The sequence below is a fragment of the Mesorhizobium sp. GbtcB19 genome (assembly GCF_019091085.1).
GTDB lineage: Bacteria > Pseudomonadota > Alphaproteobacteria > Rhizobiales > Rhizobiaceae > Mesorhizobium.
The window spans coordinates 1-57671 of sequence record NZ_JAGXJY010000025.1 but is presented as its reverse complement, the minus strand read 5'-3'; the positions used below and the strand labels follow the sequence as shown (position 1 = coordinate 57671).

Sequence of the window (57671 nt, the reverse complement as noted above, 5' to 3'; positions counted from 1 at the left end):
CGAAAGTTTATCTTTCCTTTTTGCTGCTTTTCTTGGTTTCGCGGCATCGGCCCAGGCCGCAAACTGAGCATCAAGCAATCGGGGAAGCCCCAAGTGACCACAGCCTTCATCACAGGTGCGACGAGCGGCATAGGGCGCGCCATGGCGATCGCGCTGAGCGACGCCGGCTATGATGTCTATGCGGTCGGCCGCAGCCAGGCGGCGCTGAAAGAACTGCAGGCCGAACGCCCGGGCATCGTGCCGATCGCCGTCGACGTCACCGACCGCGAGGCGCTGGAATCGGTGCTGGCCGATCTCACCATCGATGTGCTGATCAACAATGCCGGTATCATGCCGCCGCTCGGCAATTTCGCCGACATGAAGATCGCCGACATCGACACCACGCTGGAGGTGAACCTCAGCGCCGCGATCCTACTCACCCGTCTCGTCGTGCCGCAGATGCGCGAGCGGCAGTCGGGGCACATCCTGTTCACCGGCTCGGTCGCGGGCCACGCGGCGTTCTCCAACATTGCCGTCTATGCGGCCACCAAGGCTGCGATCTCCGGCTTTGCCGGCGCGCTGCGCGCCGACCTCTCCCCGTCCGGCATACGCGTCACCGAGATCGTCGCCGGCCGTGTCGAGACGCAGCTCTATCAAAACATTCTCGACACCAAGGCCCGCGAAGCCATGTACGCCAGCAAGGTGGTGCAGCCGGACGACGTGGCCAGGATGGTCGTCGGCGTGCTCGCGCTCCCGGCATGGGCCGACGTTACCCGTTTCGACATCATGCCGACCTGGCCGACTTCGCCGAGCGGCACCAAGTAAGGAAAACAGGATGAAAGACCTTTCCGTTCTGATCGTTGGCGGCGGCGCCGGCCTCGGCGCCCTTCTCGCCCGCATGGCCGTGGAGGCCGGGGCGGCAAGGATCGGCATCATCGACATCAACCAGGAGGCCGCGGAGGCCGCGCTCGATCCGGCAAAGGCCGAGGGCCTGCCGGTCGCCGCCGCGACTTGCGACATCCAGGTTGGCCCGCAGTGCCATGCCGCCTTCGACGCCATCGTGGCCAGGCTCGGGCGCGTCGACACGCTGATCAATTGCGCTGCTATCTATCCGCGCCGTCCGCTGCTCGAAATCACCGACGCCGATTGGGACGCGTCCAACGGCATCAACATCAAGGGTACCTACCACATGATGGTGGCCGCGGTTCGCCACATGCAGACGCAAGAGCCGAAAGCCCAGGTGCGCGGCCGCATCGTCAACCTGACATCCGTCGACGCCTTCAAGGCGCATCCGCAGAACGCGCACTACGCGGCGACCAAGGCCGCCGTGGTCAGCCTGACGCGATCCTTTGCCCATTACGTCGCCAAGGACGGCATCCTGGTGAACTCCGTCGCGCCCGCCGGCATGGCCACGGAGAAGGCCAAGGCGCTCGGCTTCCTCGAGGAACTGGCCAAGGCAAGCCCGCTCGGCCGCGGCGCCGAGCCGACGGAAATCGCCGAATGGGTGCTGATGACCGGCGGGCCGAAAAACACCTACATGACTGGCGAAAACGTCATCGTTTCAGGCGGTTACATCTACGCCTGAATCTATTTCAGCAGCCGATGGCTGCTGAAATACGGCAGTGCATGATCGATGGAGTCTCGAACGAAAGGAGGCGCAATTCACCATGACCGGCAAGCTTCGCCTCCCTTCGCTCAACGCGCTGCGCGTCTTCCATGCGGTCGTGCAGCACAAGAGCTTTCGCCAGGCCGCCGACGAACTGCTGGTCACGCCGCAAGCGGTCGGCCAGCAGATCAAGCTCCTGGAAGACACGCTCCAGGTCACGCTGTTCGAACGCAAGGGCCGTTCGATCGAGCTGACCGAATCCGCCATCCTGCTCTCGCACTATATCAAGGCTGGCTTCGACGAATTCTCCGAGGGCGTCCGGCGCGTCACCAAGTCGAACTACCGCGACCGCATCAATCTCAATGCCAGCCCCTACTTCGCCACGCACTATCTGCTGCCCAGGCTTTCGCTGTTCCGCGAGATGCTGCCGGGCGCCGATCTGCGCCTGACCACCATGGTCGACCTGCCCGACTTCGGGCGCGACGACATCGATATGACTGTCCAGTGGGGCTACGGCAACTGGCCGGACTATGAGGTCACGCTGCTGGTGCCGGACCCGAAGATCATCTGCTGCACCCCGGCGATCGGCGAAAAGATCAAGTCGGCGCATGATCTAAAGAAGTTCACGCTGCTCGATACGGTCAAGTCGAAGCGCCTGTGGCCGGACATATTGCGCCACCTTGGCGTCGAGCTGACGGATGGCGACCGCAGCATCAGCTTCGATGACGCGGCGACCATGCGCCGGGCGACCCTGCAAGGCATCGGCGTCGGCCTGGTTTCCGTCATCGACGCCGAGGAGGATTTCCGCTCCGGCGCGCTGGTCGCGCCGATCGGCCGCGACGCCATCGCCGATATGCGGCCGGAGGAAGTCCCCGGTTTCTATCTCGTCGTCCCGCGCGGACATCTGCGCGTGAAGGCCGTGGCTGCCCTGCATCGATGGCTGGCCCAGGAGGATTGGCGCAGCGACCTCAAGATCTCCTTGCCGAAACCGACCCCGCTTTCCGACTGAGAAGCGGCTTCGAGACCGGGTCCCGAAAGACATCTTGCGGGGCTCCAACAACAAGAAACGGAACAACCTCAACAGTGGAGACAACCAACATGAAAATGATCAAATGGGGGGCCGCTGCCATGGCCCTGGGCCTCGTTCATCTGGCGGCGCCGGCGCAAGCCGCCGGCGGCAAGACGCTGGAGACCGTGAAGGCGCGCGGCGTGCTCAACTGCACCGGCCATGACGGCTCCTATCTCGGCTTTGCCGAGGTGGACGACAAGGGCAACTGGAAGGGCATGGACATCGACCTCTGCAAGGCGGTGGCGACCGCCGTCTTCGGCGATCCGGCGAAGCTGAAGATCGTGCCGATCAGCTGGGCGCAGCGCTGGCCCTCGCTGCAGTCGGGCGACGTCGACATCATCATCAAGGCCTCGGGCGGCACGCTCAGCCGCGACACCGAGCTCGGCCTGCAATTCTCCACTTCCTACTATCTCGGCACGACCAAGGTGATGGCGCACAAGGAGCTCAACCTGAAGTCGCTCAAGGATGCCAATGGCGGCACGATCTGCATTCCCGCCGGCACCTCGCAGGAACAGCAGGTCGCAGCCTATGCCCAGAAGCTCGGCATCAAGCTCGAGCCGGTGCTGATCGAGAAGACCGAAGAGCTCGAGCAGGCCTATTTCTCCGGCCGCTGCGATCTCTATGCGCAGTGGGGTCCGACACTGGCCATCGCCCGCATCGCCAAGAGCAAGGTCGAGGACCATGTGATCCTGCCCGACGTGCTCGCGGTCGAGCCCGAAGTGATGATCATGCGCCAGGGCGACGACAACTGGGTCGACATCGCCAACTGGACGCTGAGCACCCTGATCTTCGCCGAGCAGGAAGGCATCACCTCCAAGAATGTCGACGAGATCAAGGCCAAGCCGACCTCGCCGCAGGTGGCGAAATTCCTCGGCGTTACCCCTGGCATGGGTAAGGGTCTCGGGCTTTCCGACGACTGGGCCTACAACGTGATCAAGAAGGTCGGCAATTACGGCGAGATCTTCGAGCGCGATCTCGGCAAGGACTCGCCCTACAAGATGGATCGCGAGCTGACCAACCTCTGGAACAATGGCGGCGTCCTGTTCCCGCTTGTGATCGATTGATCCCCTGGTGATCGACTGATCCGTTCGCAACGCATCCGCTTTGAGCTCCGCCAGGCAGCCTGTCTGGCGGAGCCGGCGCCAATTCGGGAAAGATGCTGATGGTCAGCCTGCTGAGAAATCAGAAGGTCCGCAACGCGCTGTTGCAGGTCCTTTACGTCGGCTCACTTGCCGCGATGATCCTTGCCTGCGTGATGATCGCCAGGCGCAACCTCGCCGAGCAAGGTATCACCTCCGGCTTCGACTTCCTCTACAAGTCGACGGGCTGGGATGTGAACTTCTCGCTCCTGCCCGCCACCGCCAACGATCCTTACTGGTGGTTCTTCCTCATCGGCATCGTCAACACGCTGTTCCTCGGCGGCACCGGGCTGATCCTGGCAACGATCGTCGGCACGATCGTCGGCCTGGCGCGGACCTCGGCCAACGAACTGGCGCGGCTGCTCGGCCGCACCTATGTCGACATCTTCCGCAACATCCCGCTGATCCTCCAGGTCTTCTTCTGGTACGCTTTGATCACGCACCTGCCGACGCCGCGCGCCGCGCATGAGGCCTTCGGCATGCTGCTGACCAGCCGCGGCCTCTACGTGCCGATCCCCAATGTCGGGGGCATCGCCTTCGCGGCGGCGATACTTGCCGTGATCGCGGCAATCGCGCTTCCGCTCTGGCTGGGTCGGACCTCGCGCCTAAGCCAACCATTCGGCGAGCGGCTCGGCATTCAACTGGCCTCGGCGGCGACGGCGCTGGCCACCGCTGCCGTCATCCTGGCGCTCGGTCGTCTGCCGGACGTGCCGATGCTCGACTTCCCCGCCTTGCAAGGCCTCAACCTGCAGGGCGGCCTGCGCATTCCGCCGGAGTTCTCCGCGCTGGCTATCGCCATTGCCATCTATGGCGGCTCCTACATCGCCGAGATCGTGCGCGGCGGCTTCAAGGCGGTCGGCAAAGGCCAGATGGAAGCGGCCCAGTCGGTGGGCTTAAGCCCCTGGCGCGTCTTCACGCTGGTCAGGCTGCCGCTGGCGCTGCGCGCCATGCTGCCGATCCTCGCCAACCAGTATGTCTGGCTGATGAAGGCAACGACCATGGGCATTGCCGTCGGCTTCACCGACTTCTTCATGATCGTGGCGCTGACCATCAACCATTCCGGCCAGACGCTGGAAGCGATCGGCATCCTGATGGGAGGCTTCCTAGCCATCAATCTCAGCCTCGCCGCCGTGTTCAATCGCATCAACAAAGCCATTGCCCTCAAGGGCAATCAACTGAGGGGGTGAAAGATGGAGATGGTCGTTGTCGCTCCCCCTGCCCCGGGTCGGCTCGAAGACCTGAAGCGCCGCTTCTTCGCAACGCCGCTTCAGGCGCTGCTGTCGTTGATATCCCTGGCGATCATGGCTTTCATCGTCTGGAAGCTGCTCAACTGGGCGGTCTTTTCGGCCGTGTTCACGGTGAGCGGCGGCCCCGAGGCCTGCCAGGCAGCGGCCGGCGCCTGCTGGTCGGTGATCGCCGCGCGGTGGCGCATCATCCTCTTCGGCCTCTATCCCTTCGAGGAACAATGGCGCTCCGCGCTCGCCTGCGTGGCCGTGGTGGTCATGACCGTGCTGAGCTGCATGCCGGCCTTCTGGACCGGACGCCGCATCGCGCTCGTCTGGGGCACCGGCACGGGCCTCTATTACGTGCTGATGAAAGGCGGCGTGCTCGGCTTGCCCTATGTCGGCGAGGAAGCCTGGGGCGGACTGGCGCTCACCCTCTTCATCTTCGTCACCACCTGCCTGATCGGCTTCCCGCTGGCGATCTGCCTGGCGCTACTGCGCCGCTCGGACCTGCCCTGGATATCGCGCACCACCGGTCTCATCATCGATGGCGTCCGCTCGCTGCCGCTGATCTCGATCCTCTTCACCTTCGCCGTGGTGCTGCCTTTTGCGCTGCCGCAATGGCTTCAGGGCGACAAGCTCTACCGGGTGATCCTGGGCTCCGCCCTGTTCTTCTCCGCCTATCAGGCGGAGATCGTCAGGGGCGGCATGCAGGGCGTCCCGGCAGGACAGGAAGAGGCCGCCATGGCGCTCGGCATGAGCTACTGGCAGCGCATCGGCCGCATCGTTCTGCCGCAGGCGATGCGCAACGCGCTGCCGGCGACCATCAACCAGTTCGTCATCTCCTTCAAGGAGACCTCGCTGGTGGTGATTGTCGGCTTCTTCGAGATCCTCGCCTCCGGCAACGCCGCCTACGGCACCGGCGAATGGCGCTTTGCCTATGTCGAGGTCTACGCCTTCATCGCCTTCATCTATTTCGTCTTCGTCTTCAGCCTGTCCCGCTACGGCGCTTACCTCGAGCGGCGCATGGCGGTCGGCGAACGCTAGGGAGGCACGCGTGAATTCGACGCTCCCATCCGGCCCGGCCGTCCGCATCGAAGGCCTCGACAAATATTACGGCTCGTTCCACGCGCTGCGGACGATAAACCTCTCCGTCGAGCGCGGTGAGAGGATCGTCATTTGCGGACCGTCCGGCTCGGGCAAATCCACCTTGATCCGCTGCGTCAACCGGCTCGAACAGCATGATGGCGGCCGCATCACCGTGCTGGGCACCGAGCTCAACGACGATGTCGGCAACATCGACGGGATCAGGCGCGAGGTCGGCATGGTGTTCCAGCACTTCAACCTGTTTCCGCACATGACGGTGCTGGAGAATTGCATGATCGCGCCGATGATCGTGCGCAAGCGGCCACGCGCCGAAGCCGAGACGACGGCCCGGCGCTTTCTGGAGAAGGTGCGCATTCCCGAGCAAGCGATGAAATTTCCCGGTCAGCTCTCCGGCGGCCAGCAGCAGCGTGTCGCGATCGCGCGTGCGCTCTGCATGCAGCCGCAGATCATGCTGTTCGACGAGCCGACCTCGGCGCTCGATCCGGAAATGATCGCCGAGGTCCTGGACGTCATGGTGACGCTCGCCTCCGAGGGCATGACGATGATCTGCGTCACCCATGAGATGGGCTTCGCCCGCCGCGTTGCCGACCGGGTCATCTTCATGGATGGCGGCGAGATCGTCGAAGAGGCGCCGCCAGAGGCGTTCTTCACGTCCTCCCGGAACGAGCGCACCCGTCAGTTTCTGTCGCAGGTGCTGGGTCATTGAACGGCGTCCGCAGAGATGCAACGGTCCGCACATAGCACACCAATAGGTACTTCAATGACCGACCCCGCAGCCGCCCTGCGAGAGATACTCGGACCGAAAGGCTGGCTTTCGGGCGATGACACTCAACCTTTCCAACGCGATTGGCTCAACCGTTACGGCGTCCAGCCTCTGGGCGTCGCCCGCCCGGCCAACACCGCGGAGGTGGCCGCGGTCGTCAAGGCCTGCCGGCAGGCAGGAGTGGCAATTGTCCCGCAAGGCGGCAACACCGGCCTGTGCGGCGGCGCCGTCGCCGACCAGGCGAGCGCGGTGATCGTCGCGCTGTCGCGCATGACGGCAATCGGCAAACCAGACCTCGACAGCGGATCGATCCTTGTCGAAGCAGGCGTCGTGCTGGCCTCCCTGCACGAAGCGCTGGAGCCGCATGGGCTGATGTTCCCGATGCATCTCGGCGCTGAAGGCAGCGCCAGGATCGGCGGCCTGATCGGCACCAATGCCGGTGGCAGCCACGCATTTCGCTTCGGTATGATGCAGGACCTTGTGCTCGGCCTCGAAGTCGTGATGCCGGACGGCACGGTGTGGGACGGTCTTCGCGCGGTGCAGAAGGACAATGCCGGCTATCAGCTGCGCAAGCTGTTCTGCGGTTCGGAAGGCACGCTCGGCATCGTGACGCGCGCGGTGCTCAGGCTCTATCCCACGCCGAAGCAGCAGGCGAGCGCGCTGCTCGTCATGTCCGACTTCGCCGCCGCCGTTTCGTTTGGCGCCTTCTTGCGCGGCGAGGCCGGAGAGTTTCTCGCCGGGCTCGAATTCTTCTCCGATGTCGGCCTGACCCTGGCGCTCAAGCATCTGCCCGACCTCGCCTATCAACTGGAGACGCGGGGCGATGTCTATCTGCTCGTCGAGATGGCGTCGGGCTCGACACGCGTTCCCCTCGACGAGATTCTCGCTTCGGCGCTGGAATGGGGCATGGAGCAAGGTCTGGTCGTGGATGGCGCGCTGGCCAATTCCGGCGCGCAGCGGGCGCAGTTCTGGCGCCTGCGCGAGGAACAGCCGGAGGGCCAGCGGCTGGAAGGCGAGCAACTCAAGCACGACATCTCGGTGCCGCCGGGCGCGATCGCGCGCTTCATCGAAGCCGGCGCCAGGATCTGCCACGACATTCTGCCCGGCACGCGGATCAATCCGTTCGGCCATCTCGGCGACGGCAACATCCACTACAATCTGTCGCCGCCGGAAGGCCGCGCCGATTTCGACGGCAAGGCCGGAGCATTCGCCGAGGCGCTGGCCGCTTTAGCCACCGACATGGGCGGCAGCTTCGCGGCCGAGCATGGTCTGGGCCGTGCCAAGATCGCCATGGCCGATCGCAACAGGGGCCCGGTGGAGCGGGAACTCATGGCGCGGCTGAAGGATGCATTCGACCCGAAGGGCACCATGAACCCTGGCGTCCTGGTGCGCTCGCCGCTGTAAAGAAAAACTTTCGTATGCATCGCATTTCTTGATTTCGCGCCGGTTCGCCGCGGTGCAGGTATAGTTCCGAAGGGCAGGCTCGGTCCGCTTGCCGCCAGCTTGAGAGGATGTCGAAGCATGGTCCGCAATGGCGGTCACCTTCTTGTCGAGTGCCTGATCGCCTTGGGCGCGACCAAGAGCTTCGGCGTTCCCGGCGAAAGCTATCTGGCCGTTCTCGACGCGCTGCATGACACCCATGGCAGGCTGGACTATGTGCTCTGCCGCAACGAAGGCGGCGCGGCCTTCATGGCCTCCGCCTATGGCAAGCTGACGGGATCGCCCGGCATCTGCTTCGTCACCCGTGGCCCGGGCGTGACCAATGCCAGCATCGGCGTCCACACCGCGATGCAGGACAGCTCGCCGATGATCCTGTTCGTCGGCCAGGTCGGCACCGACATGAAAGGCCGCGAGGCTTTTCAGGAGATCGACTACCGCGCCGTCTACGGAACCGTCGCCAAATGGGCCGTCGAGATCGACGACGTCTCGCGGCTGCCCGAGATCGTGGCGCGCGCCTGGACCACCGCCCTGACCGGGCGTCCAGGTCCCGTCGTCGTTGCGCTGCCGGAGGACATGCTGACCACCTTGACCGAGGCCGCGCCACTCAACGGTCCTGCTTCGATTTTCGAAGCGGCTCCGTCGCAGGCGGCAATCGCGTCGACACTCGATATGCTGGCTGCCGCCGAGAGGCCGGTGCTGCTCATGGGCGGCGCCAACTGGACGGCGGGCGGACGTGCGGCACTCCAGGCTTTCGCCGAAACTTCCAACATTCCCGTCGTCGCCGCCTTCCGTTACCAGGACCAGTTCGACAACCATTCGCCTGTCTTCGTCGGCGAAGCCGGCGTCGGCATGATGGCGCATGTCAGGAAGCTGATCAGCGACGCGGACGTGATCCTGGCCGTCAATGTCCGCTTCGGCGAGATGACGACCGACGGCTACACGCTGCTTTCCGTGCCCGTGCCGCGTCAGAAGTTGATTCATATCCACGGCTCCGATCGCGAGATCGGCAAAATCTATGTGCCCACGATCGGCATCCATGCCGGCCCGAATGCCTTCGCCAAGGCGCTGACGCCGGTGAAGGGTGCCTGGGCCGACTGGCGCGCCACGGCGCGCAAGGCCTATGAAGGCACCTTCACCGCGCCCGTCCAGCCCGGCCCTGTCGACATGGTCGCGGTCAGCGCCTGGCTGCGCGCGACCTTGCCGGCCGATGTCATCCTCACCAACGGCGCCGGTAACTTCACCGTATGGCCGAACAAGTTCTTCAAGTTCGGGCCTGAGGCGCGACTGCTTGCGCCGCAATCCGGCGCCATGGGCTACGGCCTGCCGGCTGCGATCGCCGCCAAGGTCGCGTATCCTCAGCGCACGGTCGTCTGCTTCGCCGGCGACGGCGACTTCCAGATGAATTGCCAGGAACTCGGCACCGCCATGCAGGCGGGCGCGCAGCCGATCGTGCTGATCATCAACAACGGCATCTATGGCACGATCCGCGCGCATCAGGAGCGTAACTATCCGGCGCGCGTCTCCGGTACGTCGCTCGAAAACCCCGACTTCGTGGCGCTGGCCAAGGCCTACGGCTTCCACGCCGAGCGCGTCGAGGCGACGCAGGATTTCGCCGCGGCGTTCGAGCGGGCGCTGAACTCCACGACCGGCGCGGTCCTCGACATCGCCATCTCGCCCGAAGCGCTGACGCCCCGGCAGACCCTCTCCCAGATGCGCGACGCCGCGCTCGCTTCCCAGAAGGCCAAGGCATGACCTCCAGATCAGACGACATCCGCCTTGGCGCGGACATCGGCGGCACCTTCACCGACATCGCCCTCGACGTCAGGGGAACGATGTTCTCGACCAAGGTGCTGACCAATTATTCCGCACCCGAGCAGGCGATCCTCGACGGCATTGACGTGGTCATCCGCGACGCCGGAATTTCGGCCGCCGAGATCGGCATCATCATCCACGGCACGACGCTTGCCACCAACGCGCTGATCGAACGGCGCGGCGCCAGGACCGCGCTGGTCACGACGGAAGGGTTCCGCGATGTGATCGAGATGCGCACGGAGAACCGCTTCGAACAGTACGACTTGAACCTGCAACTGCCCAAGCCGCTGATCCCGCGCGAGGACCGTTTTACCGTCAAGGGCCGCATCGGCGCCGAGGGCCAGGAACTGCAGGCTCTCGACGAAGCCGCCCTCGAGGAGATCGCCGGTCGGATCGCGGCCGGCAATTTCGGCTCGGTGGCGATCGGCTTCATTCATGCCTATGCCAATCCGGACCACGAGCGCCGCGCGCGCGAAATCCTTTCCCGGAAACTCAGGATCCCGATTTCGATCAGCGCCGAGGTCTCGCCGCAGATGCGCGAGTTCGAGCGCTTCAACACGGTCTGCGCCAACGCCTATGTGCGGCCGCAGATGGCCGACTATCTCGCCCGTTTGCAGACGCGCTTGAAGGACATGGGCGCCGACTGCCCGGTTTTCATGATCCATTCCGGCGGCGGCCTGATCTCGGTTGAGACCGCGTCGGAATTTCCTGTACGGTTGGTCGAATCCGGCCCGGCCGGCGGCGCCATCTTCGCCGCCGACATTGCCCGGCGCTTCGGCCTGGAGAAGGTCGTCTCCTACGACATGGGCGGCACCACCGCCAAGATCTGCCTGATCGAGGATTTTGCGCCGCGCACGGCGCGGACGTTCGAGGTGGCGCGCACCTACCGCTTCTCGAAAGGCTCGGGCATGCCGATCTCGATCCCGGTGATCGAGATGATCGAGATCGGCGCCGGCGGCGGCTCCATCGCCTGGGTCGACGCCATGGGCCGCATCCAGACCGGGCCGGAAAGCGCCGGCTCGGAACCCGGCCCGGCCTGCTACGGCCGCGGCGGCAAGCGCCCGGCGATCACCGACGCCGACCTCGTGCTCGGCAAGCTCGACCCCGACAATTTCGCCGGTGGCGCGATCAAGCTCGACACATCCGCATCCGAGCAGGCCATCCTGCGCGATGTCGGCGAGCGCCTGTCGCTGAATGCCATGTCGACGGCCTTCGGCATTTGCGAGGTGGTCGACGAGAATATGGCCAACGCCGCCCGCGTCCATGCCGTTGAGAACGGCAAAAACATTTCAGACAATCTGATGATCGCCTTTGGCGGCGCAGCACCCCTGCACGCTGCAAGGCTTTGCGAAAAGCTCGGCATCGACCAGTGCATCGTGCCGCGCGGCGCCGGCGTCGGCTCGGCGATCGGCTTCCTCAAGGCGCCGTTCGGCTATGAGGCACTGGCCTCGAAGTTGACGCGCCTGTCGCGCTTCAAGCCGGCGGAAGTGAATGCCCTGCTCGCCGACCTCAAAGCCTCCGCCGAGGGTTTTGTCCGCAGCGGCGCCAGCGGCAGGATCGTGTGCGAGATCACGGCTTTCATGCGCTATGCCGGCCAGGGCTGGGAAATCCCCGTGCCGCTGGCGGACGAGCCGTTCGGCGACGATGCGGTGGCGAAGCTCAAGGAACTGTTCGAGACGAACTACCAGCGCTTCTTCGGCCGCGCCATCGAAGGCCTCGACGGGCTCGAGATCGAGATCGTCACCTGGTCGGTGAAGGCGACCGATGTTCGCCCTGCCGTCGCGCGACACGAGCTGATCGCCGGCAAGAAGACGAGCCAACCGGCCACCACCCGCGCCGTCTTCGACCCGGCGACTGGCGCGCCACAGACCTACGGCATTGTCGAGCGCGACATGCTTTGCGCCGGCGACCGTGTCGCCGGTCCAGCCGTCATTGTCGAGCGCGAGACGTCCACCGTCGTCACCACCAGCTTCGACGCCGTCATCCAGAGCGACGGCGCCATCCTCCTGATCCGCAAAGGCAGCCAGGCATGAGCGACCCAAGCACGAACAGCATCGGCGAAATCCGTATGCAGGTCATGTGGAACCGATTGATCTCGGTGGTGGAAGAGCAGGCGCTGACCTTGCTGCGCACCGCCTTCTCCACCTCGGTGCGCGAATCCGGCGACCTGTCGGCCGGCGTGTTCGATCCGCGCGGCCAGATGCTGGCGCAGGCGGTCACCGGCACGCCCGGCCATGTCAACACCATGGCCGAAGCCGTGCTGCATTTCATGAACGCAATCCCGCGCGAGGAGATGTTCGAGGGCGACACCTATGTCACCAACGATCCTTGGCTCGGCACCGGCCATTTGCACGACATCACCATGGTGTCGCCGTCCTTCCTGAATGGCGAGCTCGTCGCCTTCTTCGCCTGCACGGCGCATGTCGTCGATGTCGGCGGCCGCGGCTTCGGCGCCGACGGCAAGTCGGTCTATGAGGAAGGCATCCAGATCCCGATCATGAAGTTCGCGGAAAAGGGCAAGGTCAATCTCGACCTCGTCCGCATCCTGCGCGCCAATGTCCGCGAGCCGAACCAGGTGGTCGGCGACTTCTATTCGCTTGCCGCCTGCAACGAGGTCGGCCACCGCCGCCTCGTCGACATGATGAAGGAGATCGGCCTCTCCTCGCTCGACGGCCTCGGCGACTTCATCTTCTCGCGCACCCGCGACGCCATGCTGGAACGGATCGAGGCGCTGCCCAAGGGAAGCTGGTCGAACGAGCTGGTGACCGACGGTTACGACGAGCCGGTGAAGCTGGCGGCGACCGTTTCGGTGCGCGACGACCATGTCGAGGTCGACTTCACCGGCACCGACCCGATGAGCCGCTGGGGCATCAACTGCCCGATCATCTACAGCAAGGCCTATGCCTGCTATGCGCTGAAATGCATGGTGGCGCCGGACATCCCCAACAATGCCGCCTCGCTCGCCTTCTTCACCGTGACGTCACCCATCAACATCCTCAACGCCGTGCGGCCGGCGCCGGTGGCGCTCCGGCACATTTTCGGCCACATGGTTCCCGATCTGGTGCTGGGGGCGTTCTCCAAGGCGTTGCCGGGAAAAATCCTCGCCGAGGGCGCAGGAGCGCTGTGGAACATCCACATCTCGGCGCGTCCTGTCGCCGGCGCATCCGGCCGCCGCGCCGAAGTGCTGATGTTCAATTCCGGCGGCATGGGCGCCCGCCCCGAGCTCGACGGCCTGTCGGCGACGGCTTTCCCGTCCGGCGTGCACACAATGCCGATCGAGGCGACCGAGCATACCGGTCCGATCGTCATCTGGCGCAAGGAGCTGCGGCCCGATTCCGGCGGAGACGGCGAGTTCCGCGGCGGCCTCGGACAGGTCATCGAGATCGCCGCGACCGACGACCACGAGTTCGATTTTTCCGCCATGTTCGACCGCGTCAACCATCCGGCCCACGGGCGCAATGGCGGCAAGCCCGGCGTCGCCGGTGTGGTCAAGCTCGACGACGGCACGAAGATGCGTCCAAAAGGCTGGCAGCATGTGCCGGCCGGGCGCAGGCTGATCCTGGAATTGCCGGGCGGCGGCGGCTATGGCGATCCCGCCAAACGCAGCGCTGCCGCGCAGGCGAACGATCGATCCAAGGGTTACATCACGGAGAACGACTGATGAGCTATGTTGCCTCGCGCCTCTCGGTGGTGAAGCCCTCGGCCTCGATGGCGGCCTCGCAGGCAGCCAAGGCGTTGCGGGCCAAGGGCGTCGACGTGATCGACCTTGGGCTCGGCGAGCCCGATTTTCCGACGCCGCTCCACATCATCGATGCCGCGCATTTCGCCGCGAAGGCCGGCCAGACGCTCTACACGGCCGCTGCCGGCACGCTGGAAGTGCGCGAAGCCATCGCGGGAAAATTCCGCCGCGAGAACGGGCTGGACTACACCGCCGACGACATCGTGGTGGCCAACGGCGCCAAGCAGATCATCTTCAACGCGCTGATGGCGACGCTGGAGAGCGGCGACGAGGCGATCCTGCCGGCGCCCTACTTCGTTTCCTACCCGGAAATGGTGAAGCTGCTCGGCGGCACGCCGGTCGTCGTCGAATGCCCGGAGACCACCGGCTTCCGGCTGACGCCGGCGCTGCTCGAAAAGGCGATCACGCCACGGACGAAGTGGCTGTTCCTCAACATGCCGGGCAACCCGTCCGGCGCGGTTTACTCTGAGTCCGACCTGAAGGCGCTGGGCGCGGTGCTGGCGAAGCATCCGCAGGTGCTGATCCTGTCCGACGAGATCTATGAGCACATCTTGTTCGACGGGCGCGAATTCGTCTCCTTCGGCAAGGCCTGCCCCGGGCTCAAGGACCGCACGCTGATCGTCAACGGCGTGTCGAAATCTTATGCGATGACCGGCTGGCGCGTCGGCTATGCGGCCGGACCGGCGCCGCTGCTCAAGGCGATGTCGACGATCCAGAGCCAGTCCTGCACCTCGGTGTGCTCGATTGCCCAGGCCGCGACAGTCGCCGCGCTCAACGGCCCGCAGGACGAGGTCGGGCGTTTCCGCCAGGCTTTCGAGAGGCGCCGCGACCTGGTCGTCGACGGCATCCGCAAGATCAACGGCCTGACGCTGTCGCCGCCGGAGGGCGCCTTCTACGCCTATATCGGCTGCGCCAGCCTGATCGGCCGCAAGACGCCCGGGGGCGCGGTGCTGGACGATGACGCGGCCGTGTCGAACTACCTTCTCAATGAAGGCCGGGTGGCGTCGGTGCCCGGCGTCGCCTATGGACTGTCACCCTATTTCCGCATCTCGACCGCGACCAGCGAAGAGGTGCTGACCGAAGCGATCGCGCGGATCAATGCCGCCGTCGCGCAAGTGGAGTAAAGCATGCCGCATTACGAACGTATCCTGATCACGGGCGCCGCCGGCCGGCTCGGCTCGCAATTGCGCAAGGGGCTGGTGCCGCTGGCGAAGACAATCCGCCTGGCAGGCCGCGAACCCTTCAGCGATCTTGCGCCTCACGAGGAAGAAGCGGTCTTCGACCTCGCCGACATGGAAGCGACGATCGCGGCGACCAAGGACTGCGACGCGATCGTGCATTTCGGCGGCGCGCCGCTCGAATGCGAATGGCAAAAGATCCTCGATTCCAGCATCCGCGGCTCCTACCACATCTATGAAGGCGCCCGGAAACACGGCGTGAAGCGTGTCATCTACGCCTCCTCCGTGCATGCAATCGGCTATCACGAGATCGAGGCGCATATTGGCGTCGACGCGCCGGTGCGCCCCGACAGCCTCTATGGCGTGTCGAAGAATTTCGTCGAGAGCCTCAGCAGGCTCTATTGGGATAAGTTCGGCATCGAGACGGTGTGCCTGCGCATCTTCTCATCCTTCCCCGAACCGGCCGACCGGCGCATGCTGTGGTCGTACCTCTCCTTCGCCGACTGCGTGCGGCTGGTCGAAGCATCGCTGACCGCGCCGCGCGTCGGCCACACCATCTCCTTCGGCATCTCCGACAACAAGCTGAAGATGGTCGACAACAGCGGCGCGGACCATCTTGGATTTATCCCACAGGACAGCGCCGAGCCGTTCCGCGCCGCCGTCGAGGCGAAGACCGCTGTTCCCGATCCGAAGAAGCCCTCGGTGAAATATCTCGGCGGCTGGTTCTGCGAGCTTGGGCACCCGGACGACAAGCCGGCAGAGTAACGCGGCAAGTTCGACGTCCCCCTCGGTCAGCCGCCGGAAGGCAGGCTGGCTTCGAGGAAGCGATGCCAGGCGCCGCCGAGCACAAGCGCGGCTTCGGCCTTGCTTAGACCCGCAGAGAGCAGGCCGTTCGAAAGCCCTGGGAAATCGAGGTTCGATCCGAACCAAGACGTCTGCGCCGGAAAGCTCGCGGCTGCCTGTATCTCGCGGGTCCAGCGGCCCTCGCGCATCCAGCGCACGACGCTGTCGGGCTGGCCCTGGCAGAGATCCGAGCCGATACCGAGATGCTCCGCTCCCATGATTTCAGCCGCTTCCTTGGCCATCTTGCCAAATTGATTGAGCGTCGTGTCCGAGCCGTTCGGAAGATGCAGCGGGTAGAGCGAAAGGCCGAGCAGGCCCTCTCTTGCGCGCAGCGCCTGCAGGACGGCCCTCGACACATTGCGGTTGCTGTCGCGCAGCCAGCGCGGGTTGGCGTGGCTGATGACCACCGGCCGTTGCGACAGCGCGATCGTTTCCAGCGTGGTCCGCTCGCCGGCATGTGACAGGTCGATGATCATGCCGAGACGGTTCATCTCGGCGATCGCCTCGCGCCCCATCCGCGTGACGCCACTGTCCTCCTTCTCCATCCAGCCGCAGCCGAGCAGCGACTGGTTGTTGTAGGTGAGCTGCATGAAGCGGATGCCGAGATCGAACAGCATTTCGATCAGGCCGATATCGTCTTCCATCGGCATCGGGTTCTGCAGCCCGAGAAAGATCGCTGTCCGGTTCGAGGCGCGCGCCCGCTCGATGTCGCCACTGTCGCGCGCCAGAAGGATCAGATCCTCATTGTCGCGGAAGCGCGTGCGCCAATCGACGAGGCGGTGCACCGTCTCGCGAAAACCTTCGTGATAGCCGACCGTGGCGTGGACCGCGGTCAGCCCGCCCTGGCGCATCTCGAGAAAAATCTCGCGCGACCAGTTGCAGTATTGCAACCCGTCGATGAGCACTCGAGGCGCGTCGGCGGTCATTCGGCCGCGCCCGCATGGATGTAGGATGTCTTGACCTGGGTGTAGAACTCGACCGCCGAACGTCCCTGCTCGCGCGGGCCGTAGCTTGAGGCGCGCACGCCACCGAACGGCACGTGATAGTCGGTGCCGGCGGTCGCCAAGTTGACCATGACGCAGCCCGAACGCGAGGCGTGGCGGAATTTCGTCGCGCGCGCCAGCGAGCGCGTGGCGACGCCGGCCGTAAGCCCATAGGGCGTGTCGTTGGCCAGCACGATCGCCTCGTCGAGATCGTCGGCGGTCATGACGCATGTTATCGGCGCGAACATCTCCTCCTGGTTAATACGCATGCGCGAGCGGCCATTCAGAAACACGGTGGGCGCCATGTAATGCCCCTTATGTGCGAGATCGAGCGACACGCCGCCGGTCGCAAGCTCGGCGCCTTCGCTTTTGCCGAGCGTCACATAGTCGAGATTGGCAGCGAGCTGTTCGGCGCTGACGACCGGTCCCATCTGGACGCCGGCTTCCAGGGCATGGCCGACTTTCAGCGCCTTGGTTTTGGCCAGCAGCTTTTCGACGAAGGCATCATGCACCGGCCGGTGGACAATCAGTCGAGAAGACGCCGTGCATTTCTGTCCCGTGCCGCCGAAGGCGCCGTTCACCGCCAAATCGACCGCGCGGTCGAGGTCGGCGTCGTCCATGACGACGAACGGGTTCTTCGATCCCATTTCGAGCTGCAGCTTCACGAAGCGCGCGGCGGCCAGCGCCGCGATCCCGGAGCCGACGGCGCCGGATCCGGTGAAGCTCAAGCCCTGGATGTCGGCATTGGCGGCGAGCTCGCGACCGATCGTCGATCCCGATCCCATGACCAGGCTGAACAATCCTTTCGGGATCGCCTGCCGGCTGATGATCTCGGTCAGCGCCCAGGCGCTCGCCGGCGTGATGCTGGCCGGCTTCCAGATCACCGCATTGCCGAAAGCCAGCGCCGGCGCGATCTTCCAGGACGCTGTGGCGATGGGGAAATTCCACGGCGATATGACGGCGACGACGCCGAGCGGCTCGCGCTCGATCAGCACATCCACGCCGGCCCTGACGGACTCGGCCGAAGCGCCGAGATTGCGAAGCACCTCGGCGGCGAAATAGGTGAAGAACTGCCCGGCGCGAAAAACCTCACCAACGCCTTCGGGAAGGGTCTTGCCCTCCTCGCGCGAAAGCAGTTCGCCGAGTTCCTTCGAGCGCGCCATCAACTCGCGGCCGACGGCGTCGAGAACAGCCGCCCTCGCTTCCAGCCCGGCCGCCGCCCATTCCCGCTGCGCGCTTTGGGCCGCTGCTACGGCGTCATGGATGTCGGATGGCCGCGCCTGGGCGAAACGACCGACGATGTCGGTCACGTCCGATGGGTTGACGTCCTCGACCCAGTCGGCGCCGTCGCGCCATTCGCCTGCAACGAAGTTCTGACCGTTCAGCATGTTGCTCGACCTGCATCAATTCGGTTGACACGACCTAACCAATGCTGTGAACTTCAATCAAGCTAAATTTTTGGCACAAATGTTCAGGCAAGCTTAACAGTGACCAAAACCATCAGCCTGACCGGCATGCGCAGCTTCGTCGCGGTCTGCGAGACCGGCGGCGTCCGCGCCGCCGCCGATCAGATCGGCCGCACGCCATCCGCCGTGTCGATGACCTTGAAACAGCTGGAAGACGACATCGGCGCGCCGCTGTTCGAGAGCGAGCGCAAGGGCGCGCTTTCGCAGGTCGGCCGCATCGTGCTCGACGAGGCGCGCGCTATGATCGCCCACTACGATCGCGCCTGCCTGGCGATGACCAGCTACGCGGCGGACCTGCAGGGACGCTGCGACGTGGCCAGCGTGCCGTCGGTCGCCGTGACCTTGCTGCCGCGCGCCATCGCCCAGCTTCGCGCCGAGGGCAGCCGGTTCGACATCCATGTTCGCGACAGCGATTCCAACGCCATCGTCGAGGCGGTCGAAAACGGCATGGTCGAGATCGGTCTGTGCGTGCTCGCGACCAAGCGGCCGCAGCTCAGTTTCGAGCCGCTGTTCCAGGAGCCGCTGGATTTCGTCTGCCCGGTCGATCATCCCTTGGCGAAGTCGAAGCGCCCGTTGAAATGGGCGCAGTTGGAAGGCGAGAGCTTCATCCGCAATGGCGCGGCCGAAGCGCTCGGCATTGCCGAGATCGATGCGCTTGCCGCCGGCTCGAAACTCACCGCTACCAATGTGAGCTCCAATTTGGCGATGGTGGAGGCCGGGCTCGGAGTCACCATCCTGCCCCGGCTTTGCCGCTGGAAATGCAGCCACGCCGTGCGCTTCGTTCCGCTTGCCGATCCGCGCTCGAGCCGCACGGTCGGCTGGATCGCAAAGGAGGGCCGGAACCTGCAGCCGGCATCGTTGCGGTTCGTCGAATGCATGCGCCTGCAGACGCAGGCAGGCGAAGGAGAGTTCGGCTATGCGGCTGCCTGACGGGTGGATGACCGGATGACACGCCTGACGCAAAGCCGGATCGAGACGCTCGCCCGCACAGCCCTCATGCGCCGTGGCGCCAGCGAGGCGCAGGCCAAGGCGCTCGCCGCCGGCATCGCGGCGGCCGAACGCGATGGCTTGAAGTCGCACGGCCTGATGTATCTGCCGACCTATTGCGAGCATCTGACCTGCGGGAAGGTTGTGGGACAGGCCGAGCCGCGCCTGACGCGGCCGGCTCCGGCGGTTGTCGCCGTCGATGCCGGCAACGGCTTTGCCCACGCGGCCATCGCCACCGGCCTGCCCGCGCTCATCGAAGCGGCCCGATCGCAAGGCGTGGCAGCACTGGCCATCCGCAACTCCTACAATTGCGGCGCGCTTGGCTATCACACCGAACGTATCGCCCGGGACGGTCTGGTCGGCTTGGGATTCACCAACGCGCCGGCCTCGATCGCACCCTGGGGTGGCCGCAAGGCCGCCGTCGGCACCAATCCCTGGTCGCTGGCGGTCCCGGATGGACAGGGCGGCGCGCGTTTGGTCATCGATCAGAGCGCCAGCGTCGTCGCCAAGAGCGAGGTCATCAAGCGGGCCCGCGCCGGCGAGCCGATTCCTCCCGGCTGGGCATTCGACGCGAGCGGCGAGACGACCACGGACGCCGGCGAAGCCTTGAAAGGTACGATGGCGCCGGCGGGCGGCTACAAGGGCGTCGGCTCGGCGCTGCTGGTGGAAATCTTCGCCGCCTGCCTGACGGGCGCCAATCCCGGGCTTGTCGCCAGCCCCTTCTCCGGCACAGCCGGAGGCCCGCCTGGAACCGGCCAGTTCTTCCTGGCGGTCTCGCCCGAGGCAACTTCGGCGGGCGCGTTCGCCGGCAACCTGGAGACCGTCGCCGGCGCCTTCACCGGCGAAGCGAGGCTTCCGGGCACCAGGCGCTTCGGCGCGCGTGAGCGCAACACAAGCGGGGGCATCGAGGTGGCGGCGGAAACGCTTGCCACGCTCGAAAAGCTCGCAGGGACCGCCGCATGACGGCGATCGCGTTGCGCCCGCCAGAGGTGGTCATGCGCCTGCAGCGGCTTGGCGCGGCGCATCCGACCCGCCTCAGTTTCCTGCGCCAGCTAATCCGCCGCGCCACCAAGGAACAATGGCGCGTGCGCAAAGACCGGTTCGATCTGGACGACAGCGGGTTCGGGCGCGCGGTCTATGCGGTCGAGACACCGGCAAGGACCTACAGCCTTGTCGCGTTCTCGACGCCGCTCGACGATGAGAAGCGGTCCGACCGGGTGATCGCCCAGGCCTGGGACACCAGCTACGTGCTTTACGACGGATTGCCCGACGCAGCCGAGATCGCCCGGCTGGAAGCCAATGCGCCCCTGCAGGAGGCAGGCCGCTACACCAGCCGCGAGCTCGTGCTGGCGCGCGCCAACAAGAGCGTGCGGTTGTTCGAGGAAGTGGCTTCAGCGCTGGCGCAGGGACAACAGCCGGATGAAGAGCAACTGCTCGGCATCGGCTATCTGCTGCGCACCACGGCGGTCTACGGCAACGGCAAGTTCGGCATCGCCGATCGCGATGAGATCGCCTCGCGTCCGGAGCTCGCCGGATCCTTCCAGGCCGAGATGCTCACCGTCTGGCTGATCCGGTCCTTCACGCTCGACCTTGTCGATCATATCGCGCATCGCCGCAATCCAGCCGGCGCGGCAAGGCTGGCGCCGGGTTTGCGCCGGGCGCTCGGCGTGGGTAACGCGACGGGGCTGGGAATGGCTCCCTTCCTCGTCCGCCATCCGTTGCTGACGCACAGCTGGTTCCTGGCCCGCGAAACCGCACTGGCGCGGGTGCGCGCCGAAGAGCAGGCCGGCGCGGTGGAACGAAACGCCCTTTCGAACCCTCTCGCCGACCTGCGCCAACGCGTTGCCCGCTGGCACAGCGACGACAGCCGCCAGGCCGCCGCAACCCGGTCACTCGCCGACGATCTCGACGCGCTGGCGGAAAATCTCGATCAGCTTCTGGCGAAGCCGCGCCCATGGGACGCGCTCTATCGCTTCGCTGAAGACCGCTTCTCGCTGGAGGGACAGGAAGCCTGCGTTTCGCTGATCCTCGAGCCGCACGGCGCTCTGGTCGACGATCTCGGCGACACGATGAAGGCCGACGAGACGCCCGGCCATGGCATCGACGGCAGCGTCACCTGCGGTTCGCTCCGCCAGGCGCTTCTCGACTGCTATTCCTGGGCGGCAAACGTCGACTTCGCCCAGCGAGCCGCCAATGCGCGCTTCTGGTACGTCTCAGCGGAGAAGCTCGAGCCGCGGCTCGGCGAGCGCTTCGAGGAGGACGGCGCCGAGCTTGAACAGCCCCTGGCCACCGCGCGCGACGCGCTCAGCCTGGCAGCGGCGCTTGCAAACGAACCGGCGTCAAGCCGCGTCGCGGACTTCCTGCTGCGACGGCCGGAATGGCGCCACGCGGTGCGGCGCGCCCAGATCGTCGCCAGATTCCCCTATGCCGAAATCCACGACAACCTGATCGGCGCTGAATTGCGCCCCGTCGACATATTGCGCGCCAAGCTCGCTTTCTTTGGCGCGCGCAGTTTCGACCCACGTTCCGACCGCTGGCTGCGCATCGCGCTGTTCAGCGGCGAGCCCCTGATCGAGGATGTCGCCACGGCGGCGCCGGCGGGAGAAGTCGCGTGATCGACCTGTCGCTCAACGAGGTGGAAACGCTGAGCACCAAGGCCGCGCGGGGCGCTGGATTTTCATGGGGACTGGCAGAGGATATCGGCCGCGCGGCAAGGCGGATCGCGGGCGAAGAGAACGACTGGGGCGAAGCTATGTTGAGCCTTGCCGAAAACGCGCAATCCTTCGCGGCGCCCGATCCTGCCCGCGCTGCTCGCTGGCGGAGCGGCGAGGCCGACTGGCCGGCCGAAAAGCCGCTCTGCCCCATCCGCGCCGCGGCCCTGCTGCTCGACGATCCACCTCCGGCGAACGCGATGCCGCTGACGATCCTGGATGTCGGCTTGCCGATCTGGCTCGACGCCATGCTGCGCCGCTCGAACATGCAAGTGGCGCGGCCTGCAAAGCTGCTGATGCCTCGGGCCGACATCGTCATCGAAAACCGCGCCGAGATCGAACAGCCAATCGTGGGCCAGCGTGGAGCGATCGACGAGCGGACGCTCGCGGCGCTGAATTCTTTCGCGGCCAGAACCTATGTGCCGGAAAGCGAGAGGTCGCGCGTCCGCGGAGCCGGTGGAGGCCGTGTGGACGATGAATAAAGGGAGAAGAAAATGAGTGCAGCCGACGGCCAAAAGATCGCCATGCGTGGGGCGGGCTACTACTCGGCCAACACCGTCGGCGCCAAATACGTCATCGACAAGGTCGGCGACCTCGTCGTCGAGGCCGTCGCCAGGATGCCCCGACTGGCCGATGGCCAGCCTTTCGCGATCGCCGATTTCGGCGCGGCGGACGGGGGCACCTCGATGGACATGATGCGGCGTCTGGTCGGCGCCATCCGGGCGACGGAACCGGATCGCGCCATATCGATCACCTACACCGACCTGCCGCACAATGATTTCTCGACCCTGTTCCGGCTCAGCCAGGGACTTCTTGGGACCCGCACCGAGGTGCCTCTGGCCGAGACCCCTGCCCTCTATATCTTCGGCAGCGGCACCAGCTTCTACCGCCAGATCGTGCCGGACAATTCGCTCTCGTTCGGCTTCTCCGCCACGGCGATGCACTGGATCAGCAAGCGGCCCTGCATGATCGCCGACCATGTCCAGGCGGTCGGTGCGAGTAACGCCGAGCGCGGGCAGTTTCGCGCCCAGGCCCTGCGCGACTGGGAGACGATCCTGCTTGCCAGGGCACGCGAGCTCAGGTCCGGCGGCAGGCTTGCGCTGGCCAATTTCTGCATCGATGAAGAAGGGCGCTATCTCGGCCATACGACGGGCGCCGACATGTTCGACAGCTTCGCGCGCCATTGGCGCGACCTGCTTCGCGCCGGGCGGATCAGCGAGACGGAATACGTCAACGCCACGTTCCAGCAATTCTACAAGACGCCGGACGAGTTCGCCGCGCCGTTCCGCGACCCCGCGTCCTCCGTGTCGCAAGCCGGACTAAGACTGGAGACGATGTTCACCATGGTGACGCCCTGCCCCTATGCCGGGGCGTTCCGCACCCACCGCAACGCGCAGGATTTCGCCAGGGCCTATGTGCCGACGCTGCGCTCCTGGTCCGAGACCGTTTTTGCAAACGCGCTCGATCCCTCGCGTCCGGCCAGCGAGCGCTCGGCAATCATCGACGATTTCTACAACGCCTACGAAACAGATGTCGCCCGAACGCCGGAAGATCACCGCATGGACTACGTCCATTGTGTAACCGAGATCGTCAAATCGTAGCGGACCGGCATGCGCCAGGCTTCGTCCTTGCCATCCCGCCACGACCGTCGGACTATTCCGCCGCCAGCGCCGTCACCTCCCGCCGGAAAGGCAAGGCATCGCCGATATCGGCTTCGTCCAGTTCGCGGGCGAAGCGATGGCCGGCATAGGTTGCCCAGGCGATCGGTCCCGGCGCTTCGGCGTCGCCGATGACCTTGATCGAACGGATGCCGTTGTCGGCCCACTCGCTCTCTCTCGCCTTGAGCTCACGCCAAATGGCATCATCCTGATTTCGCGACGTGACCAGGACGACGGCATCGGCCGTCAGCTCGTGGCGCGCGCCGGTGTACACGCAGGCCGTGACGACGCCGCCCGACGCGATGTTCGTTACGGTCCTGTTGAGGACGATATCGACGCCCAACTCCGCCAGGCGACGGTGGATGGCCCCCTGCTCCAGCGTGTTGCGGGTCCAGTCCGAGACATAGGCCGAAGGGGTCACCAAGGTCACCTTGGCGCCCCGGCGCGCCATCAGCTCGGCAAGCACGCCGCCCATGTAATAGTGGTCGTCGTCGAACAGCACGACATTGCCGGCCGGCACCTTGCCGTCCATCAGATCGTCGGGCGTGTAAACCGGCATTGCGGCGTCGATCGGCATCGGCACGACATGGGCGCGCGCGACGCCGTCGCGCCGCCAGGTCGATCCGGTCGCAATGGCGACGTTCTGGAAACCGAAGGACAGGATGTCGTCGGCCGTCAGCCGGCTTTCGAAATAGATGTCGACATTCGGCATCTGGCCGAGCTGATACTGCCGGTAATCGCGTACCCTGCCCCAGGCCGAGAGGCCGGGCAGCAGGCATTCGCGCGCCACGCGCCCGCCGAGCTCTGTGCCCGCTTCCGCCAAGGCCACCTGATAGCCGCGCAGGCCAAGCGCGCGGGCGGCCTCCAGCCCCGCTGGCCCGGCGCCGACGATCAGCACGCTGTCGCTGTCGCCCTTGGCCTGCATGCGCTCCGGATGCCAGCCCTTGCGCCATTCCTCCATGAAGGTCGGATTCTGCGTGCAGCGCGAGATCGACATGGTCATGTCGCCGGTGATGCAGATGTTGCAGCCGATGCATTCGCGGATGTCCTCGATGCGGCCCTCCTCGACCTTTTTCGGCAGGAAGGGATCGGCGATCGACGGGCGCGCGCAGCCGATGAAGTCGAGCGTGCCCGACTTGATCATCCGCACCATCACATCGGGCGAGGTGAAGCGGCCGACGCCGACGACCGGCTTCGAGGTCAGCTTCTTGATGCCGGAGACGAGGCTTTCCTGCGCCGCCTCTTCCTTGAAACGCGACGGCCCCGAGCAATCCTCCCAGGCGCCGTGGGCGAGGTCCCACAGATCCGGCAGCTCGGCATGCATCTCGATCATGTCGCGGACTTCCGAATTGGCGAAGCCGAGCTCGCCGATCATCTCGTCCAGCGACAGCCTGAGCGTCAGGCCGCACGTGTCGCCGATTGCGTCGCGCCCTTCCTCGATCAGCTCGCGCATCAACCGCGAGCGATTCTCCAGCGAGCCGCCATATTCGTCGCTGCGCTGGTTGGTGGCGGTGGACAGGAAGTGCTGGATGATGCCGAAGCCGTGCGCGCCATAGAGGCACACCAGGTCGAAGCCCGCCTGCTTCGCGCGCTTGAAGGCGTTGCGGTGCCATCGCCGCAGGTCGCGGATATCCTCTCTGTCCATGGCGCGCGCCTGCACCGGATCGTTGGTGAAGGTGCGGATCGGCAGCGCCGACGGCCCGCGCGGCACCTCCTTGGTGTAGAGATTGGGACCGTTGATGCCGGAATAGGCGAGCTGGATGCCGGCCAGCGCGCCATATTCGTGCATGGCTTTGGCCATCTTGGCCAGAGCCGGAATGTCGGCGTCGTCCCACAGCCTGAGCTCGATGAAGGGCGTGATCTCGGAGGTGTGATGCATCTCCGTCTGCTCGGTGAAGATGACACCCCATCCGCCTTCGGACTTCATGCGGCGCATCTCGGCCGCGGCCGACGGATCGCGATAGCCGCCGCCATTGCAATGCGGAACCTGATAGAAACGGTTCTTGGCGGTCACCGGGCCGATCTTCATCGGCTCGAACAGAATGTCGTAGCGTGGGTCGCGCATATAGCTTCCTCCTGCCGGCTCGGCACCACCGGCGCTTTGGAGATTACTCATAAGTTGGCGCCGGCGCGGGAAAACTATGGAATTCTTCTGCGCGGATTAGGACGCGCCTAATCGCGCTTGCGTGGATTAGCCTCAGGTGAACCGGGGCTGAGCGAAATGCGACTTCAGCGCCGGCGCAGCACGATGCTAAACAGCCGGTTGCGACAATGAGGCGGGAGACATGGACAGCATCAGGATACTCGAGCGGCTGATCGCCTTCCCGACGGTGAGCCGTGACTCGAACCTCGACCTCATCGGCTACGCTGCGGAGCTGCTCGGAGCGAACGGCATCGCCAGCCGGCTCATCCACAGCGCTGACGGCCACAAGGCCAATCTTTTCGCCACCATCGGCCCGGCCGACAGGCCCGGCATCATGCTGTCCGGTCATACCGACGTCGTGCCCGTCGACGGCCAGAACTGGACATTGCCGCCATTCGCGATGACCGCGCGCGACGGCAGGCTTTACGGACGCGGTGCGGCGGACATGAAGGGCTTCGTCGCCTCGGCGCTCGCGGCCAGCCTCAAGGCCTCGAAGATGGCGCTTCGCACGCCCTTGCATCTGGCGCTCTCCTATGACGAGGAGGTGGGCTGTCTCGGCGTGCGCGACCTGATCGAGATGCTGAGCGCAGCCCCCCAACGCCCGCTGCTATGCATCGTCGGCGAACCGACCGACATGCAGGTGGCGACCGGGCACAAGGGCAAGCTTGCGGCGCGCGCCGTCTGCAGGGGACGCGAAGGCCATTCGGCGCTCGCGCCGCTGGCGCTCAACGCCATCCATCTCGGTTGCGATTTCGTGCGCGCCTTGCGCGACGAGCAGGAGCGGCTCGCCCGCGAAGGCGCGCGCGACGGCGACTACGACATTCCCTACACGACCGTCCATGTCGGCAAGATCAATGCCGGCGTGGCGCTCAACATCGTGCCCAACCGTTGCGAGGTCGAGTTCGAGATCCGCAACGTCGCCGCCGACGATGCAGCCGTCATTCTCGACAGGCTGCGCGAAGCTGCTGCGCGCATTGCCGCCGACGCCGCTTCGATCGCGCCCGAAGCCGCGATCGACATCGAGATCACCAACACCTATCCGGGCCTCGACACCCCGGCTACCTCGGAAGCGGTCGCCTTCGTCAAATCGCTGACCGGCGCCAACAGCACCATGAAAGTCGCGTTCGGCACCGAAGGCGGATTGTTCAGCCGCGATCTCGGCACGCCGGCCGTCGTCTGTGGGCCGGGATCCATGGCGCAGGGGCACAAGCCGGACGAATATGTCAGCGTCGAACAGTTGCGGCGTTGCGACGAGATGCTGGAGCGGCTGCTGTCGCGGCTCACCGACGGCTGGCCGTGATATTCGTCATTTGACGATGCGTTCGGTGCCGAAGACGCCTTGCTCGACGACGAAGCGGCGGCAGTGGTCGATGAAGGCCTGCACCGTCAGCGTGCGATGCTCGGCGTTGGGCAGCGCAATTCCCATGGTCAGCGGCCTGATGTCGCCCAGCAGGGGCACGAAGACCAGCAGCTTGCCGTCCGGCGACATGGTATTGAGCGGCCGCATATTGGCGATGCCGTAGCCGAAGCCGTTGGCCACCATCGAGCGCATCACGGCGATGTCGCCGGTGCGCTCGGCGATCTTGGGCCGCAGTCCCTTGGGCTGGAAAGCCGACAGGAAATATTCGCGGCTGTAGGGCAGATCGAGCAGCACCATCGGCTCGTCGATCAGTTCCTCGGGCGTGATGCCTGCCTTCGCCGCCAGATGATGCGCGGCCGGCAGCATCACATAGGCCGGCAATTGCATCAGCGGCTCGAAGGTCATGTCCTGTGACAGTTCGAGATCGTAGGTCAGCGCGGCGTCTATTTCGCCACGCTGCAGCATCTCGAACAATTGGCCCTGGTTGCGTTCGAACTGCCTGACGCGCACGTCCGGATAGGCATCCTCGAATTTGCGACGCAGCGCCGGCAGCACGATCTGCGCGAAAGTCAGCAGACAGCCGATCGCCAGCGGTCCGCGCACCTTCTCAGCGATATCGCCGGCAATGTCGTGCAGCGCGTCCGCGTCGTTGAGCAGGCGCGCGGCTTCCTTGAGAAACAAGCGCCCGCCCGCGGTGAGCGCGAGGGCATGCGAATGCTTGCGCACGAAGAGCTGGACGCCGAACTCCGCTTCGAGCTGCGCGATCGACGCCGAGATCGACGGCGGCGAGACGTTCACCTGCTCGGCCGCCTTGGCGATCGAACCGGCTTCGCCAACGGCGACGAAATATTCGAGCTGTCTGAGCGTGAAACGGAGCGGCATGGCGCTATGTTGCCGGTTTGCACCCTGTGATCAAGTCGCGGTCGCTCCTCAGTACTTGATCCAGGTGGTCTTCAGGGTGGTGTATTTGTCGAGCGCGTGCAGTGACAGATCGCGCCCGAAGCCGGACTGCTTGACGCCGCCGAAGGGCGTCATCGGGCTCAGCGCATCGACCGTATTCACCGATACGGTGCCGACCCGAAGCCGCTCGGCGACACGATGGGCGCGCGACAGGCTATCGGTCCACAGCGACGCTGCCAGGCCGTAGATGCTGTCATTGGCAATCCGCAGCGCCTCGTCCTCGCTGTCGAAGGCGATCACCGACAGCACCGGGCCGAAAATCTCGTCGCGGGCAAGCGGATCGTCCGGCGAAACATTGTCGAAAATGGTGGGTTGCACGAAGCTGCCGCGCCCGCCGACGGCTATCCGGTCGCCGCCGGTCACCAGCCGGGCCGACTTCCTGCCGCCCTCGATGAAGCGCATCACCGCCGCGGCGTGCCGCGCATCCACCATCGCGCCCATCCTGGATGCCGGGTCGAGCGGGTCGCCGGGTTGCGTCGCCATCGCGCGCTCCGCCAGTTTCTCCACCAGCGCATCCTTGACGCTACGCTCCACCAGAAGCCGGGAATTGGCCGAACACACCTGTCCCTGGTTGAAGAAGATGCCGAAGGCCGCCATGTCGGCCGCCGCATCGAGATCCTCGCAATCCGCGAACACCAGATTGGGGCTCTTGCCGCCGGTCTCCAGCCAGACCTGCTTCATGTTCGACTGGCCGGAATACTGCAGGAACATCTTGCCGACGGCGGTCGAGCCGGTGAAGGCAAGGCAATCGACGTCTATATGGCGGCCAAGCGCCTGGCCGGCCGTCTCGCCCAGGCCCGGCACGACATTGAGCACGCCAGCGGGCAGGCCCGCCTCCATGGCGAGCTCCGCCAGCCTGAGCGCCGAGAAAGGCGACTGCTCCGCGGGCTTCAGCACCATCGAATTGCCGGCCGCCAGCGCGGGCGCGCATTTCCAGGTCGCCATGTCGAGTGGGAAATTCCATGGCACGACGGCGCCCACCACCCCGAGCGGCTCCCGCCGCACCAGCGCAAGGTCGCCCTGCCCTGTCGGCGCCACCTCGTCATAGACCTTGTCGATCGCTTCGGCATACCATTGGAAGATCGCCGCCGAGCCCGGCACGTCGATGGTGGCGGCGTCCTTGACCAGCTTGCCCATGTCCAGCGATTCCAGCAGCGCGAGCTCCTGCAGGTTCTCGCGCAGCAGCTCCGCCAGCCGCAGCAGCACCTGCTTGCGATGCGCGGGGCTCGTTCGCGACCAGACGCCGGATTCAAAACTGCGCCGCGCCGCGGCAACGGCAAGATCGATGTCCTCTTCGCCGCAGGAGGCGACGTCGGCGAGCGTCGCTCCGGTGGCCGGATTGATGCTGGCGAAGGTCCGGCCGGAGCGCGCCGGCACCGCCTTGCCGTCGATGAACGCCTTGTCGCGAAAACGGATCGCCGACGCCTTGCCGATCCAGTCCTTGTGGCTGAGTTCGCTCATGCTGGTTCCTGACTGTCAGGGGCTACTCGTCACCGGGAACGCCGTAGCTCGGCGCATCGGACGGGTTGAGGGCGCGGGTGACATAGGCATCGAGCTGGGGCTTGTAGATTTCCCACAGCGTCGCCAGTTGCTCGATCGGACAGTCCTCTGTCCAGTCGCAACGCAGGTCGGCGACAGGCCAGGACACATCGCGCACCAGCTTCATGCCGGCCGAGCGGACAGGCCCGGCCTCGCCGCCGGCTTCGAGCGCGGCGCGCATCGTGGCGATCAGCCGGTCGCCGAGATGGCCGTCCGAGGCAAGGAAGGCATCGACCATGGCCTGCGGGACGCCGTCATTGGCAAGCAAATTGCCGCCGCAGGCGACGTCCTTGCCGCGCGCTTCGGCCCATATGCCGAGCGCTTTCGGCCCGGAATGAATGGCGCTGCCGCCGGCCGCGTCGACCGCCAGCACCTGACGGTATTCGCTGAAAGCGGCCGTGCGCTTGATGATCGCGACGGCCTCGGCGGCGGAAGCGCCGCGCGCCATCAACTCCAAGGCCCGAACCCCGAGCGTCGGGTCGGTTACGTTCTGGCTGGCGACCGCGCCGACGCCGGCCTGCGCATAGGCGCAGCGGGCCGCGACCGCGGGAGACGATGAGGACACCGCCACTCCGAACATGCCTGTGCGCCGGCAGCGCGCGACGATGGAGAAAGTCATGGCGCTTTAGTCCGGAATGACGGCGGTGCCGTCGATCTCGACCAGCCATTCCGGCCGCGCCAGGGCCGACACGACCAGCCCGGTCGAAACCGGGTGGACGCCCTTGATGTATTCGCCCATCGTCCGGTAGACGGCCTCGCGATGGCGGACATCGGTGATGTAGACCACCACCTTGACCAGATGCTCCATCCTGCCGCCGCACTCCTCGATCAGCTGCCTGATGTTCTGCATGACCTTGTGGGTCTGCTCGACCGGATCGTGGCTGTCGATGGTCTTGGCCGTGTCGAGATCCTGCGGGCACTGGCCGCGCAGATAGACGGTGCGGCCGCCGCGGGTGACGACCGCCTGGCAGAGATCATTGTCGAGCTTCTGCTCGGGATAGGTGTCCTTGGTGTTGAATTTGCGAATTCGCGTATGCGCCATCTTGGTCTCCATAAGGGTCGGGCTCGCAGCTTCGATCAGGCGTCCACGGGCTCGCGCGTCGCGGCGGCGTGGTAGGCGAGATATTTGCGCTGCGTCGAAATACGGTCGGCCACGTGCTTGGCATCATGCCAGACGCCCCAGATGAAGCTCGACCCCCTGCGCGACTGCCAGGGCAGCCCCAGGAAATAGATCCCCGGCTCGACCGAGACGCCGCGCTGGTGCCTTGGCCGGCCCTTCTCGTCGAAGGCATCGACCTTCAGCCAGCTGTAATCGACGGCGAAGCCCGTCGCCCAGATGATCGTCGCGATCCCGGCCTCGGCCAGATCGAGCTCGAGGATCGGATTGGTCACGCATTCCGGGTCCGGGCCTATTTTGCGCAGAGCGGGCTCTTCCGGAAGATCGAGGCCGTTGCGCGCGACATAGGCGTCGGCCTCGTCCAGCAACGACATCAGATTGGCGTCGCCTCGGGCAATGTTCTTCGCAAGATCGGGCGCGAAGGTCATCACGCCGTCCTGGTAGGTCTTTGTCATGCCGACCAGCGTAAGCCCCTGCGCGGCCAGGCGACGGAAATCGATCGTCTCGCCGCCGCGCGCGCCGCTGACCGCGATCGTGACGTGCTCCGTGCCGGGTCCCGGGGTTTCGAGGTCCCATTTGCCGAGAACGCCCAGCCACCAGCAGAAGTCGCGCCCGCGATAGGCGCGTGGCGGACGATCATGCGCGCCGACGGAGAGATAGACGCGCCGGCCTGAGCGCTGCAGCTCGTCGGCAATCTGCACGCCCGAGGATCCCGCGCCGACCACCAGCACCGCGCCTTTCGGCAACTGTGCCGGATTGCGATACGCGCTGGAGTGGATTTGCAGGATGCCTGCGTCCTTGGGGACAAGAGGCGGGATGACGGGAACTTGAAAAGGTCCGGTCGCGGCCACGACGCTGTTGGCTTCGATCACGCCGTCAGACGTCTCGACGCGGAATCCCGGACGGCCGGCATTTCTCTGCACCAGCTTGACCTCGACGCCGCAGCGGATCGGCGCGTCGATCTGCTTGGCGTAGGCGACGAAATAGTCGGCGACCTCCTCCTTGGACGGAAAGCCGTCGGGACCCGTCACGGAAAACTCCATGCCTGGGAACCGGTCATGCCAGGCCGGACCGTTGGCCACCAGCGAGTCCCAACGCTGCGAGCGCCAGCGCTCGGCGATGCGGCCGCGTTCGAGGACGAGATGAGGCACGCCGCATTTGCTCAGGTGCTCGCTCATAGCCACCCCGGCCTGGCCGCCACCGACGACAAGCGTGTCTACCTTTTCAACCGACATATCCACGTCTCTTTCGATGGGGCTTTCGCCACTGTGATGGAAGTCCGGTTTGCTTGTAGTGACGGGCCGCAGGAGCGAAAATTATGATTTCATGTGTCAGTGCTTAGCTTATCCCTAAACGCTCGGGCGAGCCCGCGAAGCTGAATGCGAATTTCCGCGGCGACAAGGTCGACAGAGCCACCCGCAGACATCGAGAAGCTTAGGTAAACCCTAAGCACGGCTACCGGAAAAAGTTATTCTTCCGCCCCGGATTTGGTGGTTCCTTGCCCTCATCACCCGCATGAGAGCGACGGCCGCTGAGAGTGAAATGGCGCGAGAGACCCTTTACGCAAACGGCGCGCTATACACGGTCGACGCGACGAACCCTCATGCGGAGGCCATGCTGGTTCGCGACGAGCGCATCGTTGCTGTCGGCTCTTGGTCCTCGGTCAGAGCACAGGCGTCTGCGGGCGCCGAAATCGTCGATCTCCAAGGCCGGTTCGCGATGCCGGCCTTCATCGATTCCCACCTCCATTTTGCCTGGGGAAGCAAATACCTCGATGAGGTGCGGTTGCGCGAAGCCAAGACCTTCGGCGACGTCCTGGCGCGCTTGAAGGCCTACGCACAAGCGCATCCCGAACGCGCATGGATCGTGGGCAGCGAATTCAGCTACGGCTACCCCGATCTCCCCGAAGGGGGCTTCCACAAGTCGCTTCTCGATCGGATTGTCGCCGATCGCCCGGTCTTCTTCCGATCCGGCATGGCGCACGCAGCCTGGTTGAACAGCAAGGCGTTGGAACTTGCCGGCATCACGCGGGACACGCCCGATCCTGAAGGCGGCGAGATCGTCAGGGACGCGAGCGGCGAACCGACCGGATGGCTGAAGGAGAAAGCGTGGTCCCGGCTTGAAGAGCTGGTCCCCCGGCCCTCGACATCGGACTTGCGATCGGCGCTGCTCCGCGCCGTCAAGGAAGCAAACCGCCTCGGATTGTCACGGGTTCAGAGCGCGGGAATGGATGACGAAGCGGTCCCGTTGCTGGCCGAGATATCCGCGAATGGCGAGCTCAGCCTGCGCTTCACACTCTCGAGCATCGTCAATCCGGATTCTAACATCGAGGAGGTGATCGCCCGCGTCTCGGGATGGCGGAACGACCTCGACCCTGACTTTCTCGACGGGCGCGTCATCAAGTTCTTCCTGGACGGCGTGCTGGAATCCCACACTGGCTTCATGCCTCAGGGCTATGCAGACAAACCGGGCGAAACCGGAACATGCCTGTGGAAGGCATCGGCCTACAACGCGGCCGTCAGCCGTGCCCAGCAGGAAGGCTTTCAGGTCTGGACACATGCGATCGGCACCGGCGCCATCGAGATGGCGCTCGACGCCTACGCCGCGGACGCAGAGCGCTCAAGGCAGCGGCGGCCGCGGGTAGAGCATTGCGAGATACCCACCGCGCGCGACATCGGGCGTTTTAGCCAGATCGGCGCGATAGCGAGCTTCCAGCCCGCCATGATCTACCCACGCGACCAATGGCTTGGAATGGAAGGGCTTTGGGAAGTACGCGTCGGCTCCGAATCCTTGCCGCGTGCCTTTCCTGTCCGCTCCATCCTGGAGGCTGGCGGCGCCGTCGCGTTCGGAACCGATTGGCCGATCGTCGACCTCAATCCGCTCATCGGCATTCGCAATGCCGTTCTGCGCCAAAGCCGGGACCATCAACCGAAAGACGGTTGGGTCCCGGAGCAACGGGTCACCGTCGCGCAGGCGCTCAACGCTTATACGCTGGGCGCGGCCTTTGCAGCCCACCGCGAAAACGATGAGGGCAGTCTGGCGGCGGGGAAACTCGCCGACTTCATCGTCCTTTCCGATGATCCGCTCAAGGTCGAGCCGGACAAGATCGCGGATATCAAGGTGCTGAAAACAGTGGTCGGCGGAAAGTCGGTCTGGGAAGAACCCGCGATCTAGGATCGCGTCCTTTTGGGGGTTGGCATGGAAGCGCCGGAATATGATTACATCGTCGTCGGCGCGGGTTCGGCCGGCTGCGTGGTCGCCAACCGGCTGAGCGCCGATCCGTCGGTCAAAGTGTGCCTGATCGAGGCCGGCGGCAGCGACAACAGCCTGCGGGTCAAGGTGCCGGCCGGCATCCTGTCGCTCTACGGCAATCCCAACTACGACTATTGTTTCGTCGGCGTGCCGCAGCCCCATCTCAACGGCCGCAGGATCCCGGTCAACCGCGGCAAGGCGCTGGGCGGATCGAGCTCGATCAACTCGATGGTCTATATCCGCGGCGCCGCCGAGGACTATGACGAGTGGGCCGGGCTCGGCTGCGCCGGCTGGGCCTATCGCGACGTGTTGCCGGTGTTCAGGAAACTGGAACGCAATCTGCTCGCCCAGGACCCGCGCTATCACGGCACCGACGGCGAGCTGCTTGTCGACGATCCGCGCGATCCGAACGTGCTTTCCGGCATGTTCGTCAAGGCCGGGAAGAATGCCGGCCTGCCCGCCAATAGCGACTTCAATGCCGAAAGCCAGTTCGGCCTCGGCATCTACAACGTCACGCAGGACCGGGGCCAGCGCTTCAGCAGCTTCAGCGCCTTCATGCGTCCGGTGCTTCATCGCAAGAACCTGACGCTGCTCAGCGAATGCGAGGTGATCGATCTCATCATCGTCGAGGGGCGCGCCACGGGAATGCGCGTGCAGCACGAGGGTCAGTTGAAGACGCTTTCGGCCAGCCGCGAGATCGTGCTTTCGGCCGGCGCCATCAACTCGCCCAGGATCCTGATGGCGTCCGGCATCGGGCCGGCAGCTGAATTGCGGCAGATCGGCATCATGCCGGTTCTCGACCTGCCCGGCGTCGGCAAGAACCTGCAGGACCATGTCGACGGCATGATCACCGTGCGCTCCAGGAGCACCAGGACGCTCGGCCTGTCGATCGCCAACCTGCCCCGTATTGCCGCGGCGCCTTTCCAGTATTTCGCCCGCCGCAAGGGCATGCTCACCACCAACTATGTCGAAGCCGGCGGCTTTGCCAAGACCAGGCACGCGAACGGCCTTCCCGACATCCAGTTCCATTTCGTGCCGGGCTATCGCAGCCATCGCGGCAGGCTGATCGAATACGGCCATGGCTACGCCATTCACACCTGCGTTCTGAGGCCAAAAAGCGTGGGCGAGATCAGGCTGTCGCGCGACAGTTCACACCGAGACGTCCTCATCGATCACCGCTTCTTCACGCACGAAGACGACGCGATGGTGTTGGTCGAAGGCATCAAGATCGCGCGCCGGATTTTTGCCTCGTCGGAGTTCGACGCGGTGCGCGGCAAGGAGATGCTCCCGGGTAAGGATGTCCGCAGCGACGACGAGATCCTTGCCTATCTGCGCGCCGAAGCGTTGACCGTCTATCACCCGGTCGGAACCTGCAAGATGGGAACGGACGACATGGCTGTCGTCGATCCGGCGACGCTCAAGCTGCGCGGCGTGGATGGGCTTCGGGTCGCCGATGCCTCGGTCATGCCGAAGCTGATCGGCGGCAACACCAACGCGCCAAGCATGATGATCGGCCAGAAGGCTTCCGAGATGATCCTCGGCGCGGCGCATCGCGGGGACAAGTAGGCCACCGCTGTTTCGGTGAACTGTCGCAACACGTCCGGAATTGCCTTAAGCCCTCTCAGCTTCGTCATCCACCGGCGAAGCGGACGCGGAGACCCGAGGATGACGAAGCTGAGAGGCTTCGGCCAATCCCCAGCGTCTGCGCTGAAGCCTGCAACCTTTTCAGAAACCCTATGTCGAGAGATTGCTCTCAGTGATCCTCGTCGATCTCGTCGTGCAAAAGGCCGAGGATGCGGCGCTTGAGCGCGATGAAGTCGGGTTCGAGGATCACGTCCATCGAACGCGGCCGCGGGATGTCGACCTTGATCTCGGCCTTGATCTTGCCGGGCCGGGCCGTCATCACCAGAACGCGGTCGCCGAGCACCAGCGCCTCGTCGATATCGTGGGTGACGAAGAGCACCGTCTTCTGCTGCCGCTCCCAGACGCGCAGGAGCAGCTTCTGCATGGTGCCGCGCGTCTGGCTGTCGAGCGCGCCGAACGGCTCGTCCATCAGCAGCACGGCCGGGTCGTTGGCGAGCGCGCGCGCGATCGCCACGCGCTGCTTCATGCCGCCCGAGAGCTGCGCCGGGTAATGGTCGGCAAAGGGCGCGAGGCCGACCTCGTTGAGATACTGGTCGACGATCTGCCTGCGCTGCTCCGCCGGCAGCCCCTTGCGCTTCGGTCCATATTCGATGTTGGCGCGCACCGTGAGCCAGGGAAACAAGGTGTAGCTCTGGAACACCATGCCTCTGTCGGGGCCGGGTTCGATCACTTCCCTGCCGTCGACCTTGATGCTGCCGGAAGTTACATCGTTGAGGCCGGCCGCGAGATAGAGCAGGCTGGATTTGCCGCATCCCGAAGGGCCGACGATGACGCAGAATTCGTTCTTGGCGACCTTCAGCGACACATCGTCCAGCGCCAGCACGCCGTTGGCGTCGCCGTAGCGCAGCGTCACGTCCTCGATGGCCATCGTGGTGCCGGCCGGCCGCGGATCGCCGGCTGTATGGGCCGTGCCGGCCGGATTGTTCGCTTTGACGGTTTCGGTCATCACTACCCTTGATCCGGCTACAGTTTGCGAGGTTGCGTTCAAGATCAAGGTGCCCATGGCGCGACCCTTGCCCGGAGAATGCGGAATGCCGTGTCGGTGATGAGGCCGAGAAGCCCGATCGCGGCGATCGCCATGAAGATCACATCGACCTGAAAGCCGCGCATCGCCTTGAGGCTGATATAGCCAAGGCCGCTCGAGGCGGCGACCAGCTCGGCCACGACGAGATAGGTCCAGGCCCAGCCCATGGTGACGCGAAGCGTGTCGAGGATGGAGGGAAGTGCTGCGGGGAAAATGACATGCCACACCGCTTCACTCCGCTTGGTGCCCAATGTGTAGGAGGCATTGACCAGATCCCTGGAGACGCTGCGCGCGCAGTCGGAGATCATCACCAGCTGCTGGAAGAAGGTGCCGAAGAAGATGACCGCTATGCGCTGCTCGATGCCGATGCCGATCCACAGGATGAACAGCGGCACGAAGGAGGTGACGGGCAGGTAGCGGATGAAGTTGACCAGCGGCTCCAGCGGCGCCTGCACCGCCCGGTAGGTGCCCATCCACAGCCCCAGCGGCACCGCGATCACCGAAGACACGATGAAGCCCAGGATCACCACCTTGGCACTGGTCAAGGTGTGGTAGAACAGGCTGCCGTCGAGCGACATGCGATAGGTCGTCTGCAGCACTGTTCCAGGCGTCGGCAGGAACATGTTCGGCACGACGCGGCCGTAGGACAGCAATGCCCAGCCGCCGATCACGACAACCCACATCGCCAGGGCGAGCGTGGTTGCCGTGCTGGCGGGAATGTTGGCGAATGGGGTCGTCAGGCGCGTCCACGCCGTCCGCCTCTGAGCCATGAGATGGCCTCCGTAGATTTAAGCGCGAAACGGGAGCGTTCGAGAAAAACGAGGTCGGCCTGTCAGGCCGACCCCCGCTGATCTCGAAGGCTCACTGTTCCTTGATGTAGTCGGTGTCGAGGATGGTCTTCGCGTCGATCGTCATCTTGAGCTTGCCGGCCTTGCCCCAGATGTCCTGCGCGAAATTCACAAGGTCGGACGCCTCGCTCTTTTCCGGCGTGCCGAAGAATTCCAGGTTGCGGGCGCGGTCGTAGTAGCGCACGCCCTGGGCGCCGGCCGCGAAATCCTCGGGCTTTTCGAGATAGCCGCCGATGCCCTTGGCCATGATCTCATAGGCCTTTTCCGGGTTGGCCTTGATGTAGTCGACCGCCTTGTAATAGCCCTTGATAAGGGCCTTCACATCCTCGGGATGCTTCTCGATCAGGTCGCATTTAAGCGCGATGACATCGACGATCAGGCCCGGCGTCGTCGTGGAATCGATCAGCACCTTGCCCTTGCCGCCCTTGCGGACTTCGGTGAGGTGCGGCTCCCAGGTCACGGCGGCGGGAACCTGGCCGGCGATGAAGGCGGTCGCGGCATCGTCCGCGGTCATGTTGGTGACGCTGACATCGTCCTCGGTCATGCCTTCCTTCTTGAGCAGCACGTTGAACCAGAATTCGGAAACGGAGCCCTCGTTCAAGGCGACGGGCTGGCCCTTCAGATCCTTGAGCGACTTGACGTCGGCCTGCGTGACGACGCCATCGCCGCCGTGACTGTCGTCGAGCGCCACGACATATTTGAAGCAGAGCTCGTCGGAACGGTACTTCATCAGCTCGTCGACGGTGGAGGCGGCGCCGTCGAGGTCACCGCCGGCCACCGCCGCCATGTAAAGCGCCGACTCTTCGATCACTTTCAGGTCGACGTCGACGCCGGCCTCCTTGAAGTAACCGAGGTCGCGGGCAAGAAACAGCGGTCCGTAACCCACCCAGGTGGTCATGCCGAGGCGAATGGCGCCGGCGTCGGCGGGCACGGCGAGCCCCAGGCCGAGCAGGCCCGCGCCGACCGCGGTCATCAGGCAATTGTGGAATGTCTTCATTGTCGTGGTTCCCCATGGCTGTTGCCGGCATCGGCCCAATCAAGTGGCCTATGCCAGGCGGTGTTCGGCAGCCGCTCTCTTGTTATGCGTCGCCTCCCAGGCGAGCCTTGCGTGTTCTTAGGCCCCGCAAGAGAGCATCCGGGCCGCATCGCCAAAAGAAGTCTTTTTCTGTCCTTTGCTTCGCCGAAACCGAAGCAGCGGGCCGTTGCTCGTCGACGAGCTCTATGGGCGGGGTTGGCGACCACGGTTCCGATGGCGCGTCGGGAGACCGGATAGCGGGCGGCTTTGGCCGCCGTCTCGGCCTGACTGTCGAGGTTAGCGAACTGCCATCACGCGCGGCGTTGGCGGGTTTGTTAACGAGGCTCGGCCTATGGAATTTTCCAGGCAGCATCGAGAGTTCCGAGCATTCACGCTCGCAGCCGCGGCATTCCGCATGAAACCGAAACCTTCTTCAGCCGGATCGAACCTGGCGCAGCTGACAAGCTTGCGGTTTTTCGCCGCTCTTTACGTGCTCGCCTATCATTCGGCGGACATCGACGGAGCGCCGTCACCGATCGCCAATCTTGTGCGGAACGGCTATCTCGGCGTCTCGTTTTTCTTGCTGCTGTCCGGCTTCATCCTCACCCATTCCTACTTCGACAAGATGTCTGACTGGCACGAGGTTCGACGGTTCGCCATTGCGAGATTTTCCAGAATTTATCCGGTCTATCTCCTTGCCCTCGCCGTGGCTCTGCCGCTGACAAGCCTGCCTTTCGATCACCCGCTTGCATCGCTGGCGACACTTGGCCTTGTTCAGACCTGGGGCGCACCAACGTCAATGCTCGGATTCTTCTGGAATCCTCCGGGTTGGACACTATCGATCGAGCTCTTTTTCTATCTTATGTTCCCGTTGCTGCTCACTGTCCTTTCAAGGCTTAGGACTGGAGCCCTGTGGACCAGCCTGGCGGTTCTGGTGCCGATTTTCATGGTCATGTGCCTGCCGGGTTTGGGACCGACCGGCTACATCGCGTTCGGCTGGATGGAACTGGTGCCTCTCCCGCTGCTGCGGCTGCCCGAATTTATGACCGGCATCGTCTGCGCTCTGCTGCTCAGGGTCGGCGCGTTCGATCGCTTCCGCGGCGATCTGGCCGCCACTCTGGCCGTGGCGTTCACGCTAGCCACGCTTGTCGTGACATGTACGCCGACGACAGGGAGTTTCGCGGCAATCGGCTTTGTTGCCTTAATTGCGACATGCGCCGTGAATGACGGCAAGATCCGACGCGCGCTGTCGTACAAGCCGCTCGTGCTGCTGGGCAATGCAAGCTATGCCCGCTACATCCTGCAAATTCCGGTTCGGAAATGCATTCCGGTGATATTCGCCGGAGAATGGGATTGGGTCGGGAGCCTTCTGTATCAGCCTTTGCTGATCGCCATCTCGGTCGTCGTCTTCATTGCGGTGGAGGAACCTGCCCGCAAGCTCCTGCGCTCCTCGATTCCGCGGCGGGCGAGCCCTTCCGTCGCATGATTCAAGCCGCATGCAACGGCCTGGATCAGGCGCAAGGCGGACATCGGCAAAGCTTCGACCCGCTCATGCTTTGACGGGCCCAAGCGGCGCGGCCGGTCTCATGCCTTCGACATCGTCGAGCGAAGAAGAGCCTGCATGTGCTCCGGCAGGTCGAGCTCGCCGCGCGCCTCGATCTCCAAAAGATACCCGGCCTTGGCCAGCCGATCGACTTCCCTGACCGCGGGATAGGCGCAGATGGCCAGCAGCGCCCTTTCCTCTTCTCGACTGGCCTGATCGTAGTCGCGGCTGCCGCCACCCATTTCACGAACAGCCTTGCCGATCGCGGCGTAGGACGTCATGTGCGCCTCAATCAATGCCCGCAGTTTTTTGGTCGGCGCCCGGTCACGGCGCGGTCCCTCGGTGGCCCAAACCGTTGCCGCCGCCGTCGAGGCGAAGACAGCGGCGCCGGAGCGAAGCAGCAAGGCGCGGCGGTTGATCCTGGTCGTGGCGGTCTCTCCTCTTCGTTGAATGCGGCGACTTCGCATGTCGCGGAGCTCATCGGCCTCATAACACGGCGGCCCGCGCATTCATGTCAGGATGGATGACCCACGGACGGGCAAGGGCCGAAAGTCTGGCTCCCTCAGTTCGACAAAGAGGTTCCGATACGACTTGCCTATTTGGTATGCTGGTATAACATGTAGATGGTATGGTGTCCTTGGGAGGACGCCCATGCTTGAATGACAGCCGACCATGTTGGCCGGCGTTTTTGGGAGGAGACATCAATGAAGTTTGCAATCGTGGCGGCGCTCGCGGGCGCCGCGCTGGGGAGCGTTTCGGCTCTGCCGGCAATGGCGTCCCAGGACGCGCCGGTCATCGCGCTCGCCAATGCCTATTACGGCAACACCTGGCGGCACCAGATGGTGGAAGCGTTCGAGGCTTCGGCCAAGGAGGCGAAGGCCGCGGGCCAGATTGCCGACTACATCGTGATGAACGGCGACGGCTCGGTCGCGCAGCAAAACAGCCAGATTGCCGAACTCATCCTGAAGAAGGTCGATGTGCTCGCCGTCGACGCTGCCTCGGAGACCGCCGTCAACGGCATCATCGAGAAGGCCTGCAAGGCGGGCATCATCGTCATTTCGTTCGACTCGGTCGCATCGGCGCCGTGCAACTATCAGCTCAATTTCGATTTCAAGGGCTACAAGGCCGCCCAGGCCGAAGCCGTCTTCAAGATGCTCGGCGGCAAGGGCAACGTCATCCAGGTGCGCGGCGTGAAGGGCTCGGCGCCCGACAACGACATGTTCAACGCGCAGCAGTCGGTGCTGGCCAAATATCCCGACATCAAGGTGGTCGCGACCGTCTACGGCCAGGCGACCGCCTCGGTCGCGCAGGCGGCGATCGCCAATGTGCTGCCCTCGCTGCCGCATGTCGATGCGGTGCTCGGCCAGGGCGGCAGCGACGATGTCGGCATCGCCCAGGCCTTCGTTCAATATGGTGGCGACTACAAGGACAAGATGCCGGTCATCGAAGGCGGCGGCGGCACCGATTTCGTCAAATGGTGGGCCGATGAGAACGCCAAGAACGGCTACCAGACGGTATCGATGAACACCACGCCGGGCATCGGCGGCGCTGCCTTCTGGCTCGGCCTGTCGCTGCTCAAGGGCGCCAAGGCGCCCAAGCTGATGATCATGCCGGTGGCCACCGTCGATGCCGGCAACCTCAAGGACTACGCGAAGCTGCCGGGCGGCCAGATCATCAGCCCGAGCTATTCGCTCGACTGGGTCAAGCAGAACCTGCTCAGCAAGTAAAGGGACCTGCTGGATCGGGCGTCGCCTCGCGGCGCGCCCGTTCCTTGCCGTCGAACAAAACGGAGGACGAATGTCCCAGCTTGCCGTTGCCGATCAGGAGGTCGCCATGGCCGTGAAGCCTGCCGCTCCTGCCCGGCCAAGTGTCGTCTCGCTCAGCGGCATCACCAAAAGCTTCGGGCCGACGCTTGCCAATGCGGGGATCGACCTCTCCGTCCGCGCCGGCGACGTGATCGGGCTCGTCGGCGGCAACGGCGCCGGGAAATCGACGCTGATGCGCATCCTGTGCGGCGCGATGTGGCCGACGCTCGGCGCGATCTCCTTTGCCGGCGAGGAAGTGGCGTTCGCAGCCTACGACACCGGCGAAGCGCAGCGGCGCGGCATCCGCATGGTGCACCAGGAGCTGTCGCTGTGCGCCAACCTGTCCGTCGCCGAGAACTTTTTCCTGGAAACGCCCGGCGACTCGGCAAGCCAGCCGGGCTGGCGCGCGCTCTACCGCACCCGCGCCCGCGCGGCGCTCGACGCCGTCTTCCCGGGCAACGGCATCGATGCCGACACCGAGGTCGGACACCTGACCATCGCCGAGCGGCAGATGGTGGAGATCGCGCGCGCCGCGGCGACGCCCGGCGTCAAGCTCATCGTGCTCGACGAGCCGACATCGTCGCTCGATCTCGACCGCTCGAAGCAGCTGCGGGCTTTCATCCGCGAACGGACGAAGGCAGGGCTTGCCTTCATCTTCATCAGTCACAAGCTGCAGGAAATCATCGACATCGCGACCGAGGTGGTGGTGCTGCGCAACGGCCGCACCGCCTGGCAGGGCCACGCCGCGGACGCCTCGATCGGCAAGCTGGTGCAACTGATGGGCGGCGACGCCAATCCGGTCCACCAGCACGCCGTTGCCACCGCTTCCTCCCAGGACGTGCTGGTGCGGCTCTCCGGACCGCTGACGGCTGCGCTCGGCCGCGACATCGACATCGTACGCGGCGAGATCGTGGGGCTGGCCGGCCTCGAGGGCAGCGGGCAGAAGGAATTGCTGCACGCTATCTTCAGCCCCGACCGAAAGCGGCATGCGGGCGTTTCCAGGCGGGCGGAGGCAGGCTTCATCGCCGGCGACCGGCAGAAGGAAGGCGTGTTCCCGCTGTGGAGCGTGCTTTCCAACATCAGCATCGGCGCGCTTGCCCGCCGCTCCGCGCTCGGGCTGGTTTCCGATCGCGCCAATCGCGACACGGCAACCGGCGCCGCCGGCAAGCTGCGGCTCGACGACAAGCGCTTCCAGTCCAACATCACCGAGCTCAGCGGCGGCAACCAGCAGAAGGCGCTGGTGGCACGGGCGCTGGTCGCCGACACGCCGGTCATCCTGCTCGACGATCCGACACGCGGCGTCGACATCGCCACCAAGCAGGATTTCTACCGGCTCTGCAACGAGGTCGCGCGCGGCGGCCGCGCGCTGGTCTGGCATACGACCGAGGACGCGGAACTGCTTGCCTGCGACCGCGTGCTGGTCTTTTCCGGCGGCCGGATCGTCAAGGAGCTGGCAGGCGAGGCGATCACCGAACAGGCCATCGTCGGCGCCTCCTTCGCGCAATCGGCGGACGGCCAGGCGAGCGCCGCCGGCAAGCGGACGGCCCTGGCCGGGTTTGGGCGCAAGCTGGTCAATGCAGCACCCTTCATCGGACTGGCCACGGTGCTCGCCATCATGGTCGCGATCAACCCGGCAGTCGCCTCCACCTTCGGCCTCGACCTGCTGTTGATGCCGGCGCTGTCGCTGGTGCTGGTCACCGCGGCGCAGATGTTCATTGTCGGCGGCAGCGAGATCGACCTCGGCGTCGGAGCCTTCGCCGGACTGGTCAGCGTGCTCAGCGCCACGTTGCTCTACGACCAGCCATCGCTCGGCGCGCTGGCGCTGGTGGCCGCGCTCGCCGCCTATGCGGGACTCGGCGGCGTCATCCAGGCGCGAAAGATCCCGGCCATTGTCGTCACGCTGGGCGCATCCTTCATCTGGGTCGGCATCGGCTACGCGCTGCAGCCGACGCCGGGCGGCGCCAGTCCGGACTGGCTGACCGCCCTCTTCGGCTGGTCGATCGGCTTCATGCCGACGTCGATCATCATGATCGTGGCCGTAGCGCTGATCGTGCTCGCCGTCGACCGGCTGCCGCTCGGCGTGGTGCTGCGCGGCTTCGGCAACAATCCGGCCGCGATGATCCGTTCGGGTTGGTCGCCGACGCGCTACGCGCTGGTGCGCTATCTCATCGCCGGCCTGTTCGCGGGCGCCGCCGGCCTGTCGCTGACGGCCATCAACACCGCGAGCGATATAAACTCCGGCAATTCCTACACCTTGCTCAGCGTCGCCGCCGTGGTGATGGGCGGCTGCTCGCTGCTCGGCGGCATCATCTCGCCGGTCGGCGCGGTCGCCGGTGCTGTGACGCTGTCGCTGATCGGCGCGCTTCTGGGCACGCTCAGCGTCAGCAGCGACTACAACGCCGCCACGCAAGGCCTGATCCTGATCGCCCTTTTGACGCTGCGAAGCTTGACCGCCGACCGCAGGAGCGAGCTATGAGCGCATTCGCCAGCTTCGGCGCCTGGGCGCAAAGGAACCGCTGGATCTGGGCGGCGATCGGCGTGCTGATCCTGTGGCTGGTGCTCTCCGTCGTCACCAATCGCTTCAGCCTGTCCAGCCTGTCCGGCGTGATGCTGTCGGCCTCCTTCCTGACGGTGGTCGGCGTCGGCCAGATGTTCGTGGTGACGACCGGGCGCGGCAACATCGACCTGTCGGTCGCTTCGGTGATCACGCTCAGCGCCTTCGTGGCGCTGCTCACCGTCAAGGGCCAGGACGCGAACCTCGCGATCGGCGTGATCGCCGCCGTCGTGCTCGGCCTTGCTGTGGGCGCGCTCAATTCGCTGCTCATCGTCGGCCTCGGCATTCCGGCGATCATCGCGACGCTGGCGACCGGCTATGTACTGGCGACCGCCACGCTGCTGTCAAACAAGGCGATCCCGGGTTTCGCCGTCAGCCCGGCGTTGAAGGACCTTGCGACCGGCCGCATCTCTGGCGTGCCGATCATGGCCGTCATCGCCATCATCGGCGTCGCCGCAACCTCCTTCGTGCTGCGCTACACCGTGTTCGGGCAACTCCTGTCGGCGGTCGGCCAGAACCGCACCGCGGCGCGGCTCGCCGGCATCCGCAACGGCCCGGTGATCGCGTCCGCCTTCGTCATCTCCTCGGTGCTGGCCTCGCTCGACGGGTTGCTGCTCGGCGCCTATATCGGCGGCGCCTTCCTCGAGATGGGCCAGCCCTATCTGTTGCAGTCGATTGCCGCCGTGGTGCTTGGCGGAACACTGATCTTCGGCGGCTCGGCGACCGCGCTCGGCACGCTCTTCGCCAGCATCCTGCTCATCCTCATCGTCACCACCATGCAGATCATCGGCCTGCCGCCGGGCGTCCAGGACATCGTGCAGGGCATCGTCGTCATCTTCGTGCTGGCGCTGGCCGGGCGCCAGGCATTGGCACGGCGTGCGTCTGTCGATCTTGCGGACGGCGACAAGGACGCGACCGCGAAGACGGAAGCGGGCGCGGCGACGGTCCTGCCGAAATGACGCGAAACTAAATCAACGATTCCTCTTGCCAAAATTTGGTAGAGTGATCATACCAGTATACAAGATGACGATCGGCAACACCGGCGTCTGAACATTGGGAGCAGGTTAGATGACAACGATTGCGCTGTTCGGTGCCGGGGGCAAAATGGGCTACCGCCTGTCGACCAATTTTCGCGGCTCGCCCTACACCATCCGCCATGTCGAGATCAGCGAGGCGGGCAAGGAGCGGCTGAAAACCGGGCTCGGCATCGACACGCTCGGCGTCGACGAAGCGCTTGCGGGCGCCGAAGTGGTGATCCTGGCGGTTCCCGACACGCATATCGGCAAGGTCGCGGCAGGCATCGAAAGCAAGTTGGCAGCGGGAACGATGGTGATCGTGCTCGATGCGGCGGCGCCTTTTGCCGGTCATCTGCCGAAGCGGCCGGACCTGACCTACTTTGTCACGCATCCATGCCATCCGCCGATCTTCAACGACGAGACCGACATGGCGGCCAAGAAGGACTTCTTCGGCGGCGTCAAGGCCAAGCAGCATTTCGTCAGCGCGCTGATGCAGGGACCGGAGGAAGACTACGCAAAGGGCGAGCAGATCGCCCAGATCATCTGGGCGCCGGTGATGCGCTCGCATCGCGTCACCGTCGAGCAGATGGCGCTGCTCGAGCCCGGTCTCTCGGAGACGGTCTGTGCGTCTCTGCTCGTCGTCATGAAAGAGGCGCTCGATGAGGTCGTGGCGCGCGGCGTCGACCGGCAGGCGGCGCTCGACTTCCTGCTTGGCCATATGAACGTGCTCGGCGCCGTCATCTTCGGCGAGACCAAGGGCGTGTTCTCGGACGCCTGCAACAAGGCGATCGAATTCGGCAAGCCGGTACTGATGCGCGACGACTGGAAGCGCGTCTTCGAGCCGGAAGAGATTGCCGCCAGCATCCAGCGCATCACCTGAGAGGGCGGACTCGGTTTCCCTTCTCCCCTTGTGGGAGAAGGTGGATCGGCGCGCAGCGCCGAGACGGATGAGGGGTGTTCCAGCGGAGTGAGACGTTGGCGTTCCCTGGAACACCCCTCATCCGTCGCCTTCGGCGACACCTTCTCCCACAAGGGGAGAAGGAGAAACCATCAACCGCTCAGGTACATATCATCTGAATTTGTGGTTGACTCATTATACCAGTTGGCTTTAGCTGTTCCCGGCTCGTTTTGATCGGATAGCCGAAGGCGGGCGCGGGAGAATGGCGGGGAAACGGCAGCGAGGATCGGTTCGGATGCAAGCCGGAAGGGCTTCCGCACTCCGAGCCGAGCTGCCTGCACCGCCGGACGATTTCAGATGCAGACAAATGGCCTCGGTCGTCCGGGGCAGGTTTTCAACGGGAGGACTTCATGAAACTCACTCGCAGAATGACGGTTGCGGCTTTCGCCGGCGTGCTCGCACTCGGCACCGCCATGCCGGCCTATGCGGCGGACCTCATCGCCATCATCACGCCCTCGCACGACAATCCGTTCTTCAAGGCGGAAGCCGTCGGTGCCGAGGCCAAGGCCAAGGAGCTCGGCTACGACACGCTGGTGCTGGTGCATGACGACGACGCCAACAAGCAGTCGGAGCTGATCGACACCGCAATCGGCCGTGGCGCCAAGGCGATCATCCTCGACAATGCCGGCGCCGACGCCACCGTCGCCGCCGTGCAGAAGGCCAAGGACGCCGGTGTCCCCTCCTTCCTGATCGACCGCGAGATCAACGCCACCGGCGTCGCGGTGGCGCAGATCGTCTCCAACAACTACCAGGGCGCCCAGCTCGGCGCGCAGGAATTCGTCAAGCTGATGGGCGAGAAGGGCAACTATGTCGAGCTGGTCGGCAAGGAGTCCGACACCAATGCCGGCATCCGCTCCAAGGGTTATCACGACGTCATCGACGACTATCCGGACCTGAAGAAGGTCGCGCAGCAGTCGGCCAACTGGAGCCAGACCGAGGCCTATTCCAAGATGGAGTCCATCCTGCAGGCCAATCCCGATATCAAGGGCGTGATCTCCGGCAACGACACGATGGCGATGGGCGCTTACGCGGCGCTTGCCGCCGCCGGCCGCAAGGACGTCATCGTCGTCGGCTTCGACGGCTCTAACGACGTGCGCGACTCCATCACCTCCGGCGGCATCAAGGCGACGGTGCTTCAGCCGGCCTTCGCCCAGGCGCAGATGGCCGTCGAACAGGCCAGCGACTTCATCAAGAACAAGAAGTCGCCCGAGAAGGAAAAGCAGCTGATGGACTGCGTCCTCGTCAATGGCGACAATGCTCCCAAGCTGGAGACCTTCGCGCTCAAGAACTGAGCCGGCGCGATATAAGCTGCGAGGGGCGAACGCGCGTTCGTCCCTCGCCTCCATTTCACTTTCCGGGCGCTTTCTGACGTCATGCCGAACAAGATGACTTGGCCGACCCTTGGGCTGACCCTTGCCGCGCTGGCGGGGCTCAGCCTCGGCGCTTGCAAGATCCTGCCGACGCCCTCGGCGCAGGGCAGCGACAGCGCCAACAATTCGGCCTTCAATCCCGACAGGAAAGTCGAGGAGATCTGGGCCCCGAAAGTCATCCCCTATCTACGACAGAAGGCGGGGCCGTTCGCCGAAGTCCACGCTCAAGCCAAGACCGATCAGGCCGCCGCCGGCGCCAAATACGGCAATCCGAAGAAGCAGGCGAATTCGCCATGGACCTTCGCCGTGCGCGTCGAAGGCAAGATCGTCGCCGCCAACACGCAGTCGCGCGCGGCGACCATCGATGTCGACGTCGATGGCGACGGCAAGGCGGATGCGCGGGTGCAGATCGGACCGGCGATGCGCGGCACCGCGCTGCGCGACAGTCTCGACTTCGTCCAGTTCAACGACTTCACCAACCAGATCGACTTCGCCCAGTTCGGCAAGGCCTTCAACGCCTATGCCGACAAGACGGTGCTGTCGAAACTGCCGCGCGACGGGCTCGAGGGCCGAACCGCGAAGGTGCTCGGCGCCTACACTATCGAAAGCGGCCAGGACCTGCCGCTGGTGACCCCGGCGGAGGCCGAGATCGGGCCGAAGCCATGAGTTCCTCGACAGGTCACGACGTCATCCTGAAGCTGGAGGACATCTCCAAGGTCTATGCCGGCACCGTGGCGGTCAAGCATGCGAATTTCGAGGTGCGCAAGGGCGCGGTCAACGTGCTGGTCGGCGAGAACGGCGCCGGCAAGTCGACGCTGATGAAGATCATCGCCGGCGTCGAGCGGCCGACCGCCGGGCGCATCCTGCTCGACGGCAACGAGGTGTCCTTCTCCTCCTCCGGCGACGCCGTTAACCGCGGCATCGGCATGGTGTTCCAGGAACTGAACCTGTTCGGAAATCTCTCGGTCGCCGAGAACATCTTCGCCACGCGCGAGATCACCAACGCCTTCCGCAAGATCGACCACAAGGCGCAGGAGCGGCGCGCCGCCGAATTCCTCGAACAGCTCGAAGCCGGTATCCGGCCGGATATGCTGGTCGAGGATCTGCGCATCGGCCAGCAGCAGCTGGTCGAGATCGCCAAGGCGGTATCGCTCGACGCGCGCATCCTGATCATGGACGAACCGACCTCGGCGCTGAGCGCGGCGGAGGTCGAGATCCTGTTCAAGGTCATCGCCGATCTCAAGGCGCGCGGCGTGGCGATCGTCTACATCTCGCACCGGCTGGAAGAGCTGATCCGCATCGGCGACTACATCACCGTGCTGCGCGACGGCCGCATCACCGGACAGGAGGAGATGCGAAACGTCGACACGCAATGGATCGTGCGGCAGATGATCGGCTCGGACGCCAAGGATTTCGCCAAGGCCGACGGCCATCAACCCGGCGACGAGGTCTTCCGCGCCGAAGGGATCTGCCTGCCGCGCGTCACCGGCGGACTGGCGGTCGACCACGTTTCGCTCTCCCTGCGCGCCGGCGAAATCCTCGGCATCTACGGGCTGATGGGCGCCGGACGCAGCGAGCTGTTCGACTGCATCATGGGCCGCCACGGCCAGGCGAGCGGCAGGATCTTCATCGAGGGGAAACAGGTCAAGGAGCGCGACACGGCGCGGCGCATCCAGCGCGGCCTGGCGCTGATCCCGGAAGACAGGCAGCGCGAGGGACTGGTGTCGATCCTGTCCGTCGCCAGCAATCTCACTTTGGCCAGCCTGTCGCGCTTCGTCAGCCTGTTCCACATCCGCGGCGGCGCCGAGCGCCAGGCCGTCACGCAGATGGTGCGGGAACTCTCGATCAAGGTCGCCGATCCGGCGCAGGAAGTGTCGTCGCTGTCGGGCGGCAACCAGCAGAAAGTGGTGATCGGCAAGGCGCTGCTCACCGGCCCGAAAGTGCTTTTGATGGACGAGCCGAGCCGCGGCATCGACGTCGGCGCCAAGGCCGACGTCTTCCGCACCATGCGCAAATTATCCCGCGACGGACTTGGCATCCTGTTCGCCACCTCGGACCTGGACGAGGTTATGGCGCTGTCCGACCGCATCGCGGTGATGAGCAACGGCAGACTGACCGGCATGTTCGATCGCGCCGAAGCAACCGAAGCGGCGATCGTCGCCGCATCTGCGCTCGGTCATGGACCCGCCCCGCACACGGAGACCAACGCCGCATGACTGACATTCCAGCCAAGGCGACTGCCTCCGTCCAATCCAGCGGCTCGCTGCTGCTGACGCTGATGAAGCTCAGGACCTTCATCGCGCTGATCGCCGTGCTGGTGTTCTTCTCGATCGCCGCGCCGAATTTCCTCTCGGCCGCCAATCTGATCCTGATGGCCAAGCACGTGGCGCTCAACGCCTTCCTCGCCATGGGCATGACCTTCGTCATCATCACCGGCGGCATCGACCTGTCGGTCGGCTCGATCGTCGGCCTGTGCGGCATGGTCGCCGGCTATCTCGTGCTCAACGGCATCGACCTGCAGATCGGCTACACCGTCTATTTCAACGTCGTCGAGATAGCGCTGATCACGCTTGCCGTCGGCATCCTGATCGGCGCGGTCAACGGATTGCTGATCACCCGGCTGAACGTCGCGCCCTTCATCGCCACGCTCGGCACGCTCTATGTCGCGCGCGGCCTTGCGCTGTTGTCGTCGGACGGGCGCACCTTCCCCAACCTCGTCGGTAAACCGGAGCTCGGCACCACCGGCTTCGGCTATCTCGGCGCCGGCAAGCTGCTCGGGCTGCCTGTCTCGATCTGGATCCTTGTCGTGGTGGCGCTGGGCGCCGCGTATCTGGCGCGCTACACCCCGCTCGGCCGCCATATCTTCGCCGTCGGCGGCAACGAGCGCGCGTCGCGGATTTCCGGCGTGCGGGTCAACATGGTGAAGATGTTCGTCTACATGTTCTCCGGTTTCTGCGCGGCGATCGTCGGCCTGATCATTTCGTCGGAGCTGATGGCTTCGCATCCGGCAACCGGCGAGAGTTTTGAGCTCAACGCCATCGCGGCCGCGGTGCTCGGCGGCACCTCGATGTCGGGCGGACGCGGCACGATCGGCGGCACCATCGTCGGCGCCTTCGTCATCGGCATCCTCTCCGACGGACTGGTGATGATGGGCGTGAGTTCGTTCTGGCAGATGGTGATCAAGGGTCTCGTCATCATCGTCGCGGTGGTGGTCGACCAGGCGCAACGCCGGCTCCAGAGCCGCGTGACGCTGATGCAGATGGCGAAGGCGGGCTGACCATGGCTGAGTTGTGTGGAGCGCTGATCGGCTGCGGCTTCTTCGCCGTCAACCAGATGCATGGCTGGCGCGACATCGACGGCGCCTCTATCGTCGCCATTTGCGACCGCGATCCCGAGCGCCTCAGGATCGTCGGCGACCAGTTCGGCATCGAACGGCGCTACAGCGACGCGGCGGCGATGTTCGCGAGCGAGGCACTCGATTTCGTCGATATCGCGACCACCGTCGGCAGTCATCGGCCGCTGGTCGAGATGGCCGCCGCCCGCCGCGTCCCGGTGATCTGCCAAAAACCGTTCGCGCCGACGCTTGCAGACGCCAAGGTCATGGTGAAAGCCTGCACTGAGGCCGGCGTGCCGCTGATGGTGCACGAGAATTTCCGATGGCAGTCGCCGATCCAGGCGGTGCGCGCCGTGCTCGACAGCGGCGAGATCGGCTCGCCTTTCTTCGGCCACATCTCCTTCCGCTCGGCCTATGACGTGTTTTCCGGCCAGCCTTACCTAGCTACGGGCAAGCGCTTCATCATCGAGGATCTCGGCATCCACATCCTCGACATCGCCCGCTTCCTGCTCGGCGACGTGTCGAGCCTCGCCGCCCGCACCAAGCGCGTCAATCCAGCGATCGCCGGTGAGGACGTGGCGACGATGCTGATGGACCATGAAGGCGGCGCAACGTCGGTGGTCGATTGCAGCTATGCGACGAAGCTCGCCGTCGAGCCGTTCCCGGAGACGCTGGTCGAGATCGACGGCTCAGACGGCACGCTCCGGCTGACGCAGGGCTACAAGCTCACGGTGACCGGCAGGAACGGCACGACGGTCAAAGACGTCTCGCCGCCCTTGCTCGCCTGGGCGTCGCGGCCGTGGCACAACATTCAGGAGAGCGTCGTGGCGATCCAGAAGCATTGGGTCGAGTGCCTGTCGAAAGGGATCGAACCGGCAACGTCGGGCGCCGACAATCTCAAGACCTTCGCCCTCGTCGAGGCCGCCTATGCCGGCGCCGAAGGCCTGGAACCGGTGCGGATCGGCGACCTGCTCAAATGACGGCCAATCCCTTCCTCCTTTACGGCACGCATGCGTTGGAGGCCGAACCGGTCCGGCTCAGCGCCGGTCCCCTCAGCGCCGATTTCGTCAACGGCAATCTGCGCGGCATCCGCCACGGCGGCATCGAGGTGCTGCGCGCCATCGCCTATATCGTGCGCGACCGCGACTGGGGCACGTACGAGCCGGCCCTGTCGGATCTGCTCATCGAACAGAGCGATGACCGTTTCTCCGTGAGCTATTCTGCAAGCTGCGATGGACCGGGCGGAAGCAGGCTCTGTTTTGACGCCAAGATCGAGGGTAGTGCCGACGGCCGTCTGACCTTCGATGTGAGCGCGCTGCCGGAAAGCGATTTCGAGACCAACCGCTGCGGCTTCTGCATCCTGCATCCGATTGCCGGGCTCGCCGGCAGCCCGGTCAAGGTCGAGCACACGGACGGCCGCGTGGTGGACACCAAGCTGCCACTGCTGATCGACCCCTGGCAGCCCTTCAAGGACATGCGCGCCATCACGCATCAGGTCCGGCCGGGCGTCATGGCGGAATGCCGGATGGATGGCGACACATTCGAGATGGAGGACCAGCGCAACTGGTCGGACGCCTCCTACAAGACCTATGTGCGACCGCTGGCATTGCCATGGCCCTATGTGCTGCCCGGCGGACAAACCAACCGCCAGACGATCACCCTGCGCATAACTGGCGGCTCAAAGGTGACTGCCGCGGTAACCGGCGCCGAACCGGTGCGCATCGAACCCGGCGAGCCCGGGGCGAAGCTGCCCGATATCGGCGTGGTCATTTATCCGGAAGATGTCGAGGCGGCTTTGGCCAACCTTGCGCTGCTCACGAAGCTTCGCCCGCAGCAGCTTCTCCTCCATTACGACCCGACGCGCGGCCATGGCCTGGACGCCTTGCAGGCTCATGTCGAACTCGCCGCTGCATTCCCCGTCAAGACGACGCTCGAATGCGTGGTCGCCTGCTCCGGTGATCTTGACGCCGAACTCTCCGGCGTCGCCGACATGGTGCGCCGAGCCGGCTTGCGGCTCGACGCCGTCGCGGTCTCGCCTTCGGTGGACCGGCAGTCAACGCCGCCCGGCAGTGCCTGGCCCGCCTGTCCGTCGCTCGAGGATGTCTATGCCGCCGCCCGGCGCGCCTTCCCCGGCATCCGCCTCGGCGGCGGTATGTTCAGCTATTTCACCGAGCTCAACCGCAAGCGCGTTCCCGCAGGCCAGCTCGATTTCATCACCCATTGCACCTGCCCGATCGTGCATGCGGCCGACGATCTCAGCGTCATGCAATCGCTGGAGGCGCTGCCTTTCATCACCCAGTCGACACGGGCGATCTTCGGAACGAAGCCATACCGCATCGGTCCTTCGACCATCGCCATGCGGCAGAACCCCTATGGCGGCGCGACCAAGGACAATCCGCAGGGACAGCGCATCGCCATGGCGAACAGCGATCCGCGTCACAACGGCCAGTTTGCCGCCGCCTGGACGATCGGTTATGCCGCGCGCGTGGCGCCGGCCGGGCTTGAGATGCTCACGCTGTCAAGTTTCACCGGGCCGTTCGGCTTGCTTGCGGCCGGCGGCGAGCCGATTGCCGAAGGCGAGCCACGACCGCTTTTCCAGGCCATCAAGGCGCTCTGTGATCTGGCCGGGCTCGTGCATGTCGCCGCCACAACGAGCGACGAGACGCGGATTGCGGCGCTGGCCGGCCGCTCGGCCTCCGGCGAGACAATCCTGTGGCTGGCGAACCTGACGGCGGACGATGTCCTGGTCGACGCATCGGCGTTTGGCCAGGGCAATCTTGTGATGTCGCCCTACGCCATTACCCGGATCGGCTGAACGAGGCTATTTCTCCGAGGTCATCACATAGAGGGCGCGCGAGCGCTCGAGGTGCTTGATCATCGCCTTCTCGGCGCCCTCGGCGTCCTTCTTCTCGATGCGGCCGATGATCTCTTCGTGCTCGGTCAGCGTGAACTTTTCCTTGCCGGTCCAGATCAGCATCTCGGTGTGATATTCTTTTAGCCAGCCGAGCATCGCTTCGCTGACCGCGACATAGATCGGATTGCCCGAGATCGCCGCGATCTGGGTATGGAAGCGCATGTCGGCGGAAATGAAGGCCTCGGCATCGCCGCGCGCGGCGCGCTGCTCGGCGACGGTTGCTTTCAGCCGCTGCACGTCCTCGAGCGTCGCCTTCTCGGCGGCTTCCCTGACCATGCCGCGCTCGAAGAAGATTCGCGCGCTCTTCAAATGCTCCAGCGTGTCCTTCGACGACGACAGGATGATCTTGGCCGCGCCGTCGACCTGCTTGATGATCGATTTGGCGGTGAGTTGCAGCACCTTGGCCCGCTCGCCATGCGAGATGGCAACCAGACCCATATTGCTCAGCGCCTGCATGGCTTCGCGGATGGCCGGCCGGCCGACCTCGAAGCGCTCCATCAGCTCGCGCTCGGACGGCATGTCGTCGCCCGGCTGCAATTCGCCGCTGGTGATCAGCCGCTTCAGCCTGGCAAAGACTTCATCGGAAAGCTTGCGCCGGACGATCGGTTCCGAACGGTTCATCGCCGCGAATCACTCCTTTGGCCCAGATCCAATCTAGCACCGCGGCCGCAAATTCCGGAATGCCCGTCGTCCCCTCGCATGGCGCGTCACCGGGCAGGATATTGCTTGCAATGCTTATGTACTCATTATACCAGATTGCAAGCGTAGGGAATTCTTTTCCTGCCTTTTCGACTGGGTATTGCCGGCCATGATCACCCTCACCTATCGCATCGAGACCTCGGGGAGCATCGAGGCGCTGGCGGCCAAGATCGCCAGCGACCAGTCGACCGGCACCTTCGTCGCGTTGCCCGGGGAAACCGAGGAGCTGAAGGCACGGGTAGCGGCGCGCGTGCTGGCGATCCGGCATTTGCCGGACGCGGCGCAGCCTTCGATACCCGAGGCCGGCAGCGGCCCCTTCAGGCGCGCCGATGTCGACATCGCCTTTCCGTTCGACGCCATCGGCACCGACCTGGCGGCGCTGATGACGATCGCCATCGGCGGCACCTATTCGATCAGGGGCCTGTCGGGCATCCGCATCGTCGACATGAAGCTGCCGGAGGAATTCAGGGGCGCCCATCCCGGTCCGCAATTCGGCGTCGCCGGCAGCCGCAGGCTGACCGGCGTCGAAGGCCGTCCGATCATCGGCACCATCGTCAAACCGGCGCTGGGCCTCCGACCGCATGAGACGGCCGAGATGGTGGGCGAACTGATCCGGGCCGGCGTCGACTTCATCAAGGACGACGAGAAGCTGATGAGCCCGGCCTATTCGCCGCTGTCGGAACGGGTCAAGGCGATCATGCCGCTGATCCACGATCATGAGCAGAAGACCGGCAAGAAGGTGATGTACGCCTTCGGCATCTCGCACGCCGATCCCGACGAGTTGATGCGCAACCACGACCTGGTGCTCGAAGCCGGCGGCAATTGCGCCGTCATCAACATAAACTCCGTCGGCTTCGGCGGCATGGCCTTCCTCAGGAAACGATCCGGCCTGGTGCTGCACGCGCACCGCAACGGCTGGGACATTTTAACCCGTCATCCGGGCCTTGGCATGGATTTCAGGGTCTGGCAGCAGTTCTGGCGACTGCTCGGCGTCGACCAGTTCCAGATCAACGGCATCGCCTCGAAATACTGGGAACCGGACGACTCCTTCATCCGCTCCTTCGAAGCGGTGACGACGCCGCTGTTTTCGCCTCAGGATTGCGCGCTGCCGGTGGCAGGCTCCGGCCAGTGGGGTGGACAGGCGCCGGAGACCTATCAACGTACCGGCCGAACGGTCGACCTCCTTTACCTCTGCGGCGGCGGCATCGTCAGCCATCCGGATGGCCCGGGCGCCGGCGTGCGCGCCGTGCAGCAGGCCTGGCAGGCGGCGGTCGAAGGCATCCCGCTGGCTGACTTCGCCAGGAGCCATGTCGAGCTGGCGCGCTCGATCGAGAAATTCGCCGACGGCAAGGCGGCCTGAGCATGCAGGACCTGCTCCTCAGCTATTATGGCGACGACCTCACCGGCTCGACCGACGTCATGGAAGCGCTGGAGCTCGGCGGTGTGCCGACCGTGCTTTTCATGCGCAAGCCGGATGCCGGTCTGCTGGCGCGTTTCGCGCATTGCCGCGCCGTCGGGCTCGCCGGCACCAGCCGCAGCGAGTCCCCGCAATGGATGGACACGCATCTGAAGGGCGCTTTCAGCTGGCTGAAAACGCTTGCAGCAGAGCTCTGCCACTACAAGGTCTGTTCGACCTTCGATTCCAGCCCGACGATCGGCAGCATCGGCCGGGCGATCGAGATCGGCCGCGCGGTGTTCGGGCAAGCCTGCGTGCCGCTGGTTGTCGGTGCGCCGCAGCTCAAGCGTTACACCGCCTTCGGCCATTTGTTCGCCGCCTATCGCGACAGATACTACCGCATCGACCGCCACCCGGTGATGAGCCGCCATCCTGCCACGCCGATGGATGAATCCGATCTGCTGGTGCATCTGTCACGGCAAACAGCCCTTCCGTCTGAATTGCTCGACCTGGCGACGCTGCGCTCACCAGACAGGGCCGCTGTCTTCGACAGGCTGTCCGCCGGCGCGGCGATCCTGCTTGTCGATGTCGACAGCCCCGAAAGCCAGGCGCTGGCAGGCAAGGAGATCTGGCGCGCCCGCAAGCCGGGCGGATATTTCGTCGTCGGTTCCTCCGGCATCGAATATGCGCTGCTGTCCGAATGGCAGGAGAATAAAGGGGCAGGCGCGAGCTTCCCGCCGCCCGGAGCGGCCGACCGCATCGCCGTGGTGTCGGGCAGTTGCTCGCCGACGACGGAACGGCAGATCCGCCATGCGATGAGCGACGGCTTCGACGGCATCGAGGTCGACCCGATCGAGCTGGTCTCGGAGCGTTCCGACACGGCAATCGCGCACGCGGCGGCGGCCGGCAAGGCCAGCCTCGAGGCCGGGCGCAGCGTCATCCTTTACACCGCGCTTGGCCCGGCCGCCGACCGCGGCGCCGAGATCGACCGCCAGGAAGGGGCCCGCCACAAGCTCGGCCGCGGCCTCGGCGAACTGCTTCGCGCATTGGCCATTGAGCAAAAGTTGAAGCGCGTGATCATCGCCGGGGGCGATACCTCCAGCCACGCGCTCGGCCAGATGGGCGTCGATGCGCTGACGGTGAGAATGCCGCTGCCGGCGTCGCCCGGCTCGCCGCTTTGCGTGGCCCATTCGAGCATCGCTGCGGTCGACGGGCTGGAGGTAGCGCTGAAGGGCGGGCAGGTTGGTACCGACCGCTATTTCTCCGCCATCCGTGACGGTCTCGGCGGTTGACAGCGCCATGCCGCCCTCACCCGCATCCGGAACTGACCAATGACACAGATACCTCACGTCTGGATCGGCACGAGCTGGAAGATGAACAAGACGCTTGCCGAGGCGCGTGCCTTCGCCGGCGGGCTGCTTGCCGAACCGGAAGGCGATCCGCGCATCCAGCGCTTCGTCATCCCGCCCTTCACCGC

General features: G+C 65.0%; 48 protein-coding genes. 35 read left to right on the top strand and 13 right to left on the bottom strand.

The window, feature by feature from the left end:
- Positions 1 to 93: 93 nt before the first annotated feature.
- From KVT37_RS28335 to KVT37_RS28275, 13 genes are all read left to right on the top strand, one after another.
- Positions 94 to 804 carry an SDR family oxidoreductase gene (locus KVT37_RS28335; protein WP_217578320.1) on the top strand — a complete coding sequence of 237 codons (711 nt, stop codon included), beginning with the start codon at positions 94 to 96 and terminating at the stop codon, positions 802 to 804.
- A 10-nt stretch (positions 805 to 814) separates the two neighbouring features.
- The gene (locus tag KVT37_RS28330) at positions 815 to 1564 is read left to right on the top strand and encodes an SDR family NAD(P)-dependent oxidoreductase (protein ID WP_217578319.1); all 750 of its coding nucleotides are present in this window, start codon (positions 815 to 817) and stop codon (positions 1562 to 1564) included.
- A gap of 82 nt (positions 1565 to 1646) precedes the next feature.
- Complete coding sequence (locus KVT37_RS28325; RefSeq protein ID WP_217578318.1) at positions 1647 to 2594, top strand: LysR substrate-binding domain-containing protein; 948 nt, start codon at positions 1647 to 1649, stop codon at positions 2592 to 2594.
- Positions 2595 to 2683: 89 nt separating this feature from the next.
- Positions 2684 to 3718 carry an amino acid ABC transporter substrate-binding protein gene (locus KVT37_RS28320; RefSeq protein ID WP_217578317.1) on the top strand — a complete coding sequence of 345 codons (1035 nt, stop codon included), beginning with the start codon at positions 2684 to 2686 and terminating at the stop codon, positions 3716 to 3718.
- A 98-nt stretch (positions 3719 to 3816) separates the two neighbouring features.
- On the top strand, positions 3817 to 4980 hold the full coding sequence (locus KVT37_RS28315; protein ID WP_217578316.1) for an ABC transporter permease subunit: 1164 nt from the start codon (positions 3817 to 3819) through the stop codon (positions 4978 to 4980).
- A gap of 3 nt (positions 4981 to 4983) precedes the next feature.
- Positions 4984 to 6063 (top strand): amino acid ABC transporter permease, encoded by a 1080-nt coding sequence (locus KVT37_RS28310; RefSeq protein ID WP_217578315.1) that lies wholly within the window; start codon positions 4984 to 4986, stop codon positions 6061 to 6063.
- A 10-nt stretch (positions 6064 to 6073) separates the two neighbouring features.
- Positions 6074 to 6829: an amino acid ABC transporter ATP-binding protein gene (locus KVT37_RS28305; protein WP_308642789.1), complete on the top strand. Its 756-nt coding sequence runs from the start codon at positions 6074 to 6076 to the stop codon at positions 6827 to 6829.
- A gap of 54 nt (positions 6830 to 6883) precedes the next feature.
- A complete protein-coding gene (locus tag KVT37_RS28300; protein ID WP_217578313.1) occupies positions 6884 to 8290 on the top strand; it encodes an FAD-binding oxidoreductase in 1407 nt (468 codons plus the stop codon).
- 117 nt (positions 8291 to 8407) lie between these two features.
- Complete coding sequence (locus tag KVT37_RS28295; RefSeq protein WP_217578312.1) at positions 8408 to 10078, top strand: thiamine pyrophosphate-binding protein; 1671 nt, start codon at positions 8408 to 8410, stop codon at positions 10076 to 10078.
- Positions 10075 to 12171: a hydantoinase/oxoprolinase family protein gene (locus KVT37_RS28290; RefSeq protein WP_217578311.1), complete on the top strand. Its 2097-nt coding sequence runs from the start codon at positions 10075 to 10077 to the stop codon at positions 12169 to 12171. Before KVT37_RS28295 ends, KVT37_RS28290 begins: the two co-directional genes overlap by 4 nt.
- A complete protein-coding gene (locus KVT37_RS28285) occupies positions 12168 to 13799 on the top strand; it encodes a hydantoinase B/oxoprolinase family protein (protein ID WP_217578310.1) in 1632 nt (543 codons plus the stop codon). The genes KVT37_RS28290 and KVT37_RS28285 overlap by 4 nt, the downstream gene beginning before the upstream one ends.
- A complete protein-coding gene (locus tag KVT37_RS28280; protein WP_217578309.1) occupies positions 13799 to 15001 on the top strand; it encodes a pyridoxal phosphate-dependent aminotransferase in 1203 nt (400 codons plus the stop codon). Before KVT37_RS28285 ends, KVT37_RS28280 begins: the two co-directional genes overlap by 1 nt.
- A 3-nt stretch (positions 15002 to 15004) precedes the next feature.
- Entirely contained in the window at positions 15005 to 15820 is an 816-nt protein-coding gene (locus tag KVT37_RS28275; RefSeq protein WP_217578308.1) for an NAD(P)-dependent oxidoreductase, read from the top strand.
- Between the two features lie 26 nt (positions 15821 to 15846).
- On the opposite strand, the gene KVT37_RS28270 is transcribed toward KVT37_RS28275, so the two are convergent.
- Entirely contained in the window at positions 15847 to 16824 is a 978-nt protein-coding gene (locus KVT37_RS28270) for a membrane dipeptidase (protein WP_217578307.1), read from the bottom strand.
- The gene (locus tag KVT37_RS28265) at positions 16821 to 18269 is read right to left on the bottom strand and encodes an aldehyde dehydrogenase family protein (RefSeq protein ID WP_217578306.1); all 1449 of its coding nucleotides are present in this window, start codon (positions 18267 to 18269) and stop codon (positions 16821 to 16823) included. The genes KVT37_RS28270 and KVT37_RS28265 overlap by 4 nt, the downstream gene beginning before the upstream one ends.
- 99 nt (positions 18270 to 18368) lie before the next feature.
- Here KVT37_RS28265 and KVT37_RS28260 point away from each other — a divergent pair, with 99 nt between their 5' ends.
- The 5 genes from KVT37_RS28260 to KVT37_RS28240 are packed head-to-tail and all read left to right on the top strand — an operon-like array spanning position 18369 to position 23646.
- Entirely contained in the window at positions 18369 to 19277 is a 909-nt protein-coding gene (locus tag KVT37_RS28260; protein ID WP_217578305.1) for a LysR family transcriptional regulator, read from the top strand.
- A gap of 15 nt (positions 19278 to 19292) precedes the next feature.
- Complete coding sequence (locus KVT37_RS28255; RefSeq protein WP_217578304.1) at positions 19293 to 20297, top strand: Ldh family oxidoreductase; 1005 nt, start codon at positions 19293 to 19295, stop codon at positions 20295 to 20297.
- Positions 20294 to 21949 carry a hypothetical protein gene (locus KVT37_RS28250; protein ID WP_217578303.1) on the top strand — a complete coding sequence of 552 codons (1656 nt, stop codon included), beginning with the start codon at positions 20294 to 20296 and terminating at the stop codon, positions 21947 to 21949. The genes KVT37_RS28255 and KVT37_RS28250 overlap by 4 nt, the downstream gene beginning before the upstream one ends.
- A complete protein-coding gene (locus tag KVT37_RS28245) occupies positions 21946 to 22527 on the top strand; it encodes a DUF3726 domain-containing protein (protein WP_217578302.1) in 582 nt (193 codons plus the stop codon). Before KVT37_RS28250 ends, KVT37_RS28245 begins: the two co-directional genes overlap by 4 nt.
- Positions 22528 to 22539: 12 nt before the next feature.
- Complete coding sequence (locus KVT37_RS28240; RefSeq protein ID WP_217578301.1) at positions 22540 to 23646, top strand: class I SAM-dependent methyltransferase; 1107 nt, start codon at positions 22540 to 22542, stop codon at positions 23644 to 23646.
- Between the two features lie 52 nt (positions 23647 to 23698).
- On the opposite strand, the gene KVT37_RS28235 is transcribed toward KVT37_RS28240, so the two are convergent.
- Positions 23699 to 25768 (bottom strand): NAD(P)-binding protein, encoded by a 2070-nt coding sequence (locus tag KVT37_RS28235; RefSeq protein WP_217578300.1) that lies wholly within the window; start codon positions 25766 to 25768, stop codon positions 23699 to 23701.
- A gap of 220 nt (positions 25769 to 25988) precedes the next feature.
- Here KVT37_RS28235 and argE point away from each other — a divergent pair, with 220 nt between their 5' ends.
- On the top strand, positions 25989 to 27146 hold the full coding sequence (gene argE, locus KVT37_RS28230) for an acetylornithine deacetylase (RefSeq protein WP_217578299.1): 1158 nt from the start codon (positions 25989 to 25991) through the stop codon (positions 27144 to 27146).
- Between the two features lie 6 nt (positions 27147 to 27152).
- On the opposite strand, the gene KVT37_RS28225 is transcribed toward argE, so the two are convergent.
- Genes KVT37_RS28225 through KVT37_RS28205 form a run of 5 tightly spaced genes read right to left on the bottom strand, consistent with a single transcriptional unit; the run spans position 27153 to position 32057 of the window.
- Positions 27153 to 28088: a LysR family transcriptional regulator gene (locus KVT37_RS28225; protein ID WP_217578298.1), complete on the bottom strand. Its 936-nt coding sequence runs from the start codon at positions 28086 to 28088 to the stop codon at positions 27153 to 27155.
- Between the two features lie 48 nt (positions 28089 to 28136).
- A complete protein-coding gene (locus tag KVT37_RS28220) occupies positions 28137 to 29627 on the bottom strand; it encodes an aldehyde dehydrogenase (RefSeq protein WP_217578297.1) in 1491 nt (496 codons plus the stop codon).
- A gap of 22 nt (positions 29628 to 29649) precedes the next feature.
- Complete coding sequence (locus KVT37_RS28215) at positions 29650 to 30324, bottom strand: DUF1028 domain-containing protein (protein ID WP_217578296.1); 675 nt, start codon at positions 30322 to 30324, stop codon at positions 29650 to 29652.
- A gap of 6 nt (positions 30325 to 30330) precedes the next feature.
- A complete protein-coding gene (locus tag KVT37_RS28210; protein ID WP_217578295.1) occupies positions 30331 to 30747 on the bottom strand; it encodes a RidA family protein in 417 nt (138 codons plus the stop codon).
- Between the two features lie 35 nt (positions 30748 to 30782).
- Positions 30783 to 32057: an NAD(P)/FAD-dependent oxidoreductase gene (locus tag KVT37_RS28205; RefSeq protein ID WP_217578294.1), complete on the bottom strand. Its 1275-nt coding sequence runs from the start codon at positions 32055 to 32057 to the stop codon at positions 30783 to 30785.
- 307 nt (positions 32058 to 32364) lie between these two features.
- Here KVT37_RS28205 and KVT37_RS28200 point away from each other — a divergent pair, with 307 nt between their 5' ends.
- Together KVT37_RS28200 and KVT37_RS28195 are read left to right on the top strand one after the other, a co-directional pair.
- A complete protein-coding gene (locus tag KVT37_RS28200; RefSeq protein ID WP_217578293.1) occupies positions 32365 to 33996 on the top strand; it encodes an amidohydrolase in 1632 nt (543 codons plus the stop codon).
- A gap of 24 nt (positions 33997 to 34020) precedes the next feature.
- The gene (locus KVT37_RS28195) at positions 34021 to 35640 is read left to right on the top strand and encodes a GMC family oxidoreductase (RefSeq protein WP_217578292.1); all 1620 of its coding nucleotides are present in this window, start codon (positions 34021 to 34023) and stop codon (positions 35638 to 35640) included.
- Between the two features lie 187 nt (positions 35641 to 35827).
- Here KVT37_RS28195 and KVT37_RS28190 read toward each other — a convergent pair whose 3' ends face one another.
- From KVT37_RS28190 to KVT37_RS28180, 3 genes are all read right to left on the bottom strand, one after another.
- On the bottom strand, positions 35828 to 36586 hold the full coding sequence (locus KVT37_RS28190; protein WP_217578335.1) for an ABC transporter ATP-binding protein: 759 nt from the start codon (positions 36584 to 36586) through the stop codon (positions 35828 to 35830).
- A gap of 122 nt (positions 36587 to 36708) precedes the next feature.
- A complete protein-coding gene (locus tag KVT37_RS28185) occupies positions 36709 to 37512 on the bottom strand; it encodes an ABC transporter permease (RefSeq protein WP_140640285.1) in 804 nt (267 codons plus the stop codon).
- Between the two features lie 91 nt (positions 37513 to 37603).
- Positions 37604 to 38587, bottom strand: coding sequence for an ABC transporter substrate-binding protein (locus tag KVT37_RS28180; RefSeq protein WP_217578291.1), 984 nt, complete (start codon positions 38585 to 38587; stop codon positions 37604 to 37606).
- 370 nt (positions 38588 to 38957) lie between these two features.
- Here KVT37_RS28180 and KVT37_RS28175 point away from each other — a divergent pair, with 370 nt between their 5' ends.
- Positions 38958 to 40091, top strand: coding sequence for an acyltransferase (locus tag KVT37_RS28175; protein ID WP_217578290.1), 1134 nt, complete (start codon positions 38958 to 38960; stop codon positions 40089 to 40091).
- 98 nt (positions 40092 to 40189) lie between these two features.
- Here the strand turns inward: KVT37_RS28175 and KVT37_RS28170 are convergent, their stop codons facing one another.
- Positions 40190 to 40615: a hypothetical protein gene (locus tag KVT37_RS28170; protein ID WP_217578289.1), complete on the bottom strand. Its 426-nt coding sequence runs from the start codon at positions 40613 to 40615 to the stop codon at positions 40190 to 40192.
- 237 nt (positions 40616 to 40852) lie between these two features.
- On the opposite strand from KVT37_RS28170, the gene KVT37_RS28165 reads away from it, so the two are divergent.
- The 10 genes from KVT37_RS28165 (at position 40853) to KVT37_RS28120 (ending at position 54000) form a co-directional block, all read left to right on the top strand.
- On the top strand, positions 40853 to 41875 hold the full coding sequence (locus KVT37_RS28165; RefSeq protein ID WP_217578288.1) for an ABC transporter substrate-binding protein: 1023 nt from the start codon (positions 40853 to 40855) through the stop codon (positions 41873 to 41875).
- A 70-nt stretch (positions 41876 to 41945) separates the two neighbouring features.
- Complete coding sequence (locus KVT37_RS28160) at positions 41946 to 44429, top strand: ATP-binding cassette domain-containing protein (protein WP_217578287.1); 2484 nt, start codon at positions 41946 to 41948, stop codon at positions 44427 to 44429.
- Positions 44426 to 45466, top strand: coding sequence for an ABC transporter permease (locus KVT37_RS28155; RefSeq protein WP_217578286.1), 1041 nt, complete (start codon positions 44426 to 44428; stop codon positions 45464 to 45466). The genes KVT37_RS28160 and KVT37_RS28155 overlap by 4 nt, the downstream gene beginning before the upstream one ends.
- Positions 45467 to 45575: 109 nt before the next feature.
- Positions 45576 to 46403, top strand: coding sequence for a phosphogluconate dehydrogenase C-terminal domain-containing protein (locus tag KVT37_RS28150; protein ID WP_217578285.1), 828 nt, complete (start codon positions 45576 to 45578; stop codon positions 46401 to 46403).
- A gap of 428 nt (positions 46404 to 46831) precedes the next feature.
- Positions 46832 to 47773, top strand: a complete 942-nt coding sequence (locus tag KVT37_RS28145; protein WP_217578284.1) for a D-ribose ABC transporter substrate-binding protein — start codon at positions 46832 to 46834, stop codon at positions 47771 to 47773.
- A gap of 81 nt (positions 47774 to 47854) precedes the next feature.
- Positions 47855 to 48517, top strand: coding sequence for a DUF2291 family protein (locus tag KVT37_RS28140; protein ID WP_217578283.1), 663 nt, complete (start codon positions 47855 to 47857; stop codon positions 48515 to 48517).
- Positions 48514 to 50067, top strand: coding sequence for a sugar ABC transporter ATP-binding protein (locus KVT37_RS28135; RefSeq protein WP_217578282.1), 1554 nt, complete (start codon positions 48514 to 48516; stop codon positions 50065 to 50067). Before KVT37_RS28140 ends, KVT37_RS28135 begins: the two co-directional genes overlap by 4 nt.
- Complete coding sequence (locus tag KVT37_RS28130; RefSeq protein WP_217578281.1) at positions 50064 to 51128, top strand: ABC transporter permease; 1065 nt, start codon at positions 50064 to 50066, stop codon at positions 51126 to 51128. The genes KVT37_RS28135 and KVT37_RS28130 overlap by 4 nt, the downstream gene beginning before the upstream one ends.
- 2 nt (positions 51129 to 51130) lie before the next feature.
- Positions 51131 to 52165, top strand: a complete 1035-nt coding sequence (locus tag KVT37_RS28125) for a Gfo/Idh/MocA family protein (RefSeq protein WP_217578280.1) — start codon at positions 51131 to 51133, stop codon at positions 52163 to 52165.
- The gene (locus tag KVT37_RS28120) at positions 52162 to 54000 is read left to right on the top strand and encodes a hypothetical protein (RefSeq protein ID WP_217578279.1); all 1839 of its coding nucleotides are present in this window, start codon (positions 52162 to 52164) and stop codon (positions 53998 to 54000) included. The genes KVT37_RS28125 and KVT37_RS28120 overlap by 4 nt, the downstream gene beginning before the upstream one ends.
- Before the next feature lie 6 nt (positions 54001 to 54006).
- On the opposite strand, the gene KVT37_RS28115 is transcribed toward KVT37_RS28120, so the two are convergent.
- Complete coding sequence (locus KVT37_RS28115; protein ID WP_217578278.1) at positions 54007 to 54720, bottom strand: transcriptional regulator NanR; 714 nt, start codon at positions 54718 to 54720, stop codon at positions 54007 to 54009.
- Positions 54721 to 54907: 187 nt separating this feature from the next.
- On the opposite strand from KVT37_RS28115, the gene oiaX reads away from it, so the two are divergent.
- The 3 genes from oiaX to KVT37_RS28100 form a co-directional block, all read left to right on the top strand.
- Positions 54908 to 56158, top strand: a complete 1251-nt coding sequence (oiaX, locus tag KVT37_RS28110) for a 3-oxo-isoapionate-4-phosphate decarboxylase OiaX (RefSeq protein ID WP_217578277.1) — start codon at positions 54908 to 54910, stop codon at positions 56156 to 56158.
- 2 nt (positions 56159 to 56160) lie between these two features.
- Positions 56161 to 57486 carry a four-carbon acid sugar kinase family protein gene (locus tag KVT37_RS28105; RefSeq protein ID WP_217578276.1) on the top strand — a complete coding sequence of 442 codons (1326 nt, stop codon included), beginning with the start codon at positions 56161 to 56163 and terminating at the stop codon, positions 57484 to 57486.
- A gap of 39 nt (positions 57487 to 57525) precedes the next feature.
- Positions 57526 to 57671: triose-phosphate isomerase (locus KVT37_RS28100; RefSeq protein WP_254634314.1), on the top strand; the 146-nt coding region annotated here is incomplete at its 3' end.

What these genes read in the sequence shown, in the direction of transcription:
- KVT37_RS28195 (WP_217578292.1), top strand. Translation starts at nt 34,021, where the DNA reads ATGGAAGCGCCGGAATATGATTACATCGTCGTCGGCGCGGGTTCGGCC.
- KVT37_RS28185 (WP_140640285.1), bottom strand. Translation starts at nt 37,512, where the DNA reads ATGGCTCAGAGGCGGACGGCGTGGACGCGCCTGACGACCCCATTCGCC.
- KVT37_RS28320 (WP_217578317.1), top strand. Translation starts at nt 2,684, where the DNA reads ATGAAAATGATCAAATGGGGGGCCGCTGCCATGGCCCTGGGCCTCGTT.
- KVT37_RS28240 (WP_217578301.1), top strand. Translation starts at nt 22,540, where the DNA reads ATGAGTGCAGCCGACGGCCAAAAGATCGCCATGCGTGGGGCGGGCTAC.
- KVT37_RS28225 (WP_217578298.1), bottom strand. Translation starts at nt 28,088, where the DNA reads ATGCCGCTCCGTTTCACGCTCAGACAGCTCGAATATTTCGTCGCCGTT.
- KVT37_RS28210 (WP_217578295.1), bottom strand. Translation starts at nt 30,747, where the DNA reads ATGGCGCATACGCGAATTCGCAAATTCAACACCAAGGACACCTATCCC.
- KVT37_RS28215 (WP_217578296.1), bottom strand. Translation starts at nt 30,324, where the DNA reads ATGACTTTCTCCATCGTCGCGCGCTGCCGGCGCACAGGCATGTTCGGA.
- KVT37_RS28330 (WP_217578319.1), top strand. Translation starts at nt 815, where the DNA reads ATGAAAGACCTTTCCGTTCTGATCGTTGGCGGCGGCGCCGGCCTCGGC.
- KVT37_RS28325 (WP_217578318.1), top strand. Translation starts at nt 1,647, where the DNA reads ATGACCGGCAAGCTTCGCCTCCCTTCGCTCAACGCGCTGCGCGTCTTC.
- KVT37_RS28120 (WP_217578279.1), top strand. Translation starts at nt 52,162, where the DNA reads ATGACGGCCAATCCCTTCCTCCTTTACGGCACGCATGCGTTGGAGGCC.
- KVT37_RS28140 (WP_217578283.1), top strand. Translation starts at nt 47,855, where the DNA reads ATGCCGAACAAGATGACTTGGCCGACCCTTGGGCTGACCCTTGCCGCG.
- KVT37_RS28275 (WP_217578308.1), top strand. Translation starts at nt 15,005, where the DNA reads ATGCCGCATTACGAACGTATCCTGATCACGGGCGCCGCCGGCCGGCTC.
- argE (WP_217578299.1), top strand. Translation starts at nt 25,989, where the DNA reads ATGGACAGCATCAGGATACTCGAGCGGCTGATCGCCTTCCCGACGGTG.
- KVT37_RS28255 (WP_217578304.1), top strand. Translation starts at nt 19,293, where the DNA reads ATGACACGCCTGACGCAAAGCCGGATCGAGACGCTCGCCCGCACAGCC.
- KVT37_RS28165 (WP_217578288.1), top strand. Translation starts at nt 40,853, where the DNA reads ATGAAGTTTGCAATCGTGGCGGCGCTCGCGGGCGCCGCGCTGGGGAGC.
- KVT37_RS28270 (WP_217578307.1), bottom strand. Translation starts at nt 16,824, where the DNA reads ATGACCGCCGACGCGCCTCGAGTGCTCATCGACGGGTTGCAATACTGC.
- KVT37_RS28285 (WP_217578310.1), top strand. Translation starts at nt 12,168, where the DNA reads ATGAGCGACCCAAGCACGAACAGCATCGGCGAAATCCGTATGCAGGTC.
- KVT37_RS28250 (WP_217578303.1), top strand. Translation starts at nt 20,294, where the DNA reads ATGACGGCGATCGCGTTGCGCCCGCCAGAGGTGGTCATGCGCCTGCAG.
- KVT37_RS28155 (WP_217578286.1), top strand. Translation starts at nt 44,426, where the DNA reads ATGAGCGCATTCGCCAGCTTCGGCGCCTGGGCGCAAAGGAACCGCTGG.
- KVT37_RS28265 (WP_217578306.1), bottom strand. Translation starts at nt 18,269, where the DNA reads ATGCTGAACGGTCAGAACTTCGTTGCAGGCGAATGGCGCGACGGCGCC.
- oiaX (WP_217578277.1), top strand. Translation starts at nt 54,908, where the DNA reads ATGATCACCCTCACCTATCGCATCGAGACCTCGGGGAGCATCGAGGCG.
- KVT37_RS28175 (WP_217578290.1), top strand. Translation starts at nt 38,958, where the DNA reads ATGGAATTTTCCAGGCAGCATCGAGAGTTCCGAGCATTCACGCTCGCA.
- KVT37_RS28170 (WP_217578289.1), bottom strand. Translation starts at nt 40,615, where the DNA reads ATGCGAAGTCGCCGCATTCAACGAAGAGGAGAGACCGCCACGACCAGG.
- KVT37_RS28310 (WP_217578315.1), top strand. Translation starts at nt 4,984, where the DNA reads ATGGAGATGGTCGTTGTCGCTCCCCCTGCCCCGGGTCGGCTCGAAGAC.
- KVT37_RS28235 (WP_217578300.1), bottom strand. Translation starts at nt 25,768, where the DNA reads ATGCGCGACCCACGCTACGACATTCTGTTCGAGCCGATGAAGATCGGC.
- KVT37_RS28300 (WP_217578313.1), top strand. Translation starts at nt 6,884, where the DNA reads ATGACCGACCCCGCAGCCGCCCTGCGAGAGATACTCGGACCGAAAGGC.
- KVT37_RS28180 (WP_217578291.1), bottom strand. Translation starts at nt 38,587, where the DNA reads ATGAAGACATTCCACAATTGCCTGATGACCGCGGTCGGCGCGGGCCTG.
- KVT37_RS28130 (WP_217578281.1), top strand. Translation starts at nt 50,064, where the DNA reads ATGACTGACATTCCAGCCAAGGCGACTGCCTCCGTCCAATCCAGCGGC.
- KVT37_RS28315 (WP_217578316.1), top strand. Translation starts at nt 3,817, where the DNA reads ATGGTCAGCCTGCTGAGAAATCAGAAGGTCCGCAACGCGCTGTTGCAG.
- KVT37_RS28200 (WP_217578293.1), top strand. Translation starts at nt 32,365, where the DNA reads ATGGCGCGAGAGACCCTTTACGCAAACGGCGCGCTATACACGGTCGAC.
- KVT37_RS28105 (WP_217578276.1), top strand. Translation starts at nt 56,161, where the DNA reads ATGCAGGACCTGCTCCTCAGCTATTATGGCGACGACCTCACCGGCTCG.
- KVT37_RS28290 (WP_217578311.1), top strand. Translation starts at nt 10,075, where the DNA reads ATGACCTCCAGATCAGACGACATCCGCCTTGGCGCGGACATCGGCGGC.
- KVT37_RS28295 (WP_217578312.1), top strand. Translation starts at nt 8,408, where the DNA reads ATGGTCCGCAATGGCGGTCACCTTCTTGTCGAGTGCCTGATCGCCTTG.
- KVT37_RS28115 (WP_217578278.1), bottom strand. Translation starts at nt 54,720, where the DNA reads ATGAACCGTTCGGAACCGATCGTCCGGCGCAAGCTTTCCGATGAAGTC.
- KVT37_RS28190 (WP_217578335.1), bottom strand. Translation starts at nt 36,586, where the DNA reads ATGGCCATCGAGGACGTGACGCTGCGCTACGGCGACGCCAACGGCGTG.
- KVT37_RS28220 (WP_217578297.1), bottom strand. Translation starts at nt 29,627, where the DNA reads ATGAGCGAACTCAGCCACAAGGACTGGATCGGCAAGGCGTCGGCGATC.
- KVT37_RS28135 (WP_217578282.1), top strand. Translation starts at nt 48,514, where the DNA reads ATGAGTTCCTCGACAGGTCACGACGTCATCCTGAAGCTGGAGGACATC.
- KVT37_RS28145 (WP_217578284.1), top strand. Translation starts at nt 46,832, where the DNA reads ATGAAACTCACTCGCAGAATGACGGTTGCGGCTTTCGCCGGCGTGCTC.
- KVT37_RS28160 (WP_217578287.1), top strand. Translation starts at nt 41,946, where the DNA reads ATGTCCCAGCTTGCCGTTGCCGATCAGGAGGTCGCCATGGCCGTGAAG.
- KVT37_RS28125 (WP_217578280.1), top strand. Translation starts at nt 51,131, where the DNA reads ATGGCTGAGTTGTGTGGAGCGCTGATCGGCTGCGGCTTCTTCGCCGTC.
- KVT37_RS28280 (WP_217578309.1), top strand. Translation starts at nt 13,799, where the DNA reads ATGAGCTATGTTGCCTCGCGCCTCTCGGTGGTGAAGCCCTCGGCCTCG.
- KVT37_RS28205 (WP_217578294.1), bottom strand. Translation starts at nt 32,057, where the DNA reads ATGTCGGTTGAAAAGGTAGACACGCTTGTCGTCGGTGGCGGCCAGGCC.
- KVT37_RS28150 (WP_217578285.1), top strand. Translation starts at nt 45,576, where the DNA reads ATGACAACGATTGCGCTGTTCGGTGCCGGGGGCAAAATGGGCTACCGC.